Raw genomic sequence first — 55822 nt, forward strand, 5'->3', positions numbered from 1 at the left:
ACCTGATACGGTACGCCCACATCATGGATCAACTTGTGGAAAGCAAACTCAACTGCGTCCGCCTGCTTGTGCTCAGCCTTGGAAAGCTTGTTTGGTCTCGAGGCCCATCGTAGGCGCCTGGCCTTGGCAAGTTGGTAGATCATGCCTGGAAAGGTACCCAGGGCGATTGCCAGGAGGCAGGGAACTCCAAGCCCAAGAAAGGCAAGGATTGGCATCCTGAACGTCGGTACGAATGACAAGCAAAATGGCACCAAAGCCAATCCGCCAATAACAATCCGCCAATCGTTTCTTCGATCCGGACAGCCAGATGGAAGGCGTTGAGCCTCATAGAAGGAGTACGCAGCCAACAAAATCAATGCACCAGAAACGACGACGCCAGAAACGCTCATAAAATCCTCCGTAGCCTGTTGTTATTTTTTTTAGCTACGTCACCAGGATACACGGCCCGCATCACAAAGTGATGCTATCCCTGTCGAGGATTTTCTTGAATGCCTCTCGGCGCCCAAGCCAGGTATCGATATGTTTCTCGATGTCGTGACCGGTGAGCGCGAAATACTCTTTCGCCGTCGCTCTTGCAGCGCTCTCCATCTCCTCCCGGCCAACATCCGTTGCAGGCTCGAATGTGGAGAACTTCCGTCCCATGCGGTTCAACAATTTGTCGAACGAGAACTCAAGCTTGTCCGCCTCTTTGTGCTGTGCTGAGGTGAGATTTTTTGGCCTTTTAGCCCATCTCTCATCCCTCAATTTTAGATGCTTCAAGAATGTTCCTGGAATGCTTCCAAGCATGATCGCAAAAAGGAACGGAATCCCAATCAGGGCAGATAGCGGGGTCGCCAGGCACAGCAGGGACATGAACCCAATCGGAATCCTCCAGTCGTCCCGACCATCTGGAAAGCACGTTGGGATGTATTGAGCCTCATAGTATGAATACACCATCAATCCAAAGGATGAGGCACCTAACCCCGCCAACAAAGCAATCTGCAAAGCACTCATCGAAAACCCCTTTGGCTTAGCCAGCCTTTTTCATTCGTTTCTTCATCTCGTCACGAAAGCGCTTTTGATCTTCCTTCTGCTTTGCTTTTCGCTCAGCGATCTGATCTTTGTTGGCTTCGAGGTACTCAGCCTTTCGCGCATCTGCAAAAGCCTTGGCCTGAGCCTTCATGGCCGGCTTACGCTCATCCATGATCTTCTTTTGATCTGCCCGGCGCTCCTCAAGGAAAGCCACCTGCTGCGCAGTCTTAACGGGCTTTGGCCGCTTAATCTTAGGCGCCCGAGCTTTAACCGTGTTGGTGAGCCCTGGGGAAGGAGTTGGTGCTGGCGCTCGCTGGGCTATTCGTTGCTGTGCTGGCGCTGGTGACAGCTTACGCTCGGATTGGATCTTGGCCTTTGGTGTGACCTTCTTCGCCGGTTTGTCACACTTCTTGACGATGGGTTTTGCCTTGCGCTCTGGCGCCTTGTGCTCCACTCCAAGCTCTTTCCACTGAGCAGCCACTAAATCGTCCTGCTTCCCGTACTTCGTCTCCCAGCGGCGCTTGTGGGGGTGCACAGCCAGGGCCGTGCCGTCGTCCACGTGGTGTGGGGCGCAGAGTGGCAAGACGTGCATATGGGCGCCAGGCTTTGTCCGGCCATGCACGTGGTGGATGCTGATGTGGGTATTGAACACCCCTTCCTGCCTGCAGGCTACGCAGCCCAGTTGCGCGACTTTGTCGTGAAGGAGCTTCTCCGCGTCGGTGACTGGACGGCCTTTCATGCTCATGGGTATTCCTTTAGAAAATCATCAACTGAAATCTGACAAGCCAGGCGTTGTACGACCAAGCAATAGCAGCCTCTTCCTTAGGGAGAGACGTCAAACGGTGGTCGAAAATACGCACCAAAGGCCACCCTGTCAATTTTTGGCATTTGTTTGTTGCACTCGAACCATCCTGTATATTTCCCCTACCCCAGGCACCCCGCATCCATGGAGCTCTCATGAGCACGACCACCCAAGGCCAAAAGACCGTAAACACCAAGCAAACAACAGACACACCAATGGACTTTCTGCCGGGGGTCGACCCAGCGTGGGCTCAGGAATACCTGGATATCAGTCAAAAATACGATCATTTCACCTCCTGCTTCCTCATGCTCCACATCTCGCCTCGCCTGGTGAAGATCGTCGTGAAACGGCCCGAGAGCATTCTCAGGTCAATGAAGGCAAACTGGGAAAGCATGGAGCCAGGGGAAAAGGTAACGGACACCTGGGAAGAGGAGGAATCAACCAGCCTGGAGCTCTGGGCAACACCACCCAAAAATGAGTGGAAGGTCATTGATCTCGAGATTGCCCTTGATCTCTTCAAGGCCGGGCTTACCCCTATGGAGGCGCTGATTGAGTGCCATTCAGATTCGGATGACGGATCCGAAAACGACCCTGTGCTGGCCGGATCGCCACCCATGATTGAGATGATGATGCTTCTGATGCTGCTCGCTATGTTCACAATCGGAGCATTCACCTACTTCGACTCGGCAAAACCCTTTTAACTAGCTGGCATAGAAAACACTGGCGTACCAAGGCCATAATGGGTGACTGACGCAACAGGAGTGCCCATCAACATGCCCAATTCAAACGTAGAAATCACCCAGCAGCTCCTTGACCGGCACCAACCCGGTAAGGATGCAAAGACAGTGCTGGCCAAGTGGGATTTAGGTCAGTCAAGAAGTATGGTGCCAGATGTCATGATCCTGACTGACATCCTCTACGACGCCTTTGCACAATCCAGGCTTCGCGGGCGCCCTCGAAGCCCCAATATTGACATCGTCGACCCCTCGTTTTTGCTCAAAGAGCTGATTTACCGGTATCTGAAGGATGTGCTTGGTACCGAGTTCATTTCCCAGAGCGGGGCGCTGTTCGATCAGGCTAAGTCCTATCGTCAACTTTCGTCCCATGTAACAAGCGACATGCGGCGCATTGAACGGGAAAAGAGCTTCCAGGTGCTGCACAAGGACGGTACTAAAGCCCTTGAAGCTCACGATCAATTGCTCCAAGCGGTCTATCTCATGGGGGAAGCTAAGCGCATCCTGCATGATTCGCTTGGGCAAAAGGTCAGGGACTTGTATGCGAGTGGTGAGGTGCGTGGCATCCCCGCCATCCCCGGCACCAGCGGCAAGCGTGACAACCCCTTCAGAATTCCGATGCTTGAAGACATCCGCAGGCGCCTCGAGGATGCCCAGGCCACTGTTGAAGGCATGGACAACAAAGAGCTGTCGCTGAGGCTACTAAGAAGCTTCGGGGAAGCCAGCGTGGTCGATAGAGACGTAGAGTACCCAGTGTATGGGGTCTCAACCATCTACGCCTACGCCCCGATCATCATTGACCGCCTGCTCAATGGATGGAACTTTGACAACAAACCGACGATGGACAGGCTTGCCGAACAGATGACGAGCGCCACGGCAGATCTACGAGCTATCAAAAACAGATTTGATCGTTTGCAGACTGGTCTCGAACCGTAGGTTACCCAGTGATGCGGTGAATGCAGGCACGGGGTTCAGGTATCTCTGAACCCCCTGCCCTAACGCTCAACCAATCAATCGTGTCAAATTGACGGGAACGCTGAGATCAATCCATGTTGCATGGCCTCAAGACCAGGGCGGTGGTAGTCGGTCATATAACGCTCAACTGACCATGGCTGCTGCAGGATTTCCTGGGCTGTCACCGGCTCCTGATCAAACAGTCCGAAGCTCGAGTAGTAGTCCTTGAACTTGAACTGCCAGGCCGGGCTCATGTCGAGCGTAAGCCACTGATTTGGTACGCCAAACGAGTCAGCCACTATCAAACCATGCAGACTCGTGGACAACACGAAGTCGCAAGAGGCTATCTCCTCCAGCACCTGCTTGACCGGCGAGAACACATTGATAATCCGTGAATTTGGGATCGCCGATAGCAGTGCCGCGATCTCCGGAGAGTCATGGTGCATGAAGTGCGGAATCAGCCCTACACTGATTTTTTTCTGGATGGATTTGCCGATGAGCCACGGCGACAGCAAACCCGGATCACCAACCACTGGCTGGCTCTTCAGGCCCTGGATTTGTGCTTTGCATTTTAGGCCACGCACGGCGTGGTAGTGGTGACGTCCAGAAAATACGTCGCCTGGATTACCCGAACCTGTGCCCCAGATGTGCAGGCGGCGCGGAAACCCCAGGATTTTAGCCTTCCGTTCACGTCCTAGGACACTGCCAATCGCGATCATGTCAGCACGCTGAATTGGTGCGTAGGCGACCTTGCGACCGGAGAATATCTCGACCAGTTCAGCCGAGAGGTAGTCCCCGAAATTTTGTCGATTGGAGTCTTCTCGACCACGACCTCGGCACCAGTACAGATTGATCGGTTTCATTTCGTAAATCCCTGAAATTACAGTCAAAAGATGGCGCAATGATACGCAAGAAACGACCTGATTGCGCAATCTTTTCTTCATTGATTAGCGTTGTATTGACAGCACCTGGTCTCAATCCTTGCTTGGCATCAAGCTCTTCTCAGCCTCGTTACGAGCTTCTTCGGCACCGACCGCTATCAGAGCGTACATAGTGGTCACGAGGGCTGGCATTGCGTACATGTAAACTTTGGTGACCAGGCTCATTAATTCGCTGAGCATATCCTTCACCGCATCGAGTGGCTCACCACTTGAATATGGGCTCTCGATAAGGCTCTGGAAGCCCACCTGAACAACCATGATCACCGCAAACGCGAATAGCAACATGAGCTTCGCCTGCTTGCGTGCTGCCGGCGAAACAACCAGCATCGCGATGCATAAGCACAAGCATGTGAGGTAATACCCAAGGGTTATTTGAGTGAACCCTAGATTCTCCGCTGCCAGGTTGGCCAGGGGCGTGTTGAGGATGATTGCAGCCGCGACTGCAGAAGTTGCCAGACCAGCAATTGCACCACAGAAAATCCGAGTAAATGCGTTCATTTCACGCCCTCCAGTCCCCAGCCATTCGGCATATCGAAGTAAATTGTGGCCCCACCACTGTATCTGACCTCGTTGACCTGAGAGATCGCGGCTTTGTACTTCCCATCCAGTGCTACGACGTTGTCCTCACCACCCTGGCGGCAAAGGGTTCCCAGCTTCACGCGTTGCTTGGCGAGATGCTCAACAAGGGATTTCTTGTTCACTGGTGCATCACGGGGGTCATCCCAGGTCATGGCCAGCCACTGAGGGTACAACACGAAGGGCGACGAACCTCCGGAATCATCGATGATCATCTTTCTGTCAAAGTCGATGGTTAACGACCCATAGCATGGTTCTGCAAGCGGGGCATCGAGGAGCTGTAACATCTCGTCCCATGGTGTGTTCGAAATCCAGGAAAGATCCGGTTTCGGATCTTCTAAATACAGCCCAAAGCGCAGATCCAATAGAACGTGGCCGCAGGATTTCATGCCAGACCAGTAGGTCTTCTGACCTTTGTGGATGATGATTAAATTCACATCCTCGATAGAGGCGCCCATCGCCCTCTCCTCTTCAAAATTCGATTTCAAGACCGGATCCTGAGGGATACACGGCGATTTCTAGCGGGAATAGATAAGGGCCGGTATCCCAACCCCTACTGATAAATCCTCGTGAGAGGTCTGGAAAATACCACGGACTGAGGCATTGTCAATTTACGGCCTTTGTTATCGTGTTTCTTCGCGGTATCGTGTCCCGGCCAGGCCCCTCAAAATTCATGGGGGAGCTGATTTATTCAACGAAAAAAGGAAATCCTATGCTTCTTGGTGCAATTTTCAGTGTCGCCCATTTGGCACCTATCGCCACCGACATGTTTGTTGATTATCTGGCGAAACGCCTAGTATCGACCGTCATTGACGAGACCACTAGCAGGGCAAAGAATGCAGCTGGGAGCATCGGCGATGAGCTTCTTGGAAAACTCAAATTCTGGGATGACATTGCTCCCAACCCCACGCCGGCAGGGAAAGAGAAATCAACCGTCGAGCGCGTGCAGCAGCTCGTCAACGAGACCATGGCTGAAGTTGGTGTGACAATGATCAAAACCGACGAGCTGGAAGCTCTGATGAAAGTCGCAGCAGCAGCCGATGGCCAAGGCGACTTGAAGCAAGCCTTCGCAGCCTGGAAAAAGATGGCAGAGCAACAGCGCAAACCATAAGGTAAAAATCAGTTTCAGGAAATCGTATGGGAGGTGCCGGCGAAAGAAGTGCCGGCACCAATCAGTGATCCCTTGGCGACTGGGTCAATTCGACCTCGGCGCCTAGCAGGGCTCAATCGACGGAAATGCATTTCGAAAGTGATCAACGAAAGCCGTGACCAGAGTAGAATCCCGCTCGTGATGAGCAAGGACAATCCCGCTTTCACAACCCTCATCTGTTATATCAATGGCATGCAAGGAAGAAGCTTTCACCATCGACTCGGGAAGCAGAGCTATGCCGAAGCCTGACTGGATAAGCAACGACTGCGTGGTTTTTAATGAATAAACCTGCGCTGACTTCGGAGTAAATCCTGCGCGAGCACAAAGCTCAAAAGACATATAACTAAGCCCACCGCGTTTTGGATGAGCTATCGAAACGAATGGCTCATCTCGCAACTCGGCAAGTGATATAGATTGTCTTGATGACAGAGGATGATCTTGGCCGACTGCCACGACAACCTTCTCACTAAACAACGTAATAAGTTTGATGTCATCTAAATGATGTAACACCGGCAACCGAAACAACCCAACATCAATTCGATTATTAACCAAATTCATTAGTTGTGTTTCTGAAGACTCTTGCGACACTTCGATATTAACATCAGTCATGTCCTCCAGATAGCCACCAAGCGCCTCCTTTAACCGCCCTATAAGCGGTACAGTGCTGGCATGACCAAGCCGTATTGTACCGCTTAGACCATTACCTACTGAAGTAGCCAGTCGTGCTGCGCTGTCGACGTCGACTAAAATTGCTTTTGCCCTTGGCAAGAAGGCTATCCCAGCATGTGTAAGCTGAGGCTGCCTTGCGGTGCGCTCGAATAAAAGCGCCCCAAGGTTACTTTCCAGCTCCTTCATTTGTCGACTTAACGCGGACTGAGCAATAAACAGTCTCTGCGCTGCGCCACTGAAGCTTCCATGTTCCGCGATTTCTACAAAATATCGCAACTGCTTCATTGAAATCATAAGAGCTATGCCAAAATGTGATCAGAAATGTGTCTTTTTCATATTAGTAGATTTTCGTCCTGTTGGGTAGGGTGATGAACCAACACACCAGGGAGATCTCGATAATGCCAGACGCTTTTCTCCACGCCCCATTTGACAATGCAACATTGGCAATTATGTTCGTAACCATTTGCCTGTCTTACGTGATTTTTTCAATCGCTGGTTTTGGGACGGCGCTGGTAGCGGGGCCTATTTTGGTGAATTACATGCCTCTGTCGCAAGCGATACCCCTGCTAGTGCTTCTTGACTGCGTGGCAGCATTTGGAAAGCTAGCGCGTTCTCATAAACATGTCGTGCGAATTGAACTGACTAGGCTGGTGCCATTCATGGCAATCGGCAGCATGGCTGGTATAGCGGTGCTACTAAAAACAAAGTCTGACGTCTTAATGCTCGCGATGGGATGTTTCGTAACCTTATACGCGCTGTATATGCTCACAAAGCCTGTACGAACTAGTTATATATCTCCAGCGTGGGCGATGCCACTAGGTGTTGGCGGCGGGCTGTTTGGCGCCCTGTTTGGCAGCGGCGGCTTCCTCTACGCTATATATTTGAATGGCCGGACAAGCACAAAGGAGGAAGCGAGTTCCACTCAAAGCACATTGATAGGAATTAGCACACTTGTACGCATTACCATGCTCACCATAGCAGGCGCCTACGCCGACCTTGCGCTAGTTGTGACTGCGATCTACTTGTTGCCAGCTTTGTTGTTAGGACTTTGGGCTGGCGAACACATCTCATTTAAAATGTCTCGCAACATGTTCACCAAACTAATAAACATTATCATATTGGTTAGCGGCATCACTCTTGTGTACCGAGCCTATTTTGGTATCAATTAAAAAGAATCTGGCACAACTGCCTGTAATTAACTATCTAAAGTGAGGTTTCCAATTGAAAAATGCTCAAGCTCTTCGTGATCTATTGAATTCAGGAAAAACCATTATGGCTCCTGGCGCCTATGATGGCCTGTCGTCAAGACTAGTAAGTTTGGCTGGCTTTGACGCCGTGTATGCAAGCGGTGGCGCTATCGCCAGGTCTTCTGGTTATCCGGATATCGGGCTTCTGAGTTTTACTGAAGTTGTCGAGCGAATTGAAAAAATTGTAGAGGCCAGCGATATCCCTGTTATTGCAGACGCCGACACTGGTTTTGGCGGAACTGCCAACGTCCAACGAACAGTGAGAGCATTGGAACGGATCGGCGTAGCAGCCTTCCACCTGGAAGATCAAACGTTCCCTAAACGATGCGGACACTTAGACAACAAGTCGCTTATTGATGTCGAAGAAATGTGCCAGAAGATCAAAGTAGCGCGAGCTAGCTTGCAAGACCCTAATTGCTTGGTGATTGCCCGCACTGACGCGATTGCGATTGAAGGTTTCGAGGCAGCACTGGTTAGGGCTCAGCGTTACGTTGAGGCTGGTGCCGATATGATTTTTGTAGAAGCCCCGGAGACCCTCGAGCAAATTCAAATTATTGCCCAACGCCTTCCTGGCCCTAAGCTCATGAACATGTTCTATGGCGGCAAAACCCCTCTCGTTTCTCTGCCGGCACTTGCAGAACTCGGCTATCAACTTGTCATCGTGCCATCGGATCTACAGCGAGCAGCTATCCATGCCATGAAAAAAACCCTGGTTGAACTCCAGCGTGCTGGAGATAGCCACGCCATGGCGGCTGAATTGACGAGCTTTTCCGAGCGAGAGTTGATTATTCAAACTGCAAAGTATCTGGCTCTCGACGATTTGTAAAAACCGACTTTTAGCTGATATGCACTACAAGGAGATGGCATGTTATACAAAGGCGAATGGAATCCCAACGAACTCGATTACCGGGCGCTCGCAGGGCAATGGCATGTGGTTTGTCTGAGTACGGATGTCGGAGCCGATCAACCCAAGGCTGTGCGCTTGCTTGGCGAGGAATTGGTTCTGTGGCGAGACGAGCAAGGAAAGGTCAATGCCTGGAAGGATTACTGCGGCCACCGGGGTGCAAAACTGTCACTTGGTTGCGTCAAACAAGGGCAGATTGAGTGCCCTTATCATGGATGGCGTTACAGCAGCCAAGGCGAATGCACATTAGTCCCAGCACATCCTGAGCGAAGGGGCCCATCATCAGAACGCCTGATATTCCGTCACTTCGCTGAAGAGCGCTACGGGTACATCTGGGTTAGCTTGGAGAAACCGCTGCGACCGCTGCCTGAACTGCCACAGTGGCAAGACGACAGCTTCCGCAAGGTGTTTGCGGGCCCATACCTTTACAACGCAAATGCGTTGCGCTCGCTCGAAAACTTCATCGATGCATCACACTTTCCCTTTGTGCATGCCAATCTCAATGGTCTGCCGGACGCACCTGAACCGCTGAAGCGGTACAACGTGAAGGAAGACGAACATGGCCTCCACTCTTCTGAAATTTGCGTCTTTCAACCGTACGGCGACCATCGTGGGATACCGGTCAATGCCCGCTATACCTATTCAGTCCTGAATCCTACGACTGCATATTTCGTCAAGAAAACTGGTGAAACGGAACGCTTCTGTACATTTTTCAATGCCACTCCCGTGGATGAATCGCAGTGCATTATCTGGCTCATAGTCGCTATTAACTACGGCCAGGATCTCACGCTCGAACAGATCCTTTCTCGGCAGAACATTGTTTTCGAACAGGATCGCCGTATTGTCGAATCCCAGCGCCCCGCCCGCCTGCCGCTAGACCCCCACGCGGAAATGCACGTGGTAAGTGATCGAATGGGCATTGAGTACCGCCGCTGGATCCGTGCGCTGGGTGAAGCAGCATCCACCAGTAAACAATCTCAGGTCATTGAATCTGTTTCCATCTGACAAGGAATGTCACCCATGACTGAATCATCTATCGATTTTCTCACGCGTCGTGAATCCAATGCACGCACGTACGCCCGGAATATCCCACGAGTTCTGAGCAAAGGCGCAGGCACTGAAGTTGTCGATATCGAGGGGCGCCGTTACCTGGATTGCCTTGCTTGCGCAGGGGCTCTTCCCCTTGGGCACAATCACCCATTTGTCCAGCAACGTGTCATTCAGTTTTTGCAATCCGGGCAGTTGCAACAGGCCCTCGATATAGCGACCCCGGCAAAGCTGCATTTTGTCCAGGAGCTCTACGAGATGCTCCCCCCGGCCTTTGCCAAACGGGCGAAGATCCAGTTCTGTGGGCCTACAGGAGCCGACGCCGCCGAGGCCGCCCTAAAACTCTTCAAAACCGCGACGAAACGCCGCCCGATCATCGTATTCCAAGGTGCTTATCACGGCATGACTCACGGCACGCTGGGCATGATGGGGAATCTTGCACCCAAACAAGAGATTACCGGCCTGCCTGGTGAAGTGCACTTTCTCCCCTACCCCTACGTATATCGCAGTCCATTTGGCGCAGGCACCAGCCCGGAAGAGACAGAGCGACTCAGCCTCGTTTGCCTGGAAAACGCCCTTAGCGATCCGGAAAGTGGCATTGGCAAACCGGCAATGGTTTTGCTGGAGGCAATACAGGGCGAAGGGGGCTGCATTCCAGCAAGCGCGAATTGGCTGCGCCAGGTGAGGGAAATCACCCAACGGTACGACGTTCCACTGGTCATTGATGAAATCCAGGCAGGTGTTGGTCGCAGTGGAGATCTGTTTGCCTTCCAGCAAGCGGATATCGTGCCAGACGCCATTTTGCTGTCAAAGGCTATCGGTGGTGGCTACCCACTGTCGTTGTTGCTGTATTTGGATCAGTACGACCAGTGGAAGCCGGGAGCACACACCGGTACGTTCAGGGGCAATCAGATCGCTTTGGTCAGCGGAGCCGCGACCTTGGAGTTCATCAGAAAAGAAGGGCTGCTGGAACACGTCAAGGTTGTCGGTGAGCAGCTCCGCCAAGGCCTGTTGCAGCTTCAGAAGCGCTATCCATTCATCGGTGACGTTCGTGGACGGGGGTTGATGCTCGGCATGGAGATGATTGAGCCGGATGGCAGCGTCGACGCGCTGGGTCACCCGCAGGCGGCTGGAGGCATCGCTGCAAGTGTGAAGCGTGCTTGTCTGAACGAGGGGCTGATTATTGAAACGGGCGGACGCCATGGAGCAGTGCTGCGCTTCCTCCCGCCCCTGGTAATCACCAGCTCCGAAGTTGACCTGGTAATAGAGCGGCTTGACCGTGCTCTGGCCTCGCAAATGGTCAGTTCTCAGGTCACGAAAGTTACTCGCCATGCGGAGGTGCAGGCATGAGCACTCCTGAAAAGATCGTTGATGTACTGGGAATTGGATTTGGCCCAGCAAACATCGCATTGGCAATCGCCCTGGAAGAATTGGCTCCGGCTATGAGCGTCCAATTTCTTGAGAGGCGCTTAGGCCCATTGTGGCAGCCGAACATGCTGCTGCCGGGCTCAGACATCCAGAATCATCCGTTGCGCGATCTAGTGACCCCACGCAATCCGCGTAGCCGTTACAGCTTCACGAACTTCCTGTTTGAACAAGATCGCCTTTATGAGCATTTGAACCTTCCATTGCATCATCCCCTGCGTGCGGAATACGCCCAGTACGTTTCCTGGGCTGCAGATTTCTTTGACGACAAAGTCGCCTACGGTTGTGAAGCTGCATCGGTGGAAGCAATCAAACCAGCGAATGGCGAAGGCGCCCACTACAAAGTTTGTAGCGTCGATGGCCGCGTATTTCATGCCCGTTCTTTGGTGCTCGCCCCTGGCCGTACGCCTCACATTCCGGCCCCTTTCGCGGACATCAAAGATCGACGCGTACGCCATTTGAACGACTATATGCCTGCCCTCGCCGAAGCTGTGGCAGCCACCAATGGGCGATGCCGCGTAGCGGTGATTGGCGGCAGTCAGAGCGCGGTAGAGATTTTGCTCCACGCCAGTGGTCATACTGGAGTGCAAGAGGTGGTTGGGTACACACGTAATTTTGGCTATCGCCAGAAGGACACCAGCCCGTTTTCCGATGAGGTCTACTTCCCCTCCTTCGTCGACACGTTCCATAACGCCAGCCCAGAACATAAGGCGCGGTTGCGTCAGGAACTGGTGCATACCAATTATTCGTCTGCCGACATTGATGTCCTAAACCAACTCTATGTGCGTAAGTATGAGCAAACCCTTCAAGGTGAAAGTCAGTTGCAGCTACGAACGTGTGAGGACATGGTCGGCTGCATACCCAACGCTAACGGGGTGCAAATCGAAAGTCGGCAGTATCTTCAAGGGAGTATTCATAGCCAGTCGTTCGATTTGGTTATTCTGGCCACGGGTTTTCTCGACCTTGGTACCGGTGACCGACAGGAGCCGTTCCCGAGAATACTGGCCCCAATCGCCCATGAAAATGACATCGACACGCTGACCATCACCAGGGATTATCGGGTCGATTTGCAGAACGGCCTACCCACCTACCTAAACGGGTTGTGCGAGTCTTCGCACGGCATGGGGGACGCAGGCTCATTCAGCTTGCTGGCGTTACGTTCACAAAACATTGTGCAATCGCTGGCCAGCAACTTGAAGGCCATGGAACAGCGCCATGCGTAAACTCGCCATAAGCGAAATGCTGGCGGCGCCCTCTTGTTGGCAGACCCAGCTGCCCTGCCGTACCGCTCGCGCCGGCAACCTTCCGTTTGAAAGTGACGTTGTGATAGTAGGCGCGGGAATTGGTGGATTAGCGGCGGCGCTACGGGCGCTTGAGTCAGGTTTCTCGGTGACGGTGTTGGAGGCCGGGTACGTCGGCTGTGGGGCAAGCGGTCGCAATTCGGGCTTCGTTGTTCCCATCCCATCGCGGCATACACCAGTGTCACTCCAGAACTTGCTTGGCGAGAATACCACTCCATTTTTGGCCGCTCTGTGCGAATCAGCGAAGTCTGTTTTTGAGTACGCCCCATCGGAGTTAACAGTCAAAGGTTGGGTGCAACCAATGGTTCGGGATACGAAGGTTGGGGCGGCTGAACTGGCAAAGAATTGGACGCACCTGGGGGTCAAGGTCGACCCCATGGAGCCTGAAGCGCTGGAGTCCTCATTAGGGACTCCAGAGTATGCCGAGGGTCTCCATTTTAGCGATGCAGGTGCCATCAATCCCCTCGCATTCGTGTACCAACTGGCCGACACGATCAACCGCAAAGGTGGGCAGATCATCGAGCATTGCAGTGTGCTCGATGTTCGACCGCAGGACGGCTGGGTCGCTGTGCAAACGCAGCGGGGCGAGATCAAGGCTGGACGCGTTTTTATCGCCGGCAATGCCTATGGTTCTGCCGCCAGCCGCAAGACTCGGCGGGCTGTTAGCCCGCTAGCCCTAACGCTTGCGACTTTCGCCGTCCCGCAGCTGACCTCTGGCGGAGAGCTGCTCCCATTTTCAGACAACCGCAAGGACATGTGGTTTGCACGCCGCTTAGGGCCTACAAGGTTGCTGACGGGCTGTTTCGGGTTACCGCTACAGAACTCTGTCGATTGCAGTGCATTGCTCCAGGATCGCATCAAGCACCTCTACGGCACTGTCGTACAAGAGCCAGAGCAACAATGGGCTGGGTGGGTTGGCCTAACTCCAGACGGTATGCCGATGATTCACCATCACGACGAACGAATCATGAGCTGGAGCGGCTGTAATGGTCGAGGCATTGCGCTTTCAATGCTGATGGGCCGAACGTTGATGGATCGACTTTGTGGGGTCAACGGCCTGCATCTGCCGCTCTCCTCAGGCTCTTTAAAGGCTGGTAACGCCATGACTTGGCTGGCGCAAATGGTCATTGCACTTGATCGCCGGAAACAACGTCGCACCGCCCTTGCGTCCTGATCTTATCTTTCAAATCCGAGTACATACTATGTCTGCCTGCCCCTTTCATTACCCTCAATACCGTTCCGTAGATCAGGGAATGATCGACCGGTTCATTGATGTGTTTCCGCTGGCAATGATCACATCACACCGGGACGGCCAATTCCTTTGCAGTCACATACCCCTATTGCGTCAGGCGGATGGCTCGCTGTTCGGACATGTCGACGGCAATAACCCACAATTCAAAGGCGAACAGCACCTGAGTGCTCAAATCGTCTTCATGGGGCCATCGGCTTACATTCCTCCACAGGCTTACGTCTCCCGCCAACTCCCTACCTGGAATTACCTTGCCGTTCACATGCAGGCAAACATCACGGTGCTGGACGCTCCCCACCAAAACCTGGAGATCCTCAAGCAAACCGCGAAAAGGCTAGCAAAGCAGGAATCTGATTTTCAGGTCGACGAGCGCGACCCTCGGGTTATAGCGAACCTGCCGCACATTCTTGGGCTGGTCATACAGCCGGTAAATTCCGAAGGGCGCTTTAAACTCTCTCAGGACAAGTCCTCACCGGATTCGGCAGCGGCTCTTGAGTGGTTACTCGACGACCGAAAAAACGAACATGCCGAGTTCCTGATGGAGCTCATCAACGCCGCGACCAAGCCGCATTCAAACTGAGGTCAGTATGCCAATCGTTAGAGTAGAAGACCCCGTTAGCCGTGACGCCGATACCCAACATGCCGTTATCGAGACGATTTATGGCTGCTTGAAATCGGTGTTCAAGGTCAGTGACGAAGAGCTCCAGGCACGGTATGTCTGCTATGACAAAGAGCACATCCGCTCCCCAGGTGATCGCAGTGAGTTCATCCAAATTGAAATCACGGTCTTCAAAGGACGCCATCTGGAAACCAAGCGCCAGCTTTATCAGTCGATCAGTAAAAGTATCGCTGCGCTGCTCAATATTTCTGAGCATGCCCCGCTCATACTGCTACTCGAACAAGAGCCCGAGAACTGGGGTATGCGTGGCGGAGTGCCGGCGAGTGAGATCGACTTTGGATATGCTATTTCCATTTGATATCGCTCATGACAACCATTCCATTCGTAGCTGAGGATTGAGCGCATCCAAGGGTCGCGAGCCCCCTGCCCCCTTTCACCCTACCGAAACGGGGCCGGCGAGAGATCTGCCGGCACCTGCTTCATATGCTATCTGATCAAGGAGGCGCGCAGGTCTCGGAACCAAAGTGAGTGTCCAGGCACTCTGGCCACACGCGATTCACCATTGTTACGAGCAGGCATATAGACATTTCCATGGTACTCAAGGTACCTAACCCACCAAGCCACATCGGCGACAATCCTCGCATCTGCCAAGGAATCCGCTGTACAAGATAGCGTCCTTCTTTCAACCTGCTTTTCGTGATCAGTCAAGACGGAAAGGGTACCTACAGAGACCTCTGTTGGTATCCTTGTGCGTGGACTCATGAGATGTGTCAGGTTCATATCAAGTTGGCTGTGCAGCGGTGTTGCGAAGCCACAAGTTGAAGTAGCAACCAACCTTATGAAGAACGGCTGATCTTTGGCAAAGCTACGTATAGCAGCTGTCACCTCAATCAGCTCCTCCTCACCGATCTGATGAAAATCATCAATAAGCAGTGATCCGACCTTGCCTCTGCAGTAGAAGGGAAACATTGCTTGGTGGTCTTTCAGCACCTGGGCAATAGCAAAACCAACGCCGAGCCGGCTCCCCTTTGTCAAAGACACAAAATTTACCAAGAGCCCCTTGCTACCGCTCTCTCTAAAAAATGAGCGGTAGTTGAGTTCTTCTGCACCGATAACACCGTTTCGGTCATAGGTAATGGTCAGGCGCTCTGACTTACGGAAAAAGTCATCTGATTGGGAACCGAATGTATGCCCACTTCCGCTCACGCTAAACAGGATCGGTGCCGTCGCGCACTCCAACGATTCGAGCTCGAACAGTGTTTTCAGGATTTCGGTTTTATCCGTTCGGCTGCCACCAACGATGCACACTGCATCCGTGGTCGTTTCAGTAGGCCTGGATGGCTTTTTCGGCTTGGCCAGATTCTGGAGTTTGACCCGCAGCCTGTTCCAGTCGGTGCGATTTTCCAGCTTCGACATGACCTCGAGCGCTTGGCTCCTTTTGAGGACAACACCATGAGGCTTGAGGCTTTCGATCAAAATCGAGGCGTGATTCTTCACGACCTTAATGTCATCGTCTTGCATTCGGATGCTCCGTGTCGCCAGCGGTACTATATGGGTGCTCGCATTGCCCAATCGCTGGCTGAAGACCGAATTCGATTGAGTCAGGTGTCGCGTTATCCTTCGCCTTCCCGGTGTGGGGCGAGCTGCTGGCGGATACAGGCCAGGCAGAAATCTACCACACGGAAAACGGCTTTAAAACAATTGCCTTGAATTGACATGCTCACCGGAATTTTGATGCGCCCCATGAATGACAAAGCGCCAGCAGAGCCTGGCGCCTTTGTTCGCAACAAGTGACCTCGTCTGCTACGACTTGATGGGTGGAGAGCTCGGCAAGACCAGATGCTGACGAATGACGCCTCCTTCCCAACCTCGCTTTGCCATCAGCACATTGAGTCCGCCACCAACCTCCTGTGGGCGTTCACAGTAACTGTCGAAACGGCGCAGCATGTCCTCATTCGCTTGATGGGGGCTCAAGACCACCAGGGAACTCAGAGCTCTGAAAAAATCATCAGACGGACTGTATTCCCGAGTGCTTACGGACATCAAAACAGCGCACTTATTGGAATACCTGGCGTCGTATATGACTTGCTCAGCCACCCATTTGTTTCTATGGATTGCTCTGCATTCACCAAAACTGACTTGCCTGACGTTCGCAATCCCGCGCATCCACTGCTCACGGTGGTATTCCTGGAATCGTGATGGCGGATGGTAACCGCCACTGACGTACGGTGATGAGTAATAGCGGTCACACAACATCTTTCTTGCCTGAAGAAACATGATTGCTCCAACCTTTTCGGCACCGATCTCATCTGCCCGCCTACCAGCCGCATCGATCCAGACAGACTTCAGATTAGCCTCACCAAAATCAATGCTTGTTGGCCCAGACAGCGATGGCCAAAGGTTGATCAGGCGCTGAATCTCATCGGCAATAACACTCCTGATCGACACCCCAGGGCAGTCGCATGTCATTCGACCGTACCTGTATTCCAGTAAATCGTTTGTTTTAAGGACGTAGCACAGGTCAGTCAGGTTAGGTATTGCATACCTCTGCGCCAACACCGCAGCGTGGGAATTGCCTGCCTCGTGCAATGCATCAACAGCCTCCCACCAGGTGTAAGGAGCGCCTTGACTGAGCTCTAGGAGAGCCTGGTCGACATCCTTGCAGAAACCGGCCTGGTAGATCTTCGGAAAGTTTCCATTCTCTGGGCTGCCGGCATCGAAATGGTTAAAGGTCGCCTTCAGCACTTCATTCAGAAAATGAGAGACAAAAGGCCTGTCGAAACCTTCCGTGACCTGGTCACAGAGAAGTGATAGAAACCTGATCTCATTTTCGAAATGTACCGGCACAGAGACACCAAGCGGCGTGTCGAGCATATTCACCGCATACTCCGGCGACGGCTTCATCAGGATATGCGTGAACAACCCGCTGACATCGCTGGATTGATCCTCGACGAAATCCCTCTCAGACCCGATGCGTATCCTCGAAATCTCCAGTTTCTCGCCGTATTCGCGTACCAGGGCCTTGCTGCTCTCGTCCTGATAAACACGCAGATCGCCTTCATCCTGATAACTGACCAAGTCGCCCCCGCCACCTCCACTGAATTCACGGCTGCTCATCGAATACGGGAAGAGCTTTCCATCTGTCGTTCTATACAGCATCCCGCCGCTACCCCACGGGGCTGCCGGGCGCGTGATTGGCATCAGTTGTATGGCATCCGCTGTTGGAATGACCGTGGCAACACCTGAGCACGGCAGCCCGAGCCCATTGACGATGCACCCAGCCATATTTACGAAGTGAGCCTCTTCAACCGGATCTCTTCCCCAAACATCGAACTGGATGCTGGCCATAGATAGTTGACCATTGGTATCCCTGAGCCTGAAAAGTTCGCGCTGGCGCTCGGTAAGCCTTGGCTCGCGCAAGAATAAGCCAATAAACCGAGTAAGCCGTGTTTCCCGATCCAATGCCGAATATGCTCGGCGCCAACCTGCATCTACGGTAAGCGTCATCCTCCAAGGAATGTCGTACCCTAGAACCGCCATACATTTCTGAAAATCCACGCCGTCCAGGGATAGGCGGGAATCGAGATCGATTTTTTGGGTCGGCCTCTCCATTTCAAGGGCGTACACAGCCTGCGTGCTCTTGCGTACAAGAAGATACCGAAAGCCGTGCAAGACTCTTTCGACAAGAGTGTCATGGGACTCGGCAATTTGCCCATCTCTCCCGCCGATGGTCGTTATCTTGAGCAAGCATTTCTCATAAATCGACGGAATCGAGTGGCCAAAGTGCGCCGTGGGCTCTCTATGTGGATCACGGACAAAAACGAACTCAAGCTCTTGTCTTGGATCGTTCCGGCTGTAGATCGTCTCATAGACCCGCTCCCAGGCTCTCTCAACGACATCGCTGGATAGGTTGTCCAGCATCCCCAGGATCTCGAAGAAACTCGACATGCCGGTTTCACTTCTTACCTGGTGATCCGGATCTGTAGCCTGATCAGTGTAAGCATTCATGGCGGCACTCATTATTTTTCGCTTGAATTCGACGGTACTGACGGGTTTCGGCACTATAATTCCTGGCATTTTACAGCCATTGTTTGCATTTTCCATGGCATGCCTACAGAACAAAGCGCAGCTGCGAGCCGTTAAGGCTCCAACGATGTAATACCGGTGTTGTTGCGCTCGCGAACATTCTGGTGCCTGATAACCGTGTGCAACACATCTGACTCTGTTGGCTGGGCATGGATGTTGTCGATGGCAGCATCCTCGATCTTGCCATCGTACTGCTCCCAGAAGGCCCGTATACCCTCCAGCAGCTGTAGTCCCTTCTCCTCCGAGTGGTAGAGAGGCTTGTAGAAGCTCTCGCTGGAGACAGGCGTGTAGCCGTCTACACTGAGCGCACCCACTACCATCCCGCGATAGGTGCACCAGAGCAGTCGCCCGCCGTCGCGCTCTTCGAATTCGCGGAGCATACCTTTGGCTATGGCCAACTCTTCAGGTGTCTCAGAGACGAACTCGGCAAGGAAGTCCTCGGCCCGGCCAGATCCGGAGTATTCGTTAGCAACAGGCCGGCTTCTTAGGCGGATGTCGATCAGGTACCAACACGCTGAGTCGTGCATGTTGGTCAGTGCTGCGAGTACCTGTGGCTCGGCACCCTGTTCTTCCATACGGTCGACCACTAAGGCAATGCGCTTACTGTCTCTGACGAGTTTTGTCTTCACGGGTATGCCCATGGTTGTTCACTGACCAGGCAATTTACCACAACCGTGGATTCAGCTAACCGCACCGGTTAGCTCTATGGGGAGCACCTAGGCCTTCTTGGCACGTCCATAGATAATAAACGCCAGCACCACGATTGGAACCCAGACAATCATGGCCGGAATGGAAACAACCGTCTTTGGGCCGATGCTGCCGGCAAGCCCACTGATACCGCCGACACCCGAAAAGATCAACGCCATCACCCTTGCGCCGATGGCGATACCCAGAGGAACAATTCCCTGCGGGCCGATGAAGGAAAAAATCAATAGCCCGATTGCCCAGCCGGCCCCAGCGCCAAGTGCCGCTCCCTGAAAGCCTGGGAGTACCCATTGAGTGGTGGTACCGAAGACTGTGGCCACCACAACGCCGATGCACAGCAACAGCCAAGCAACAGCTTTCTGTAGCCCTGGGCGGAAGCGGGCGATTCCCCGCCAAAGCACATAGCAGGCGAACAGCATTGCGACTAACTTCAGAACGAGCATCGAGTGTGGCCTTCACGGGTTGGGGAGCCGCAAGAAGACCACACCGACAATAGGATGGCCATTTAGAATTACCAATGACCTTCGAATTCCATCATAGCGACACTGAATTGACAGAATCGCTTTTGCGGTCAACCCAGCTGTTTCTCAACCTTCGTCAGGTCAGCCTTCAGCTGCCTCAGCGCTTGCTGATCGTCATCGACATCCTCCAGGTACCAGCTTTCGCAGATGGTGTCGAAAACCGCTTCAAGCTTGCCGACTCCATTGGCCTTCTTGGATGCCTTTTCATATCGCTCCACAACAGCCGCCATTGGCTCGGGCAGGTTCTGGATTAAGACCCGCACGCGAGTGGAGTGGCAACCGGCTTTGATAAGTCGAGTTCTAAGGCTGCTGTCCATCTGCATGTCTCCTTGGATGACCGTGAATTTAGGGCGTACCGGGATCCCGGTGCTGACTGAGAAGTCCGCCATAATGGCAGCGGCGTCCTGACGGGAAAAGTCGACAAGCCTGTCCATGTGCCGGCGCGTGACGCCGCCATGCGACCACAGGTGCTTCATCATCACGCCCAGGGAAAAGTAGTTGATCTGGAGGACATCGCCAGTTAACCCGGCCCGGACAATTCCCCCAGAAGCCGCAAAGCCCTGTGCAATGAGCTTCATGTCGATGTACTTGGGCTGATCGCGCCAGGCCTTGATTTGTTTGGCCATCAACTGAACCCCGCCGTTCCAGGAGATGTGGCCCTTCTTCACGCCTTCGAGGAACGCATAAAGCTCGACGCCCAGCTCCATGGTTGTGGCAATAAGGATTCGCCTCTTCGCTCCGCCAAGAGCGGCGCCTAAATCACTTGTCCAGAAGACGCGTTGATTCAACGCACCGGAGTCGTAAAGCTTAAGCATCGCTTCACCCAGGGTGGCACCCTCAGGTATGAGGCCTTCGCCAAAGAACTTGTTGAGCCATTTCGACCAGTCGAGGTTACCAGTCATGCTCTGGAGCATCTTAAACAACGGGTGTGGCTCACCTACCGTGGCCGGGTTGCCGGCTTTGATGCCCTGCTCCCACAACCACGACATGAACTTCAAGGGCAGGCTCGCCGGTGATGTGCGGTCGGCGTCCAAGTGAAGCTTAAGCAGTTCAGTCGCTGCTTCTCTGGTCATTTCAGGAAAGATCTTGAACGCCATCTCCCCTATCCCGGCCTCGCCCTTCATCAGCATCTCGATGATGGTGCGGACGTCTGTGTGGTTCAAGATCCTGTGGTTGGATGGTCTGAGTCGATACGGGGATTTAAGTCCCAACGCGTCGTTCAATTTCTCATACCAATCAATCGACATCCCTGGCAGGCCGCTGTCGGACTCAAGACCAAGTTCCTTGAGCTTGTCCTTCACCTTTTTCTCAAGCTCACGCTGAAGCGCGTCATCCGTGATTTCGGAATGCTTGTCCAACATGTCCTGGCGGAATGCGTTGTCCAGGATCAGATCGAGGGCGCACGCGCCGGCGCCGATAACCATCGCGTAGCCAATGGAAAAGGAATCAATGCTCGCATGCGGCAGGGGCTTGGCCATCGGCTCGGCAAGCTTCCTTCTGTACTCGTCGACCATCTCCTGTCCGCCAATCTCGGCCAGCGTGGCTTCAATGTCGTTCATCACACGGTCGCCTTCAGTATGCCCAGGCGCTTAACCTCGTCCATGATCTGTACGATCTGGGATGGGAACAGGTGGTGACTCTTGAGGCGCCCCTCCAGCTGGGCCAAGGTTCTTGGCGGGTTTGATACGACGTCGGCAATGGCCTCGACAATCGACCCAGAGGCGTTCTTGAACACATCCGTCAATTTCGCCATTTGGTGCCTCAATTCGTTGTTCTCACGAACGAGCTCATCCATGGCCGACTTGGTTCTGATGCCGCTGGTTACGTAACCCGCAGCTGCGCCTATGATCAGGCAAGCCCCGCCAATTGCCACCGCAACGCCATTTGAGCTCATGACCCAATCCTTTATCCTACTAGTGAGTAGAATGATAGCTCCGAGCCATTTTAAATGCTAGGCACCTGCTAAAATTTCGGTTCAAGATATGATTCAGACCACACAGCGCGAAAAATAAAAGGATTTATAGGCTCAGCAATGACATCGACCAAGGAAAAAATCGTGAGCTTCATGGGAGTTCTTCAAGACCCGGTCTACACGAGAGCTGAATTCGCTCAGTTCGGGAGCAAAGGTCAAGTATCGCGTGCTTTAGCCGAACTGATCAGGGAGAAATGTTTAGTCCGTGTTGGTGTAGGCCTCTACTCCCCTTCACGCGTATCAAGCATGACGGGTAATGCCATTCCAATTGACAATATGATGAAAATTGGCCTCACAGCCTTCAAAAAGTTAGGCATTGAGGTCGAAATGGGTACCCGATACAAAGATCTGTATTCCGGGAAAAGCACCCAGGTTCCAATGATCCCAATTCTTAACGTGGGCGCATCAAAAACAACAAGAAAAATCGGCCACGGCCCAACAAAGATTCACTATGAAAGAGTGGCCTCGCGGAGGATAAAACGCGACCGACCTGCGACCAGGCCATAGGTGAGAACGCCAAAAGGAAACCATTGTAGAGGCGTAGCCTCAGTGACCCGATCACCTGTCACTGAGGCCTCATCCGGAGTTAAGCGTCTGGTTGACTCTGATCCGCCGCAAGCAATCTCTCGGCTTCCCTCAAGTCTTGAAGCATCGGGCCCAGCGGCTGGATGTCCACTTCCAGATGTACCAGTTTCATCAGGTTTTCAGAGGTAAAAAACGCATTGCCGGCCCGGATGACCTCTCGCGCTTTGGCGATATCGCCTGGGACTTTACCGATCCACTTGGCTTCGTTGTACAGCGCCCGTGGTCGCATCTTCTCGGCATCGCCAGGCTTGGTGGCGGCAAAGCGCTCCAGGGGCTTGATCAGGTTGGTGACGAGCATGTCCGTGAACTTGGTACGGATGAACTCCAGGCCGTCCAGCTTGGCCACTGGAACCTCTTTCTCTGGCCAGTCCTTTCTATCACCCTTCTTGCGGTTAGTTGTCGCGAAATGCGCCTCAGCTTCGGATTTTGTCATCGGAACGGATTTTGTGATCAAAGTATTGCCACGATCCGCCCGCTCCTTGAGCTCTGCGAAGACACGAACGCCAACGACATCCATGAACCGTCGCTTCAGGTCGGTCAGGTGCTGATAGTCCCTTTTCAGCTCCGTCACGGTAACCAGGTAGGCAGGGATTTCCTGGACAGCACGCATGACGGTGTCAATCCGGCGCTTACGCTGAACAGCATCATCGATCTGTTTCTTTTGGCGGGTGAAGTGAACACCGAAGTGTTTGCGACCGCAGTCGATCCCGATACCTGTCTCCAGGCCGTCGCTAGTCGTGATCAGGTAGCCTTTCATGTGCTGGGTGTGGCACGACTTTATCCCGCACGCAATCGTGTCTCTGAAGCGATATGGCGCGACTACGCTGCCGAACTTGCGATCACCTTGAGGGTGGAATGACAGCGATGGGGCAAACCCAGGCCTGCCGGCGAGCTCTTCGTAATTGTCTATTACTACGACGTTTTGATCCAAATCCATGGCCTCCTGCGTTGAATAGGAGGCCATTATAACGCCACTGTAGAAAAATACAGTACTTAGCCGGCGCAACCGAGCGATGGTCGCCCGGTGAGTGCGAAGCACCGCTACTCGTTGAAGCGCTCGACTGCCTTACGAGCTGAAGCCATGGCCTCTTCGGCTGACTCGGTGGGAATGCCCCAGCCAAGTTCTTTCGACCAATAGATCACGTCTGCGGCCCTTGGATCAGGCTCGCCGGGCGTAAGCTTGTCCTGCCAGAGGATGTAGGCAACCGCCTCGGCTGTGTCCATTCCATCTGCATAACGACGTATGACGGCGAGTGCTTCTGGGGACAGTTCGGATGCTTTCATGGCTTGTAACCTTCGTCTACGAGTCGACCGGAGAGGTAGACATCCTTCTTCTGGTTGATGGTTGGTACTTTGCCCACTAGCTCTCCCCAGAGTTTCTCAGCGCTTGGGATGAATTCTCGAAGCTCGCAGTATGACAGGAAGGCTCGCGTTGTGTAGACCGCCGAGTGTAGCTCCGAGTCGTGATTTTGAATGAGCTTGGGCACCTTGCCGTTTTCATACACAACCATCGCAGACTGATCAGCCTTCTCGACATTGTCGATGAGCCAGTCCAGGATCGCTCGTTCCCCGCCGTCCTTGATGCGGTGATCCGGTTTGGTAATTCGCGCCAGCCTCAACAGTTCACCGGTCGACGTCTCCGGCATGGATACGTGACCATCGGCGATACCCTGACGGATCCATTCGCGAATCTCTTCGGAGCCAGGCTTGCCTGGAACGGTTGCCTCCATGACCACCAGGTCAGGAATTTGGACGTGGCCAACCTTCTTTAGCAGATCCAGCCTCCCGATAGCCGCGAGGTGAATCAGGGGGCCGGTATCGGCGGTGATTAAATCGATTTTCATTTTACGCTCCTTGTAGCCTTACCCAATTGTAACATTGAGCCGGGAGCACTTCGATCAGCCGCTGTGCACCCGGCCCTAACCCATCAAGGAGATGGGCTATCGTCTTCCTTAGCCGGCGCGACCTCAGGCTTCCAGTCAGCCAGGCGTTTTCTCATCATCACCAGGTCGTCTGTGTACCATGTGATATCGCGGTCAAGGCGTTCCTCGTACGCACGGAATGAGTTCCTCCAGCGGGAGCTGTCCGGGGTGATCGTCACAACGTTGCCGGCAATGTTGATTGGAAGGCTTTTCACGGAGTCTTTCTCCGCTTGCAGCTTGATGGTGTGCTTGAGGCAGTCTTCATGGCTTTCAATCATCCACTTCAGGCCGGCACTTGAAACCTCTATTGGAGGAAAGCGAATTCCTGGGCAACTTTGGGTTTGCCAGCCATTCCCACGACGCTCATATCCGTGGTGCGCCATAGTGCCACCGACAACCGCGATTGCGCGTTGGCAGCATGGGCAGGTTTTAACCACCTTGTTCGGATTGACCGGCTTAGGCGGCTCGGTACTCGGCGCCCTACCCATCACTACGCCGGCTTTTAGAGAATCAATCGTTGTAGCCAGAGGCATCAACTCTGCCGTAAGCGAACGCATGGCGTCGATCATTGGATGGTCGAGCTTCGTCTTCTTCAGTTTCTTGTCTATTGAGGACAGGCTGTGAATACCCATGATGGTGATCGAGTAGTAAAAATCTCTCAGATCCTCTGACAGATTTTGATACTTGCCGGAATTGAAGTGCACATCCGAAACCTTCTCGTCCCAGAGGTCGCGGGCAATATCACTGCACCAGCGCTTGACGTCCTTCATCTCGACATTCCTGATCGAGCCGGTCAAAAGTCCTTCATTCAGGCGATCCAGCACCTGTTCGAAACGCTGCCGTTGGCGTTCAGCGCCACGAGTTGTGGTCGCATACACCGATGGAAAGTCTTCGCGGATTAGCATTGTTGGAGCCCCTTTTTCCTTTAAGTATGGCCTGTGCGATGAACGTCAGGCCAGCCTTACCCTGGCAATTTACACTGAATGTTTAAGCTAGCCTGAACCCGACATTTGGGCCAGGCCTAGGCAGCTTCATTAGGAAATCTGTTTCTCACATATGATGATAAATGGCAGAGCCATAACCGCATCATCATAATGACCTGGTCGACCTTGATCTGAAATGATCTGATTGATCCTACGGGTGCTCAAGTCCCAGCGTTTGCCGAGCATTACAGAATCCCAGCCGCGCTTAGTCATCTCTTCTTTGAAGGCTGCGCTGGACATCGGGATGATCGCTTCAATTTTCATGGACAAGCATCATTTCGGGAAGTATATTTCCCAATCATAACGGACAGGGTGTGGGTCGTCGACTCATTTCTTTGCCGTGATTCATGGCGCCGGTCGTCTATACCGGTGGCTGGTCTACTACGAATTAAAGGATTGAAGATGTCGTTTTCCGTCACCGTGGCCACCCTTCAGGGCACGCAGTCTGAAGCGTTCAAATATCATCGTGATAACGCCGTCCGTTTAGGCATAGAACGCGATGTAATCATCGATGTAGATGCCCTGACCCCCTCCGACATTCAAGAGATCATCACTTCCGCTACCGAGCAGAAGGACACCAAGGCTGTACGCGCCGCCGAGGCCATGCTGTACGTCAGATCTGGCGACTTCTCCAAGCCAGTACCGAATTTCAAAGCGTTCCTAAACATCCTGGAGCGCTTTCTCAAACACAACATCATTGATGGCTGGCTTTACGTAGAGCACGACGACGGCTTCATCTATCCCGAGCTGGTGACCAGGGTTGCTTACGATGCGGGCCTTGGCAAGATTTCCAATGGGCAGCCGACAGTAACCATTCACACCTGCCGATATGGCCTGCTCGACTCAAGCAAAAAGGAGAAGGTCGGCAACTCGCGGGCACAGCACGTTTTCTATGCCCAGGACGTGGCCAGGAGGAAGATTGAGTCGATCCTATCGGCCAAGGGAATCTATAAGGAAACCCCGTCGCTCAAGGAAGCCTATCTCGAGCAGAGCATTCGCTACCGCGAGTCAAAGGTCGGCCTGTTCGCTCATCAATTCCGACTGACCGGCGCCGCTTACCGCTTTGAGCAGAACAACTGGGAGCGCCGTGGGGTGAAACTCACCGCTCGCAAGGTCATCCATGATCTTGAACCGTCAAATTTTGGCCCGATGGACAACTCCGTCGAGTCGAGCCTCTTCGACGACCACCCTACGGCAAATGGTATTGGCGAAGTACCCGAGCACCCGCTGATCCGCGTGTACGATCTGGACGCCCATGAGTTCCTCTGGGCCAACGCCGACGCCCTAACGTTGCACACTTACGACAAGTCGCTGCGCGAAAAGCTAGTTTTGCCGGATACGCACCGTGACCTGCTCGATGTTCTGACCACCGATCTCGGGGCCTTTGTCTCTGACTTCGTTGAAGGCAAGAGCGCCGGCAACGTCATCCTGTGTAAAGGTGTGCCTGGCGTCGGCAAGACGCTCACCGCAGAGGTCTACGCAGAACTGATCGAGAAGCCCCTTCTCTCCATCCACTCCGGCACCCTGGGTATCTGCGCAGAAGAGATCGACAAGAACCTGAAGACAACCTTCCAGATGGCCAAGCGTTGGGGTGTACCGATGCTGCTCGATGAAGCTGACGTCTTCGTGGCTAGTCGCGGTCTAGATCTGAACCATAACGCCGTCGTGGCCACGTTCCTGCGTTCGCTGGAGTACTACGACGGGCTGTTGTTCATGACCACCAACCGTTCCAATGACATCGACGACGCAATCATTTCCCGCTGCGCCGCGATCATCAACTACGAGCTGCCAGAGAAAGAGCGGACGGTGGCCATCTGGAAGGTAATGGCTGAGCAGTTCAAGTCGCCGCTGTCAGACGAACTGATCAGTAAATTGATCGACGCCTTCCCCGAGATCGCGCCACGGGACATCAAGATGCTTTTCAGGCTGGCGCTCAGGGTCACCACGACAAAGGGTGAGCCGCTGGATATTGAGCTGTTCCGTCGATGTGCGATGTTCCGGGCGATCCATATGCCGGAAAAGGTCTAAAGGGATTTACTGGCCCTCAAATCCCTTCCAGGGAAGCTTAGTGTTCCCGGAAGGGGGCTGATGAAGACATTACTTCGAGGCTATGTTGGCCTTATCCGAAATCGAATCCGCGATACCAGCGTGCACCTGGGCAACGGGGTGCACGCTTCCACTCATCCAGTCCTCCTGAATTAGCCCATCCTTGAATCTGGCTTGCGTCAGCACTGCGTCGTTCGACATCCTTAACCCCCGCATGCGCTTCGGAGCGTATGCCTCCCACTCTGTTACGTTCTTTATTGGATGAAGGGATGGATGGATATCATATTTTGGTACGCGCCACCCAGGCAGGTCTGCCAAATCACACGAGCCTTTGCGGTTGTCACAATCGATTGCCACTGCACATATCGTACGGTCACCAGCTGGGGATACGAACCCCGCCTGAGACTCTATACGTGTCCATCCATACTCAGTAATGGCGTTCCTCTGGGCCGATTGAAGAGGCTCGACAAACTCACTGTAAATTTTCTGTGCATCTTTATCTTCAACCCGATAGATGAAGTTCTTGAACAATTTTCCGCCTTTTTTCTTGCTGTACTCACTCAAAGACTCATTGCCCTGAGTCATTCGAGCAGAGCAGACCTCACTCAATTTCTGGGGAAAAGGATTCGGGTACACAAGCTCCTTTATCGCTGCAGGTTTGACGCCTAAAACGTCGGTGAAAGCCCAGTTTAGCTCACTGTATACATCCGACATTTCATCGTTTGCCTTTGCCCCCGCCTTTTTGGGATCAACGACTTTAAACCCTCGTAAGAAATGGAGTCCTTGGCCTGCAAACCAAGTGCGTGGATCCCATTTGAACCCGACCGGTGTAGATGGAATCAGCCCCCACATAACAACACCTGAGAAGCCAAAATCATTGCCCCCAAAAGACGACAATAGCTCATCAGGCTTACGGGTTTTACCATCGCACCTGTCGTATTCGAAGTCGCCATAATATGGGCTACCGTCCCGCAAGCCCTGTTTTTGAGTCTTTCGAGGTGTTGACGCTCCTTTGCTGGTCTGGCCTTCGCACAGAAGAGCGATGGTCGCATTAAGCTGGGACTTGCTGAGAGATGTTTTTGTACTGGTGTCTTTGACAAATGCCCAAGTCTGGGGCCCTTTGTCCTCCCTCGAAGCTTCACGCGTTAGGATATTCCCTCCGTCACGCTCAGAACTCTTCCTAACGCGGCCATCGCCTAGATTAACTGGCGGGTCAATCTGGGCTCTGAAGAAGCCATCGTAGACTTCGGCGCCCGAGCAAGAAAATGATGCATACCGAACAACCATATGCTCATTGTCCACGGCTTGACGGAGAGCGTAGAGCGATTGCCAGGAGAGAAATGAACGGTGACACGTGGTATCCCACCAGTCCGCTGACTGCGTAAACCGTCGATTAGACATATTTGGTGCAAACGCCCAGGACAGGCTTTCAACACTGGTCTTGTTCTCCCGTTTAGACCCCTTCTCCGGAAGAGTGTTCGTGATTGCCGCGTGATCCGGGTTGCCCTCACCTGAAGCAAACGAATCACCGACCGCCACAATCAACCTTGTCTCAATCTGCTGCTTCTCTGGAAGCGTTTGCGCCGGCCCACCGTCGACTGAGACTGCAAGGGTGAATGGTTTCTTCTCATCTACGTTGATGGCAGTCGCTGGTTTATCACAGGACGTTGCAGCACCAACAGAAGCGCCATTGATGCTCCACTGACAGCTCGCGCCAGCTGTGGCTCCCTTGTAGGTCAGGAGAATGTCGTGGGTCGGGTCAAAAAGTCCTTTGTTGTTATAGACCCCCTTTTCCCTTTCCCACCAGGTTCGATCAATAGGCAATAACTCACGAAGGGAGGCAGCATTTTGCGTTGAAAGGAAATCCTCAGCCGTCATGCCAGGTTTCCATGCCTGCTTGATTTTTTGGAAGTCTTCGTCCTTGCTGAACTGTTGAAATCCATTTGCTACAGACCAGGTGATCTCACCTGCCTCAGCAGCTACGACTGGAATTACCAGTAACGCAACCAGCGCAATTTGCCCTCGCATATTCGCCCCTCCCTACAGCTAGTGATGAATCCTGGATTAGCTATAGCAGGGGTTTACTGGCTTTGCGCCACTGCAAGAGTGGTTAATGAAAATAATTTTAGAAGCGATTCAAACCTGAAACAGCCGGACATGTTCAGAGTGGTCAAGCTGCAATGCCGGCAGTAGATAACGGTGCTTTCGAGTTTCGCGTTTTGGCTTCAGAGCCAAGGTAAGAACCCCCGCCAGATTGGGCGGGGGAATGACATCAAAGAGCGATGTCTGCCTGTTGTTTGCTTTCAACTGGCTCGCTTGCTGCTGGCGCTGCATTTTTCGCAGCAACCGTGGTGTTTACCGCTGGCGGCGTCGACAGTTGCAGAACCTCGCTGGTGTAGGCCCATTCCTTCGCTACGCTCTCAGGAGAGCCGTTGAGCTTCGTGCCATAGCTTGGAACGATCTCGTGCAGCTTTTCCTGCCACGCGGGTGTGGCGACCTTCTCTTTGAACATTTTCTCGAGAACGGTCAGCATGATCGGCGCAGCTGTCGAAGCACCAGGCGATGCACCGAGGAGACCGGCGATGGTGTTGTCCTGGGAGCTTACAATTTCGGTACCCAGCTTCAGCACACCACCCTTCTCTTCATCGCGCTTGATGATCTGAACGCGCTGGCCGGCCTGCCACAGACGCCAGTCTTCAGCTTTGGCGTTCGGGAAGTACTCCTTGAGCGCCTCCATACGATCTTCATCCGAAAGCATCAGCTGGCCGGCGAGGTACTCCACCAACGGGTACTCCTTGATGCCGACCTTCGTCATCGGCCAGATGTTGTGCGTGGTGGTGCTGGTCAGCAGGTCGAAGTAAGAACCCTGCTTAAGGAACTTGGTGCTGAACGTGGCGAACGGGCCAAAAAGGATGACACGCTTGCCGTCCAGGACACGGGTGTCCAGGTGAGGAACCGACATTGGCGGGGCGCCGACCGATGCTTTACCGTAGGCCTTGGCCAAGTGCTGCTCAGCTACAGTCGGGTTTTCCGATACCAGGAACGAACCGCCCACCGGGAAGCCGGCGTACTCATTGGCTTCTGGAATGCCGGACTTCTGCAGCAGGTGCAGTGCACCACCGCCCGCGCCAATGAACACGTACTTGGCATCGGTCTCGCTTTCGGTACCGTCTTTCACGCTCTTGTGGGTGACGTGCCAGGTACCATCAGGATTGCGCTTGATGTCCTTCACTTCGCTCGACAGTTTCAGCGAGAAGTTTGGCGTGGTTTGAAGGTGCGCGACGAACTGGCGGGTGATCTCGCCGAAGTTAACGTCGGTGCCCAGCGGGCTCCAGGTAGCTGCGACCTTTTGAGATGGATTACGTCCGTCCATCAGCAGCGGTGCCCATTGCTTGATCACTGCAGGGTCTTCCGAGTACTGCATGCCACTGAACAGTGGGCTCGCCTGCAGGGCCTCGTAGCGCTTCTTCAGGAATTCGATGTTGTCATCGCCCCACACGAAGCTCATGTGCGGTGTGGAGTTGATGAACGAATGCGGGTTCTTCAGCACGCCTTGCTGAACCTGCCAGGCCCAGAACTGACGGGAGATCTGGAACGCTTCGTTGATCTCAACCGCTTTAGGGATCTGAACGTTGCCGTCCTTATCTTCTGGCGTGTAGTTCAATTCGGCCAGGGCGGAGTGACCGGTGCCGGCATTGTTCCAACCGTTGGAGCTTTCCAGGGCAACGCCATCGAGGCGCTCGACCATCTCCATCGACATGCCCGGCTCCAGCTCATTGAGCCAGACACCGAGCGTTGCGCTCATCACGCCACCGCCGATAAGCATCACATCAACTTTCTTTGCTTCACCCGCATGCGCAGGGGCAATCGCCAACGACACGGCGAGCGCAAGCAGGGACGAACTAACACGCTTCAACACAATTGAGTCTCCAGGATTAAAAGCTAAGTCATTTCAATGACTTGCTGGCGGGGAGCGTACCACAACATTTGGCAATAAATGCCAAGAGGCGACCGGGTGCCGGCACACCTGGCGAGATGCTTACCTACCCTGCAAAACCTACTGCGAGCCATCGCTTCGCGCTGAAGACTCGAGCCCAGCGTCGGTCACCTCGATTGCCCTACCTGCCTTGCGCCCCCTAGAATGATCCATAGGTGCCAGGCGAGATGTCCTGCGTCACAACTGCATGAGTGAAAGCGATGACCGTAGGATTGAAGCGACTGGAAGAGTACAGAGAGCTCTTCGAGCAATGTCATGATCGCGACTCCGAAATCCAAATGCTCGCCTACAACGGAGCCAGGAACGAACTCAGCCTCGGATACGGCTGGGTAAAATTGAACAGGCCTCAGTTCACCAAGTACCTCGAACCAATGCAGAAGCTACTGGATGATTTTCCGCCGCTTCCCCAGGTCTTTTACGACAACGCCCAATTACGGTCGAACAGGCGTTACGACAGACTGGAAATGCTCGCGGCAAAGTACACCGACACCACCACCCTTCAGGGCCTCTATGCCGTCATCGGGATCCGAAGCGCCCTAGACATTGAAGAGAGGGATTATCGCGCCGGTGATAGCTTCCGAAGCGCAAAGAATGGTGGTGTAGAGATCCAATTGTCCGAAGAAGCCCAGGCGCTGCGAGACAAGCTGAACCGCATCAGAAACAGCTATCCGAACCCTAGGGCCATCACTCGGGAAATGGACAACTCCCCTTCGCCTTGAGGGGCCCAATCTAGAGCCGCACGTGCCCAGTTAAGCTGGGCTTTTTTGTGTTCAAGCTCCCAGTAGATATACTGGATATATGCACAGTTAATTGCTAGAATCCTGGCTTTATTCCACCTTTTTTCAATGCCAAGGATGAATGATGAGCACCGGCTCTCTTCAAATCAATTTCGGTCTTATCGAACCCACCCTTTTCGCGATTTACATTCTTGCCGCCATCTTACTCATCGCCATCTACCGCAAGACCGACGCGGGATGGTGGACACCGTTTGTGCACGGCATCCTTTTTTTGATCGTGACCATCATCGCCGGCGCCTGCGGCCTTTCTGAGAAGTACACGATCCCAGCAATGCTCGTCACGATCAGCACCGTAGTGGGCTACTACCTTTTCAGCATCAGTGCTTACGTTTTCAACGTTGTGTGCAGATCAATGCGCCTGAACCGACTCTGGTCTGCAATCCCGAGAGACCAGCGCCGTAAAAAGCCCCACTGGCCATGGACTCCCTTCAATGAAGACTGGTACGACACTGCGCACTCAACCTTGGGTGTGATGCTTGAAAGAGCTCAAGTAACTGAGGGGCTGACTCTCGTCGCAGAGCTTACTGAAGAGCACCTGATCACCCTTTCAAGGAAGAGGAGTCAGTGCGCCTACAAGGATGAATACGACATCCTTCGAGACGGTGATTGGCCCAAGCACGCAAAGTACTTCATCAAGGCAGTCGCTATTCCTGCGCTGGAAGCGCATGGCCTGGCTGTACAACCGCCGCTTAAAGCCATGCTCGAACTGATGAACGACATCGTCCCGGCCACGGCGCCACTCGATGACCAGCAATCAGAATCTCAGCTCCACGAACACAGTACCGGCCCTGACTATGAAGTGCATGTGGCGCGGATCCTTGAAGAGGCCGACTGGCAGGTATCGATGACGCCGGCCACCGGCGATCATGGGGCAGACATCATTGCTACCAAAGGCACTTTTCGGGCGGCTCTCCAGTGCAAGTATTACTCCCAACCTGTTGGTAATGGCAGTGTCCAGGAAGCGTACTCAGCAAAAGGCTTCTACCGCTGTGATGTGGGCGCTGTAGTGTCCAACGCGTCCTTCACGAAAGCCGCTCGAACAGCTGCCACAAACTTGAATGTACCCCTTCTCCACCATGACGATCTCGTCGAGGCCCTGGAGAAGCTACGAATGCCCGCTCAAGGGCTTGCTTGATCATAGACATACGAAGGAATCGACATGGCTAGAAAACCGGAAAAACGTCCAGACACCGTGGCATGCGGAAATTCAAATTGCTCCAGGAGCAACCTCGATCTTCGCTCATATTCTTCCCGATCTCCAAGCGATGAGGTTGAGAAGGAACGGATCCACTGGCGTGCGTATCCTGCTATCAGCGGCCACACGATTATGTGTACCTGCGGTCATTACACTGTTTTTTACAACCCGGCAGAGTCGACTCCCCCTGCCCGTCTATAGCATCTAACCACCGAGTGAGGCGCCCGAAAGAAATCTCGTTAGGCACCCGCTCGGCCCTCAATTTTTAAAGCACACATGCCTGCATGTTGTTCGCTTTTGTCTAGTTTCCGCATCATCAACGGGCAAAGCGCTATTTTCCATTTTTCTTAGCCCAATGAGCAAAAAGTGGAAGCGCAGACTATCCTTCAGATTCGGCAGAAATACAGCGTCTGCGCTGTCCCCTCATTCTGAATCAGAAGGCCGCTATGAACGTCACCGACCGCCTGAAGTTCTCGCCCTATGCTCCTGTGCGCAATCAGGAACAGTTTTGGTGGATCTTTGCAGCCAACGTTGCTCGCGACGGCTTGGTTCTGAAGGATGGACGCGTTGCCGGAAATCTAGTGGATAAAATTCAAGATGAGCTACTTGATCCGGCCATGGAGCACTTGATACCTCAGATTAAGCAGGAATTCTCCGATCCGAGCGAATGTGGCCATTTGGTACTCGAAATCTTTGCAAAGATGGCAGAAATGCGTCATTGGGTGCCGCTCGCGGCGCAGTTCATCAATTGCGGTCGCCAGATATTCGACCTCACGGATGAAGTGGTCGAGATGCTGGAACAGACCGATTTTGGCGACTGCACGCTTGAGGGTTTGCACCTACCATATGAGGCGTTCTTTGTTCGCTTTGGAAAACGTGAAGCCATCCATCTCCATTTTGATGAGGGGGAGCTGGAATACCTAGACGGTGCTTTCGTTGCTGTGACCCCATACGACGAGCAAGGTAACCTGCGCTTGAAGTTCGGGTTCTCGACATGCAAGAAAAGTGGTGAAGGCGTGATGTTGCCTGGCTACTTTTTGGATTTCACACCGGAGGAGCAAGCTATGCCGGTGGCGCTGGCCATTGAGCATGTTATCACCCGTCGCGCCAGTAACTTTTCAGATAAACCTGGTGACTCCGAGGCAGATAAAGCGATAAATTCTCATCGGCGTGCTGAAATCGAAGGTGGCGGCGAAATCTTAAAGCAAGCCTCCAGTTTGATCGTGAATGTCTTGTTCTATCTGGAATCGCTTGGTACGCAGCGGCGTCTAGAGCCAGGTCGAGACGCCCCTATTGATTACGCGGTACGTTGGGAGCAATCCAACCCAAGTCAGCGTGAGGAGTTGAAATCACGAATGCTGTCTGAGGGCTATACGACGGTATACCTACTTGGCCGAGAATTCTCATCCTCTAGTACAGCTGAGCACGGTGGCCACCGTCGTACCCATTGGCGGCGGGGCCACTGGAGACGCCAACATCACGGTAAAGCTAACAGTCTTATCAAAAAGAAGTGGATAAAACCGCAAATAATTGGCGCTGGCTCCGCAGATGAATTACCAGGCCACATCTATGTTGTCGGTAACGCTGAAACCCCCGACACACGGCACTGATCACGTAAAGTGGCCTTGTTGCGACGAGGGTCTGCGCAAGCGAACTCAACGACACTGCGGCAGCTCGCCCCACCTGCTGGTGTACCCAGGAGAAAGCATGTCCCTTCGCATCGCCCATTCTGGATCCGGCTTCAACCTGGCGGAGTGAATCGCATGACGGCCATACCGTAGGTTTATGGTGTCCATGATCGACCCGATCTTGTCAGAACCTGCCGGCGTCGGCGCCGCAAACAAATCCTCCGTGAATTCGCCCCGCTGGTGAAGCCTGGTCAGCCGCACCGAACACTTCGAGTACGCGTACCCCTTCCGATAGATACGCTCCAGGCCCGCCAGGGACGCGCTCAGGAGGATTCGCGTGTCATCAGAGGGATTGGCTAGCTTCATGTCGATGCTGTTGTAGTAGCGCGTAGAGGCCTCCTCAAACTGCCCAGTCTGCACCGACACACTCACTTGTTGGCACAGTGAGCCCTGCGAGCGCATCTTCTCTGCCGCCACGCTAGTGTAATTCGCGGTGGCCTGCCTCAGCTCGTCCAGCAAATGGACGCGCCGACCGAACATGCAAGACTTCATGATCTCTTGCTTCAGATCGGGGGCTTGGTGCATTTCAAGGCAGGCCTCGCCGGCGAGCTCTCTCGCTGTACGCTCAACATTGACGTTGAACATCTTGCGCAGCGACTTGCGGTCATACTGCGATAGATCCCAGGCAGTCTTGATGTTCATGATGTCCAGGTGAGCGCCGAGCTTCCTACCTATCCCCCACACTTCCCCGACCGGGGCTATGCGGAGCAGCTTTTCCTGGCGGTCTTTGGCTGTCAGGTCGACAACGCCCTTTGTACCCGGCCAAGTCTTCGACGCCCACTGCGCCAGCTTGGCCAGCGTCTTGGTTGTCGAGATACCCATACCCACCGGCATGCCGACGTCACGCATCACTTTCTCTTTGATTGCAAAGCCCAGGGTCTCCAAGCAACCGGGCACGCCGGAGAGGTCGGCCCAACATTCGTCGATGCTATAACATTCGATATCGGGCACTTGAGAGTGAATCGTCTGCATGACGCGACGGGAGATATCTGCGTACAGCGCATAGTTGCTGGAGAATACGTGAACGCCCTCTTGCTTCAGGTAGTCCTTTACCTGAAAGTACGGCACTCCCATCTTGATTCCGAGGGCTTTAACCTGCGGGTTTCGGGCAATAATGCAGCCGTCGTTGTTAGCAAGCACTGCGACCGGTTTGCCTTCCAGTTCTGGCCGAAAGAGCATCTCACAGCGAGCGTAAAACGAGTTGCAGTCGATCAACGCGATGACCATCAGAACCGTGCCGCCCGGAGATCGCGAATCACAAAATCAACGACACCCCAGACGCTAATCTCTTCAGTTTTGTCGATTGGCACCCGCTTTCCGCAGGCATCCACCGTCACTAGGTTTAAAACGCCAGCTTGCGCTTCAGCCAGGCATACGCGATGGCTACCGTCAGTAACGATCACTGCAATCTTCCCAGCACTAAGCTCAGTTTGCCGATTCACGATCAGGAGGTCATTGGCGTGCAGGCTGAGGCCGGCCAGGGATTCACTCGTAAGCCGCCAGAACCAGATATGCGGAGCACCAAGGCCGGTGATCTCGTCGAGCGAGAGTTGGAGCTGCTCGTAGTCTGCTGCCGGCGAACTGAATCCAGTGATCTTGATCTTTTCTGGGAGGTTGGCCAGGGAAGCGGATCGGCGTCCTGGTGAGATGAAGGCTTCTGACATGATGGCGGAATCGGGGAAAATGACTGTATATCTATCCAGCAAACCTGTGTGTTCGTCAAGCTCCTGATGCGTCTCTGGCGCCAGCGGCTGGGCTACTGATGACTCGGATCCCGCGATCCAGTGGGGTTGCCGGGCAATTACCAGCACAAAAGAAAAAAACCGGTGGTTGATGCGCAACCTCCGGCCTTTCCTGAACCCCGTCGCTGAAACCCCAACGGGTAGGTAACCCGATTACCGAGTTTTGCAGTTGATGACGTTGGCTACGTGTACGCAGTTGGTGTCGTAGGTTTGGGGTTGAGCCTGGAAACCCTGGTTGTACTGCATCATCTGATTGTTGTTCTGCTGAATAGTGTTCATCATCCCTTGAGAGTAGCTGTTCATCGAACTGGAGAAGGCATTTACACTCTGCGTGAGCTCTTTCATCGAGTTGTTTTGGGCCTGAGCGTTGGCCTGCGCCAGCCTCACTTGCCTGTCAGCCTCTGCCGCAGCAGCGGTAGCTTGCTGTGCTTGCCGCGCTTTCTGCTCGCTCAGCACCTGTGCAATCTTGTCCTTGTAGGGCGTCAGGTCGCCGTCCTCAGAGCAGATCAAACGGTATTTTTCTTGGTCGACGTAGTCAACTTTATCGCCCTTCCCGCAGATCGCCCTCTTGTAACGCTCGATGGTGACCAGGGCTTGATCGTAAGCGGGTTTCGTCTCACCCAGCTTTTGCGAAATGTCCTGGTACTGGGCGTTATAGAAATTCACCAGAGACGCCGGCAGACCTACCTGTTGCGGCTGCTGGCCCAACAGAGAAACGCCGTACAAAGCGCCGTTCTTCAGTCTTTCGATTTTGTAACCTACCGGGCGTCCATCCTTGAGCACCTCCATGGTGAAGTCGACTGGAAGTCCTGGGTCGGTCACCTTAAAAAATCTGAAGACAAAACCATTTCTGTAGGACTTGATCACTGCAGTCGCCGGCCCCCCAAGGTAATCGATCTTCGCGTAGTCGTAAGTGCCTGCTGAGTTAAAGATCGTGCTGGTCATGGCAAATGGCATCGGGCTTTGCTGAACCTGTATTGCCATGACTTTCTTGGCTTTAAGGTCACCAACGACCAGCTCCCCCTTATCGAAGTTGGTCGAGGCCTCATAGAACGGCTCCTTCTCGCCACCTGAGTATGTGCCAATGGTAGACATCAGGCCTTTCCGAGTGTCGAGAAACTCCCGCCCTACCCCATAGGCGTAGCCGTCTTTGCACTGCCCATCCCAAGTGATTTTGGTTTCCGGCCACTCCCAGTACTTTTGGTCGGGAGTGCTTCCCATGAAGAGCTTGCAAGCCTCTTTCTTGTTATCAGCCTGCTTCCAGACAATCACCTGATCAGCAGCAGGCTGAAAGCTTGGGGTTTCAATCTTGGCGATGAAGATTTGGGCATCTTGTTCGCTGACCATTGGAACGGTTGGTGCCGATGAACAGCCGCCGAGCAAGGCGAAAGGCAGCAGTGCTAAGAATCTAACTCGGATCATGAAAGAGGCATCCCTGACTATGAATGGAGCCGGCGCAGTCGCAATGCCAGGCTCCTTTGGCAAACCCCGAGCTTATCAGAACCTTTCGCCATACGCTGGCTCAATGACATGACCAAATATCAAAGATCGACCGGCGCCTCTATCGTCACTTCAGCAGCCGATATGTCAGTTCTTATGGCGACAAACACCCCATGCCTGATTCGGCCCTTGCGAGTGATCTCGGCGAACCGTATCTCGCAAACAAGGCTTGGTTGCACCCAAACAGGATGCTTCAGAGTCACCGCACCAGGGTCACTCAGCGCACTGGTTTCAACCACGATGGCCTTGAGCGCCTTACCGACGCTTTGAAGGTTTCTGGCGTTGAATCCAGATCCGACCTTCCCCGCATACTTCAAGGCCCCAGATTCGTCGTAGCTGGCCACCAACACGGAGCCAAGCCCGGTGGCGGTTTGTGTGTACCCAACGATGACGAACTCTTGGCGGTTGTGGCACTTGAGCTTCACCCAGTCGCCGTTTCTGGTCGACGAGTACAGGCTGCCGGCACGCTTGCCGATCAACCCTTCAAGGTTCATTGCGCAAGCAGATGCCAGCAGTGACTCCACTGGCTGATCAAAATCTTCGGACAGCCGTACGTGCTCGGTTTCGTTGTCTTGAAGCAGATCTTTTAGCTTCCCTCGGCGGTACTCGAGTTTTCTCGCTCTCAGGTCTGCCCTGCCGTAGTACATCAGGTCGAAAACAAAGAGCACGAGATCGCCGGTCTTTCTCTGGCCGATAGCCTCTTGCAGGGCACCGAAGTCTGGCCGGCCCTCAGCGTCTTGCTTTACCAACTCGCCATCGAGCCAAAGATCTTGCAGTTCAAGTAACTCGATCTCAGCAGCTACCTGCCGGAATTTACCTGTCCAGTCCGCTCCATTTTTCGTGTACAGCGTAACCTTCCCATTGCTGACCTTAACCATGAGTCGGTAGCCGTCATATTTTACCTCCCAAAACCACTTCCCATGGGGTGGTCTGGTCACCAGGCTCGCCAGTTGCGGCGGAAACTTTGCCGGCATTTCGGGCTTTGCTTTGATCGCTGTAGCCATGATCGGTCATCACAGGTGGAAATCTGTAGATGTTGACCCTGGCGCTGTGCAGGGATTCCGAGGAATAGCTGAAACGTCCTGATATCTGACACAATGGGCATCGATTTTCGACCAGCTAAGACACACTAAACCGCGAGCTTTCTCGCCAGAATGGACGCGCAAATGCACAAAAGCTTTGAGGAAAATAAGAGAGGCCTGCTGAGGCATGAGCTCGGGCACTGGTTGGTCGCCAGGCGCCATAACTTCCAGGTTGGTAAGATCGAGGTCAGGATCGATATCAATGGCGGACGCTACAACGCATACGGCACCTCCACAATTTTTCCCGTACCAACGCTGACGAACGAGTGTTACTTCAAAGACGAAATCATTGATTACCTTGAGCGAAGGATTCGAGTCCTCTACGCCGGCCCCTTGGCTCATGTCTTTCATCTGCAAGATGAGGATGTAGAGGCTGACGAAGTAAAGCAAATCATCGATAAGGTTGGCGAGTCAGACCTTAGAACTGTCAGTGAGCTAGAGGTGATGCTGATCGGTCTCTCGCAAAACGAAGATCATACGAAAGTCCTCTGGGATAAGACTATTGATGACCTACTGATCCTGAAAGACAAGCTGTACTGGATGGCAGACGAGCTAGCAAATGAAGTCCAGAACAGCAGTACCCCCTACCCGTTCGAACTCGATTATCTGGAGGCGCTGGAGCGTAAGTTCGAGTCCGACGCAGAGCCGGTCATTTAACGATCAAACGAATACTCAGCCGCCCTATGAGCCTTGGCTCGGCTGTTCAGCACCTTTAGCTCGGCATCACTGATCTCAAGCTTCGGGTGCCGAGTAAGGTCGCGCTCAACCATGAATGACAGGATCTGGATTGGGTAAGCACCCAAATTACCCTGCTCAGGGTGAAGGTAGTCAAAATGGGTTGGATCTTTGATGAAGACACCATGCTGTGCAGAGTCGCCCATCCACATTCTTGCCCTGTAATCGATGAGATGACCAGAGGGCAGCTCAATCCACCAGTGGACATAAGCTTTGAGCGGGCTTGGGCGAACTACTTTGTCCTGAAGGGGCGAGACATCCGTGAGGTGACCACCCATGACCTTATGCTCAATGCCATTTGAGGTCAGCAGGGCAGTAATCACACGGGTCATGCCGTCGCATTCAACCGGTAGCGAATCAAGAGGATCCAGCCAGGCTTGAATTCGCTCGATCAAATGCTTCACGTCCATTGGGTTTAAATCCAGAGATTTGCTTTCAAACAGTCTATGGCCTACACAGCTTCGCCTGCAAACTGCTCAGTTACGGGCCGGTGGTTCCACGTGATCCTGGCAAGCCACACGAATCCATGAACCACGAACCATGGCCCCAGGCTTACCGCAGGTATCGCAGGTTTTGGCCGATTGCGTTTCAGCTTCAGAGATGATTTCTCTGCAAACCTCATCGCCGCCAGATTTGTAGAAACGAAGCGTGCCGAACTTCTCCTTGATCTGATCCGCCACTACTTGGGGACACCCTGACTCATCGACTCTGGCCTGAATTTTACCCAGGGCCTCATCGAGGAATTCGTACCATCCATCACCCACCTCAAAGTACCTGAAACGCCCGCCAGTGAGGATCTTCGGGTACTTGCTTTTGAGTTGTTCGTTCAGTTCGGCTTTCACAAAAATCCCTAGCGCGAATACGCGCAGTAGTTGCCTGCTGACTGGATCATACCTGCGATTGTCAATTTGTTGTATTGGTTGAAAGCCTGCGGTAGAGAGCCTCACGGCCACGCGCCTAAGTGCTAATCGCCACACATAATAGAAAACAGAAAACGCCCCTCAGGGCGTTTTTTATTGAGCGTTCTGGACTACCGGCTCGGGGAACTTTCACGCGCAAGCGCGGCATTCGGGCCATAGTTGCGCTTGTCGAAGAGAGCGAACGGTTCTCGGTAGTCGCACCCCCACTGGGCCAGCGAACTCATAGGGATGCGCGAAGCGAGCAGCTCATCCTTGTGCTCCTTGTGAAACGCTTCGGCCAGGCTGTAGTAGTCCTTGGCGCTTTTCGGAGAGCGCTCTTCGATCATCTCATTCAAGTCGTCGCTGAGCACTGAAAGCGAGATTTGGCGGGCTTTCGCCTCGGCCTTCGACAGCATTTTGTGAGCGTCCTTCTGGTCGACAAAGATGTACTCGATACGACTGTGCTGGACGTATACACAAGGCACGCCCTGGTAGTGCGATCTGGCGCAATTCAGCGCGAAATCGTTGGCGAAGAACTTCTTGGTGTCGTATCCCAGCATGGAAAGCACCTGCTGATCGATACCGAGCTTTGGTGCCAGTTTCTCGATGAAGTAGGCGTTGCTCATCTCTGTTTTCTGCGGGGTATCAACCATCTCGTTGATGTCCTCGCCGTTGTGAGCGTTTACGCAGCTGGTGATGAATACGTGTGCCATTGGAAATCTCTGACCGGATAGCTTGACCTGATACCTACCAGGCTACCTGGTGAGACCTGCCAAAATCCAGTGAGTATTCTTGAGTCAGACGGGCGAAGTCTCTAAGCTCTGCGCCTCCCCCATGAGCATGAGGCTCCCGTATATGATCGAAATCTTTGCTGACATGCGCGAATCGCGATCCAACGTCATTGCTTCGCTGTCAGCCATGGAGGGATACAACATCTCTGTTGGCGCCCTTTCGAGTGGTGATTACCGGCTCAGCGAGGAGGTTATTGTTGAGCGAAAATCAGCGGTGGACTTCGTGGCCTCAATCATGGACAAGCGCCTCTTCGAACAAGTGGCGAAAATGAAGATCGAGTACCCCCGGCCAATGGTGCTTATTGAAGGGGATATTTACAAAACCAGGTCTGCAATTGATCGGAAAGCTATTTCCGGCGCGATGTCATGGCTTATCGCAATTGAAGACGTGAGGGTGATTCCAGTCCTCGACCCAGCAGAAACCCCGTTGATTCTTGCAACAATGGCCAGGCACCTGCAGGAAGGCCTTGGCTACAAAATATCCCTGCGGGCAGAAAAACCTAAAACATCTGACCTAGGGTCAAGATTTCTGCTCGAAGGCTCTCCTGGTATCGGCCCTGGCATCGCTGAAAAGCTCTTTGATCACTTCGAATGCGCCTTGGATGCCTTCAATGCCTCGCCACAAGAGTTGAGTCAGGTTAAAGGTGTCGGCATCAAGGTCGCAGAACGCATGCACCAAGCCTTAAGGCATCGCAAGACCGTGGCTTAACTGTCTGAATGGGCGCCCCCCTTAGGCGCCCTGCCAGATCCACCCTTCCTGGCAAGCTCCCCTACTCCAGTTCCTCGACCTTCGAAACACCCTGGTAGGCGAAAGGCACGAGGTCAAAGACACGATTAACCTCGTGCAGATCCATCATCGCCTTCCTCGGCTTGCCTAGCGCATCAGTCACCATGAACAAGCGCCAGCGCGGGTCTGCTAGGTAGTTGTGCTCATTGCGGCTCATGAAAAAGTGAGGAGTCTTACCGCTGGTGCCTTTAACTTCAATGTGCAGCTCTTCACGGGTGGTTTTGTGAATCAGCAGAAAATCGTAGCCGCAGTTGTCCTTTTGGCGGTCGGTGAGCCTGTACGCCTTGCTGTAGGTCTTCTTGAAGAGATCGACTGAGGCTGCTTCGACCAAGTCTCGATGCGCTTTGTCCGGGAACGTTACCCAGGGCAATTTGGTGGTTGTGATTGCAGGCGCTAACCCAATGATCTGCTCGGCAAGCGCAGCCAAATTATCGCGCCACGCATCTTGGTGACGTGTTCCACGTGCATAGATAATCGGTGTCCTTTTAAAATGATCACCGGACACTACCGTCTGACGAAGATGCAACGGGATCAGAGTAGCCTTGTCAGCACTGAAGCAATACGCGTACTGGTTCCCGTGGATATCCAGCTCGAAGTCGCCTGCTTCGTACTCTGGCCTTGCCATGTAATCTGGTTCAAAAGTCGCATTCTCATACCAGCCGACCACGGTAAGCGGGCCATCACCGTCCCGAGCTGCGACGACAATTACCAGCCAACCAGTGGCGACTACCGGCTTAGGGCAGCTCTCATACTGGCCGATGGGATAGATGTAGCCGTAGTAGCGACCGTCAGGGCCCTTCATGAAGTTGAAACGCTCGTGAGCTTCGCTGAAGTCCTTGATAAACCCATGCCGGCCAACCACCTCTTCCCCTGCATAGTCTTCCGCCCAACCGGCCTTTACAAACGCGATTCTTTCCATGGCTTACCGAACTCACTTTGAGAGAGGCTGGATCCTACGAGTAGGCGCCTCTAAAGGTCAATTGAAATGCCTTTCATGGAGTTGGCGACGACGCCGGTGGTGGCTGTAGTCGTGTTGGCTGGGGTGCTTTGTATGCAAACGAAGGCGGCTTCCCATACTCCCTGTCAAACCCGGCTTGCGTTGTCGGCAGAGTAATTCGGGGCTTCCAGGTGACCTTTGAAAATGGCCTCATGATTACAAGCTCATCGGCGCCACCGTTGGTACCCACCAGCCCATCAAATTTCCGGGTAGGCTCCGCACACCAGCTCGCGATCCAAGCCTTCAAGTGAGCATGCGAAGTTCCACAAAAAACACGAGTGAAAGCGTCAAAACTGGTGCCATGCATCACGCCGCAATGTAGGTCAACATCAACTACGCCATTGATAATTTGCGGAAACGACCCAGCAGATGGTTCGTTCACGTGCTTCGTGACAGCAAGTCCAGCGTAATTGATCGCTTTATTCGGATCTGTGGTTGTCCAGCAAGGAATGCCGTCATCCAGAACGAGGGTTTTCGGGAGCACGCCTGCGTGGGAACACGCGGTTCCTGCAGTGACGGTCATAACGTGTCCACCTGCATCCGCGAAAAGCTTATCAAGAGCGGCGAATCCCTGCGTCTCATTGAAGCCGTGAAATGCATCAAAAGGTTTGTGAACCTTCAGTTCTCGCCTCCAAATCCCAGCAATCCGCTCGTACTCGAAGCTTTTTAGGGCATTGCTTTTAGGATCAAATTCACACAGTTCTTCGACCACCCTCTCCTTTGGCGTACCAAAGGTTAGGAGTTCGAAATACCCCATGAATCGCTTCGACTTTCTCGTATCAAATGTCGCCGCTACCAGATCTTCCACAAAAGGGGAGATGGATTTTCCACTGGAAATTTTCGCCAGGCATTCCGACACGTATTCATCGCGCTGAATTTGATAGGTTCGGCGCCCCTTTTTTCCAAATAGCTCATCATGAAGCCCTTTGAAATATTGGAAAAAGGCTTGCCGGGGTAAATCAGCTGAGTAAGGTTTGGATATACCCAGAAATGACTTTATCCGCTCAAGTGGGTTTCCCTTGCTTGGCTTGTTTTCTGCCATCAAGCCAACAACCTTGCTCTTAAGATCCACATCCAACAACGTGAGTTCTTTGAGCATAAGCGCAAGAAAGTTACGCTGATGCTTATCCCATTCAGCCTTGAATCCATTACTCATGTGCAGCTCCTTCGGTTGATCTCTTATGATACCAATATGATGGAAATATACACAGAAATTGCCACGGCAACATGCCACCATGTAACCTTGGGCCCATAGTCACGAGACCGAGTGCTTTTTGTGTCCGTCGAAGCAATTTTTGAGAAATTCAGGGTTAACAGTGTATTGATCAATGGGGTGACCATCGCGGCGGCATTGTTCTGCTCGATGAGCCATGCGGTTGAACAGCCTGTAGCCGGACAAGTCCGGATCTCCGACCTCTCTCTGCGTCCAACCATCTCCTCTACGCTTGGGGCCGGCCAGTCGCGCCAGCTAAAGATCGCCGAGTTTGGTGAGGTGGCTAATATTGGGATGGCTATGCAGGTTTACCAGGAAGCTGAGCAGATACGCCAGGCTAAAGCTAAGTACCCAAACCACTTCCTGACGGGTCAGGCCACCCTCATTGACAAGGGCAAGTTCTCTGCTGACTTTGATGTGTGCCTGGTCAACCATTTGCAGAACGATCTCCGGTCAAACGACGGTCAATATTATCTCTTCGTCGATGACAGCCCTGTCCTTTACAACAAACGATACGTGGATTTCTTCACGAAATCGCACGAGGTAGAGCATTGCTTCTTCATGGTGAAATTCCCGGAGAAGTACAAGCCCATGGAGCAGTTCGAGCAAACCCACGTCAAAGGCGGTTCATACGCCAGGTACAACAACTATGTGTTGTCGTTCAAGGAGGTCGCTGGCGACCTTGGGGCGATCCTGGACTACATGCGCCAGACTGGTACTAAAGATCTCTACACTGAGTTCCTGCGACCTTTCCGGGTGTCTGCGCTTGGGGTATCGAACCACAAGACAGTATGGGCCTTGGATGTAGTACTGAAGGATGTTGATATGGCCGCGATACAGCGTAAGGAAGCCGCTGAAATCCCTGCACTGGTCGAGCATCTGATGGAGAAGCATTTCATGGGCCCGGACGGAACCTACTTTCCAAACGCCCTTCCTCTCGATGGGACACCGCTAAGCATCGATAAACCGGCAGCGCGTGCACTCTACGCAGAAGTGCTTGCGGACATGCAGATCAATGGCAACATCCCGTTCGCAGCCCCTACCGCTACAGACAAGCTAGCGAGAGACGTTCATCAAAGCGTTTCCAGGAACATTAGCAGCTATGCGCAGGTGGCTCCCCCGCAGGCCGTTGGTTTGGCCATGCAGCTCTACGGAAAGCTGGCGAGTAAATACGACCTGGCGAATCTCAAATTTACTTTGAGCGAAGATCCTGCGAAGTCTCCGCAGCAGGTCAGCAGCTTTGCGAGCGAGTACCTTGGCCGCTGACCCGCGCCTGGCGCAGGAATTCGGTAACCCCGTCGAACGAGCACCGGCCTTCGGAACGATTAAAGCGAAAGAGTCGCTGTTTCGTCCGAAGGACGGCTCGCCCTTTCTCAGTTGGGTGTGAACTCGTCCGAGCGATCCTTGGAAGGATCCTTGATTGTTAAGCTGATATCAGCCTCTGAGGCGTGAGCAAGCTCAACAGACTCGCCAAAGATATCCTGGATGCTGGCCGCTGTTGTCGCCCGTGTAACCGGGTTCTGGTCAGCTGCCAAGGTCGGATGAATTTCCGCGATAAAGCCTTTCGCGATACCCCTTACTGCTTGCAGATCCTCAGAGGCCGCACCACGGTCTTGCATGTAGCCAATGACCTCTTTCCAGTCCGCAAGATGATCGTGGCACTCATCAAGCGATGGAGGCCGATTACGCTCGGCTTCAAGCGCGTCACGGACTCTCGGCAGCTTGTCCCACTCCCCGTCTTTCAGGGAGTTCTCGTAAACGCATACACCGTTGCGGTTATACAGTTCGACCTTGGAGGCAAGCTTATTGCTCTCGATGTGGTCAATCGTGTCGAGCACGCCGGTGTAAGCTTGGTCGTGAACTTCGAGAGGCGCCATGCGGCCATGGCCCTTGGTTTTCTTCTGCCACTCGTAACGTAGATGGATACCTACAACGCTCTGCCGCTCGTGTGCTGCAATCACCTGGGCTTTGACTGAGTACCCTTCTTGCTGGAGACGATCCATCGTGTTGGAGATGTCCGTCTTTACCCGCATCGTGCCTTCGAAGATGACGTTGCGTTTGGTCTCAATCGTGGTGTCGAACAGTCGCTTTGTCCAAGGCCTTACATCGGGGTCAGTCAGCGCAGCGAATGCTGACTCATCCTCTTCCAGAATCGCATCCCGGTGTAAGTGCCACTGACGGAAATCATCGCCGTTGATCTTTACGGCGTTGAGGCCTTCAAACGACCGGTAGGAACGCTCAAGAAGACCGGACTTTCCGGCCCCCGGTTGCCCACCCAGGATGATCGCCTGGGGCGCTGAGGAAGGTGTCGTATCCAGGAACGCGTCTTGCTCGATGGCCTGGTAGACCTCTTCGTGCTCTGTCTCGGTTAGCTTGAAGCGATCAGGGTTGGAGACCATCATCCACTCCTGGCTTGAGCTTCTCAGAGTAGGTCTTCAGCATCGCTTTGACCGCAGCCTCGTCGTCAGGGTCGAGTGCGTTTCTCTCCCGGCGTAGCGCGACCAGTTCATCACTCAGGCGCTGGATCTTGGTTTCGTTAGGGGTCGGCTTTTTCCGCTCGTTGTGGATGCGGGTATTCAGGGTACCCATCCACGCGGCGACAGCCTCTGTTGCTGCTTCAAGCTCGGCTGTCCTGGATACTGGTGTTCTTGTGCTCACGAATTCGACGTCCCTAACGATGGAGTAAGTACCATCATAATGGGGATGCCAGGCCCTTACCAGTAGTATGCGTAGGGCCTGGGATAATCTTAAATAATTCAGCAAACTTTAAAGCTGTCAGCCACTGCCCCATTAAACGACTGCTGTAACAATAGCCAAGAATTTAGAGAGATTAACAATCAAGCTATCGACCGTTTTCAGGGTTACAGCAATGTTTTCAAGCTTCTGAATCTCTCCGTTAAGGGAATCAATTACCACCTGTAAGTCTTCACTTGCAGCCTTCAAGACATTAGCGCCTTTCTCAAACTCAAGCGCGGATACCTGATCAAGATAAAACCATAGCTCTTGGCCAAGCTGATGAAAAAACGCCCTTTGCTGCTTATCAAAGGAAAAATCCATGCTCAGCTCATTTATTTTAATAACGACCTGTGAGCAGCCAACAATATCAAACTTATCTCTAACTAATGCCATGATTAATTGTCTCCCTTGCTAGCCAGGTAATAGTCAACGAACGGTTGAATCTTTGCATTGAAAGATTCTATTGCGGCATTTAGTGCTATTAGCGAGTTTTCACCCTTAGGATTTTGGGCAAAAGCGTAAAGATCGTCATTTGCTTGTATCATCGCAGCTACAACATCATCAGGTTGATTGATAACCGTGCCTTCATAAAGCGCAGCTGTGTTCTGAGCTTGGTTCAAAAGATCGAGACGCTGTGACTCGCTGAAGGTTTGACTAGACTTTGCCTTCCTTGCATCCACATCTTCGTTGTATATGTATACAAGGTTGGATAGCTGTGAATTAGTCCTGGCTTGATGTGTTGCAGACAAGCTGAGAATATCAGCCTGAAGTGTTTTTAAAATTGCATCTACTGCTGAGTGGCCTTCATTTATAGCGGACAGGAGGGCATCACTTTGTTGCTTCTCATAGTACATCTTAGTAACTGCCGAGACGAGCTTTTGAGTGTTTTCGATGTAAACCTTTTTGGCCGCAGCCTCATCACCAGACAGCCCACCGAAAGCCGCAGGCAATCCCTGGTATCTTGATACTATACTGCCTGCGCTGTCGCTTATACGCTGCGGAGAATCAGTGCCAGCCAACACCAAGAGTCTATTTCCATAGACTGAAATCAGTGAGATGGCGTCATGTCTCGCCTTAATACCTTCAGGCGAATACCTAAAATAAAGAGGTGTAGGTCTTTTCTTGTCGTCTTTTAATTGTAGAGGCATATCCTTGTCATATTTCAACTGAGTGAAATAGGATTTCCGCGCCAGATCATTCTGCTGAGAATAGAATTCGTTTAGCACGGCATTGGACTTGCTCATTGCAGTAGCATATGAAGATACTGGCTCCTGAAAGTTTATTGTGGTGCAAGCCGCAAGTACAACAATACAAGAAGCCAGAAGCGAACCAGTTCGTACTCTGTTATTAGAAATCATATGTCACCGTAATTTCATGGGCTACGATTTATTTCACGAGAGGATAGACCAAGCAGCAATACTGGCAAGTTGACTCATGAAATTTTCTTGTTGTTACTGCTAAGCATCTCTCCGTAACTCTACTGAACAAATTATTATGTCTAGAATCTATTTGTTTTAGAATGCAGACATGGCGGCATTTTGCTACACTCCATGGTTTGGTTTGGAGGTTCATATGGCAACAGTTGCGGAACTAGAAGCAGCGGAGAAAGAACTCACCATCGCTGAGAACCGATGGGAAAATTACGACGGGAATAATCCGAACAAGCATCGTGCTGCCTTGAGTGATGCCATGGCAAAAGTCTCGACGCTCAGGCAGGCGCTGAAGGCTACCGGCGAGCTCCCACTGACAGAGCACGAAAAGCTTGAGCAAAAGCTGGATGCTTTGTACCCAAACGCCCAGTCACGGCAGATTGTCGAATATGAAGGCTGCCGGTATCGCCGTACGTTTACCCCGGTGTCCAGGAGTCTCTCTGGGAAAACGGTCAAAGCCTGGCAAAAAAGCTGGTACCCACTCCACTCTCCTGTCGATCCAGAAAGCAAATAAGCAGGCCAGAAAAGGATGCTCCCAGGTCGCCCTGGGGGCTCTTAAAAACTCTTCTGGTGCTCGTGAAATTGAGCCATTGGCGCCGATCAACAATGGTGATAAATTGCCGTCTCGAAACCCCAAATCCCCTATCTAAAGCCTTTTGAGTCGGTAACTATGTCGGCCTCCCCCTGCACGTCCTGCGGTGCCTGCTGTGCGTTTTTTCGTGTGTCTTTTTTCTGGGGTGAGTGTCAATCAAGCGGCGGTACTGTGCCAGATGACACGGTCGAGGTTGTGACGCCAAATTTGGTAGCCATGGTCGGAACGAACGAATCCAGCCCGCGCTGTAAAAAGCTCGCCGGGGACATTGGCGACGATGTCCGGTGCACAATGTACGAGCAGCGCTCATCCTCGTGCCGAGAGTTCGATGCCTCCTGGGAAAACGGCGTCCACAACCCTCGCTGTGATGACGCACGAGCCAAACATGGCCTTCCCCCGCTTGCGCCGTTCACGCCCACTACCTTAATACCAGTACATCAGGTTGGAGCTTGATTTTTACCTGATTGTTTTGGAGAGGTGACCTCACGTCGCGCCAAGCAGGCCGTGCCCTCCCACTAGTTCACTGAATCCGTTAACATATGCGTTTACGAAACAGAGTTCTTGGAGAACGACCGCTATGACAACTGACGCTGGGCTCGGCACCGACAAAAATCAAAAGCCTGAAGTAGATTTCGAAAAGGCTCATGCCGAGGCTGTGGCCAACGAAGCAGTCAGCCCAATCTCAAAATCAGTTTCAGAGGCTCTGTTTGCTCGCCTGAGCAAGATTAGACCACGTACCGCAACCCTTCACATTACCAAGGACATCGAAATTGCCTCGGCAGCGTGTAATGTTGACGAGGTTCTGCGCTTAGCCAAACGTCTTGAGCAAACTAAGCATGACGAAAAAGCTCAAACTGATCAGCTGCTTGAAATCAGCAAAGAATTCTCGTTCGAAGAGCTGATTGCCGCCTACCCTAAAGAAGTGATTAGCCTTGCCCACGAGTTGGCTCTGCTCGCCATTAACGCCAGTGAAGAGGCTCTAGCTAAAAGTAAAAAGCGTGATCGCTCGACTACGCGCAAGAAAGGTAATCAACAGGTCTATGTTATTTCTAAAGACGGGAAGTCTATTGAATGCACCATGAACAAGGGGCGCCCTGCGAACCCAGGTGTAGATCGTCCTTTCTATGAGTTTCTTGGATTTAAAGTATCCGATGATGGGAAGTCCCTCTCCCCGGATAGCTACAAAGATGCGAATGGACAGACGACTACCAGCATCTCACGAAAGTGGATAATTTTAGAGCTGCTTAAAGGTAATTCTGAGTGGATCTCAATGGGTTACACAATCTCTGAGAAAACCACGACACCTGAAGCTGAACCAGCCTAACCACCGTTGGGGGTCATTGCGATGGCTCCCTTACCTTACACCTTTCTTGATAACAGTGTTTCCATGCACATCGTATTTGATGATGGATTTCGACATCTTTTTCAAAAGCTTTCGTGCCTTGTCCAAATCCACCACTTCTGGCGTTACCATAACAATTGACAGGCCGGTCATTTTTACGAAGACGTAATAATCAACACCATCGACTTCACGTTTAAGGTATTTATCAGGGTCTCGAAGATTTATGAAGTTTCTGCCCTGTGTTATTTGAAACCACAGTTCTTTCGAGTTTTCCCGAAGCATGCATTTAAAATTGTCTCCAACTTTAAATGAGCTTGTCATCTTGTCGTCGTAGATGGGTTCAACTTCAGTGAGGATCTCGCAGTAATGGTAGTCTTCGCCTTCTTCGCGGAAGACATACATCTGCGGCTTTGATCGAACTGATTCTAGAAGCTCTGTTTTTATATCTGCATAAATAAACGCTTGGCGCTGTAATTCAAACCTATGATTAGCTGCTGATACGGCATCCATGTGGAAGCTTGCCCCAATATACAAAGAGATTTATTGATAATAGACCGCTGTGTAACGTCAACCGTTTGTGGATAGTAGACGCAAATATTGTTGTTGGCCATCGAGGGCCGCAATCTATCTAAAAAATGCGGCCCTGTCAATTCTTGCCATATGAACGGTCGTTTTCCCCGCTTTTATTGGGGTTTCTGGCCATTTTCGGTTAGGGCTACAGGGGGTAATCCTTCCCTGTGAGGTACTCCAAGACGCCCATAGGCCGCTTGGAATCAAGCCTGTCCTGATGAGTGTTGAATTTTGACGGCGTGTAACCAGCCAAATCGATATCAAACGCTTTTGACCAGCGTACAAGCCTTCTTTCAAATAGGGTAGTAGCGTCGTCAGGTGCGATTGCAAACCATTTTTCACGATGATCAACCATCGACTGTGCAATATCAGACTTCAGCTTCTCTTTTAAATCTGTATCTGTTGGGGATTTATCATCCACCCAACGTTGAGCCCTGAGATTTGCAGATAAAGCCAAGGATGCTGGAGAATCAATTGGGTTGTATTCACCGTTCGCGTCAGCGAAATTCTTCTCCATCAGGTACGTAACCATCGGCCCAATCTCATCAGGGCCCTTTCGAGTCAGTGCGTCCAGGTCTATAGACTTATCCTTCAGTAGAACATCTAGAGCCCATGCGGTTTGGTGTATCCTATCATCAACATTAGAAAGCCTGTAAGGCCTCCAAAAATCAGTATATAAATCAAGTGTTCCAGTAAGCCTTGCATAGTCAAGAGTTGACGCAAGGTCACCAGCGACCTCCATCAAGGCCTTTTTATAATCGACATGCTCCGTAGTTACCTCATCTCTACTATCAAATGTTTTAAAGTAACAATGCCCGCCTTCGTGGGATTTAATTGCAAAATCAACGAGATCAACTTTTGCAAATACAGGCATATCATCGGTAAATAGATAATAACGCCCATCCAAGCTTTTGATTCCGGTCTGCTTGCTTTGTACTACACAAACATGGAAATCATACGGCAGGCCTTCCTTGAACATTTCTGTTGACCGGCCACCGATTAAGCTAACTGGGTAATGAAAATCACCGACCTTGTGCATTCTCTCAAGAACAAGTTTTTCGTCAGCCTTCGCCCTGACATCCTCGGATTTATAAAACGCGTGTAATGGCTGGGTATCTTCCAGAAAACGAAGGAAACCATATGCTTTTTCAAGCTCGCCTGTATTTACAGCCTTCACGCGAACTGAGTTTTGACGACCTTCAGTATCTTTTCCTCGATGAGAGGCAGAGAGTGTTGGCCTAGCATCGAAGTCGATTATTGAATTGTCATAAGATCGTGTTTTTGCGTACAAATAATCGGTGGTGTTTACTGTCGCGATCAGCACCACTGCCAAAACAGTGACCCCAACTGCAATCTTAAAATAGTTCGGGTGTTTTTCCGGCTCATCTTTTGAAACTGCGGTAACGCTGGAGTCCACAATCAAATCCCTGTTTTTCTTATATTTTGTTATGGCTGCTTCTCAGTGGTCAAGGTGCCACCATGAATTACTGGGGAAGGTGGGCCAGGGATCGTTGCCGGGCCTTGAGTCATCTACCTCCTCTTGGAGAGTCAGTACTTGGTCGAGTCGATCAGCTGGTACAGCGTTTCGCCAGGCTTCACCATCCCAAGCTCACTGCGGGCACGCTCCTCTACGGTCTCATACCCTTCCTTCAGCTCAAGGATCTCTGCGTAGAGGATTCTGTTTCGCTCGTGGAGCGTTTCATTCTCTGCCTTTTGCTCATCAATCTTCACAAGAAGGTCAGCAGCACTGGTGAAGCTCCCCTCTCCAACCCAAAGACGGTACTGCAGCCCGGAAAATACGACGAGCAAGATAACAAACAACCACTTAGGACTGCGCATGAGGATGAGTTCTTTCACGGGGACATGTCGGATGCAGCCCAGGTGCCCATTACTGGCAAGGGAAGCTTAAGAAAGTGTACAAGATGGCTTTGCTGCGGTCACCTGAGCTAGGCTAACGAACCGAAAGAATTGTCCAGGATCAAGCCGATGACCAGCATCGTTAAAATCGAGGTTCCACCCGGCGTAAAGACCATGGGGCTTCGCTCGTCTGCGACCCCATACGCTGAGGCCCTCCATAAGGCACTCTCTGAGCACCAAACCGTTTCCCTGGACTTTGCCTCAATCGAGGTCACGCAGGGCTTTGTCGACGGCTTGCTGGGCTCTCATCTACTGAAAGAGGGCAAGGAAGGTCTTAAGCGCATCACCTTCCTCAATTGCACCACCGAAACCAAGGCGATCATCCGGTTTGTGGCCAGTGATCGCTTAAACCAGAGGAATGCCCAGCCGGCGCCCTAGGTACGCCGATCAAAACTAGCACCTGCGGTAAGGGGCGACAGCTCTGCAACACAAGCACGGGGGACTTAAAAGTAAGAGTTCACCCGTTCACGCTGCTTGATGTGTGCATGTGTCTCTTGAAGAGATGATTGCACGAAGCTTTGCTTGGCCCAGACATTGGAGGCTGCCGAGACAAGTACGCTAGGTACTTCGCCTTTGCCCATGCCCTTGGCGGCAGTGATGATGTCGTAGGCTCCGTCAGCCATGCGATGCGCTGACCACGCCTCATGACCACCCTGCTCGATCTCTCGAAGGTCAGCCTTCAGCTGGGCCTCGTACTCTTCGGTGGAGAAGCTGGCCAGCATGTCCTCCGTCACCGGCCAGAGTCCCTGGTCAGAAATCAAAGCACTGGTGTTCTGTCCGAGTTTGTAGGCAAAAGCCACCTCCTCCGGCTGTACCTTCCCGTCGACCGCTATCATAAGCGCCGAAACATCTGCTACCAGGCGCGAGGGAGTATTCCCATTGAGAAAGACATGCTCTCCGGCACTCAGCGATGCACCATCTGGTCTGCCCTTCTCACCAGCATTGGCGCCAGCGAAAACTGCGGCCAGACCCAGGATCGAGGCGATGCATACGCCAGCCCTCACACACCCTACTTTCAATCTCATCGGACACCACAGTCAGTTGATTACGACCAGCATTGAGCGCCAGCCAATTTAGGCGATCACGATATCTGAAAATCGGTATTTTGGCACCGGCACCAATAACGTATTCCATAAATTGACAGCACTCAGACCGAATCACTAGCATGCCCAGGATTGGGCGACCCGCATGAAGGTCAACCGCTTTACCGAGGCAATCCGGATGCTCTATTACCTGCGCAACGCGCTTCACAGGCTCTGTCACAACGAAACCTTTGAGATGACGACCCGGCTTACCTGGGCCTTTTGTTGGGCCCTTCTGCCGCTGTTCCTCTACACCGCTCTTATCGGGAAAGGGCCGACAACGATTGAGTCTGTAATCTTCTTCGCCATCGCATATGCGGCTTACATGGGCTTCAGGCTGCCGGTGGACAAGATTTGCTGGAAGAGTTTGAGATCTAACCTTGGGTATTCGTCAGCGATTTTTTTCACAGCATGGGTTGCTCGTGACATCACTGGTGATGCGCAATTCACGAACGAAGTGATTGCCTTCATCGAAGGAAATATTGGGCAACTGCTCTACTTTGGAATCGTGTTCGTTGTGTTGACCGGCGTTTTCGGGTTCATCTTCTCATTTCGACCACAACCAAGTGAGTGGGAAATGGCACATGGTTCAAGGGTGTCGCCTGATGATCAGAAGTTTTTTGGCCCTTGGACTCGCTTAGAGAAAAATGACTCGGAAGTGATAGCAGCCCACGAGGCCGGGCATGCCGTGGTGCTTGGGCTGTTCCAGTACACCCTCCCCGATCTTACTGTTGCCATGGATACGCTTGTCAGCGGGCAACCAATAGGCGGCTACTGCGCAGGCCCCTGGAAACGAGGAAACTTCAAAACCAGGTCTTATTCGGAACTGGAGATGATCGTCTTACTTGCCGGCGTTGAGGCCGAGGAATTGCTCCTGGGCGAGCGAACCTCCGGCGCGACCTCAGACTATCGGCGCTGGTTGGAAATGGCGGAGAGATTCCTTGCGACCGACCTAAACTCAATTTTCTACATCCGCCCGGAGAATGACAGTCAAAAAGCTCACAACGATTTGCAGTTGCGCACACTGAAAATCAATCAGGCGAACATGGCTCGTAAGATCCTTGAGGCCAACATCGGCGTGCTCCAGGAAATACGGGACGGCATCCTGGCAAAACGTAAACTAAAAGGTCAGGAGGTGCTCGACCTGCTCTCCAAGGTCGTTTCGGTCGAAGGATGCCCTGTGATCTCTGAGAGAACGAAGGCTCTCTACATTCCAAAACCCACACACGAGGTTTGACCACGAGCCCCGGTGCAAACCGGGGTTTTAGCTGAAAACACAGG

61 protein-coding genes (1 of these 61 only partly in view) are annotated in these 55822 nt (G+C 52.8%); 24 read left to right on the forward strand and 37 right to left on the reverse strand.

From position 1 onward, the window contains the following. The 3 genes from DKB71_RS34320 to DKB71_RS34330 all read right to left on the reverse strand — a co-directional run. On the reverse strand, positions 1-389 hold the 5' portion of the coding sequence (locus DKB71_RS34320; RefSeq protein WP_408602160.1) for a hypothetical protein. It extends 166 nt beyond the left edge of the window; 389 of the gene's 555 nt are visible here — the first part of the coding sequence; its start codon is at positions 387-389; its stop codon lies off the left edge, out of view. 61 nt (positions 390-450) lie between these two features. Next, the gene (locus DKB71_RS34325) at positions 451-993 is read right to left on the reverse strand and encodes a hypothetical protein (protein WP_408602161.1); all 543 of its coding nucleotides are present in this window, start codon (positions 991-993) and stop codon (positions 451-453) included. Positions 994-1009: 16 nt separating this feature from the next. Then, the gene (locus DKB71_RS34330) at positions 1010-1756 is read right to left on the reverse strand and encodes a Ref family recombination enhancement nuclease (RefSeq protein WP_408602162.1); all 747 of its coding nucleotides are present in this window, start codon (positions 1754-1756) and stop codon (positions 1010-1012) included. Positions 1757-1968: 212 nt separating this feature from the next. Here DKB71_RS34330 and DKB71_RS34335 point away from each other — a divergent pair, with 212 nt between their 5' ends. After that, the gene (locus DKB71_RS34335) at positions 1969-2514 is read left to right on the forward strand and encodes a hypothetical protein (protein WP_408602163.1); all 546 of its coding nucleotides are present in this window, start codon (positions 1969-1971) and stop codon (positions 2512-2514) included. 72 nt (positions 2515-2586) lie between these two features. Further along, entirely contained in the window at positions 2587-3483 is an 897-nt protein-coding gene (locus tag DKB71_RS34340; protein WP_408602164.1) for a hypothetical protein, read from the forward strand. An 83-nt stretch (positions 3484-3566) separates the two neighbouring features. On the opposite strand, the gene DKB71_RS34345 is transcribed toward DKB71_RS34340, so the two are convergent. From DKB71_RS34345 to DKB71_RS34355, 3 genes are all read right to left on the reverse strand, one after another. Continuing rightward, the gene (locus DKB71_RS34345; protein WP_408602165.1) at positions 3567-4364 is read right to left on the reverse strand and encodes a polysaccharide pyruvyl transferase family protein; all 798 of its coding nucleotides are present in this window, start codon (positions 4362-4364) and stop codon (positions 3567-3569) included. 111 nt (positions 4365-4475) lie between these two features. Next, positions 4476-4940, reverse strand: coding sequence for a hypothetical protein (locus tag DKB71_RS34350; RefSeq protein ID WP_408602166.1), 465 nt, complete (start codon positions 4938-4940; stop codon positions 4476-4478). Then, positions 4937-5506, reverse strand: coding sequence for a hypothetical protein (locus DKB71_RS34355; protein ID WP_408602167.1), 570 nt, complete (start codon positions 5504-5506; stop codon positions 4937-4939). Before DKB71_RS34355 ends, DKB71_RS34350 begins: the two co-directional genes overlap by 4 nt. Before the next feature lie 185 nt (positions 5507-5691). Between DKB71_RS34355 and DKB71_RS34360 the strand changes: the two genes are divergently transcribed. Next, positions 5692-6129, forward strand: coding sequence for a hypothetical protein (locus DKB71_RS34360; RefSeq protein WP_408602168.1), 438 nt, complete (start codon positions 5692-5694; stop codon positions 6127-6129). A gap of 102 nt (positions 6130-6231) precedes the next feature. Here the strand turns inward: DKB71_RS34360 and DKB71_RS34365 are convergent, their stop codons facing one another. Then, positions 6232-7131: a LysR family transcriptional regulator gene (locus tag DKB71_RS34365; RefSeq protein WP_408602169.1), complete on the reverse strand. Its 900-nt coding sequence runs from the start codon at positions 7129-7131 to the stop codon at positions 6232-6234. A 104-nt stretch (positions 7132-7235) separates the two neighbouring features. Between DKB71_RS34365 and DKB71_RS34370 the strand changes: the two genes are divergently transcribed. The 8 genes from DKB71_RS34370 to DKB71_RS34405 are packed head-to-tail and all read left to right on the forward strand — an operon-like array spanning position 7236 to position 14987. Further along, positions 7236-8006 carry a sulfite exporter TauE/SafE family protein gene (locus DKB71_RS34370; RefSeq protein WP_408602170.1) on the forward strand — a complete coding sequence of 257 codons (771 nt, stop codon included), beginning with the start codon at positions 7236-7238 and terminating at the stop codon, positions 8004-8006. Positions 8007-8058: 52 nt separating this feature from the next. Then, a complete protein-coding gene (locus DKB71_RS34375) occupies positions 8059-8910 on the forward strand; it encodes an oxaloacetate decarboxylase (RefSeq protein WP_408602171.1) in 852 nt (283 codons plus the stop codon). Between the two features lie 39 nt (positions 8911-8949). Then, positions 8950-9993, forward strand: coding sequence for a Rieske 2Fe-2S domain-containing protein (locus DKB71_RS34380; RefSeq protein WP_408602172.1), 1044 nt, complete (start codon positions 8950-8952; stop codon positions 9991-9993). Between the two features lie 15 nt (positions 9994-10008). Then, a complete protein-coding gene (locus tag DKB71_RS34385; RefSeq protein WP_408602173.1) occupies positions 10009-11385 on the forward strand; it encodes a diaminobutyrate--2-oxoglutarate transaminase family protein in 1377 nt (458 codons plus the stop codon). Then, a complete protein-coding gene (locus DKB71_RS34390; protein WP_408602174.1) occupies positions 11382-12683 on the forward strand; it encodes a SidA/IucD/PvdA family monooxygenase in 1302 nt (433 codons plus the stop codon). The genes DKB71_RS34385 and DKB71_RS34390 overlap by 4 nt, the downstream gene beginning before the upstream one ends. Continuing rightward, positions 12676-13935 carry an NAD(P)/FAD-dependent oxidoreductase gene (locus DKB71_RS34395; protein WP_408602175.1) on the forward strand — a complete coding sequence of 420 codons (1260 nt, stop codon included), beginning with the start codon at positions 12676-12678 and terminating at the stop codon, positions 13933-13935. The genes DKB71_RS34390 and DKB71_RS34395 overlap by 8 nt, the downstream gene beginning before the upstream one ends. A 28-nt stretch (positions 13936-13963) precedes the next feature. Continuing rightward, positions 13964-14590, forward strand: a complete 627-nt coding sequence (locus tag DKB71_RS34400) for an FMN-binding negative transcriptional regulator (protein ID WP_408602176.1) — start codon at positions 13964-13966, stop codon at positions 14588-14590. A 7-nt stretch (positions 14591-14597) separates the two neighbouring features. Then, on the forward strand, positions 14598-14987 hold the full coding sequence (locus DKB71_RS34405) for a tautomerase family protein (protein ID WP_408602177.1): 390 nt from the start codon (positions 14598-14600) through the stop codon (positions 14985-14987). Between the two features lie 128 nt (positions 14988-15115). Here DKB71_RS34405 and DKB71_RS34410 read toward each other — a convergent pair whose 3' ends face one another. The 6 genes from DKB71_RS34410 to DKB71_RS34435 all read right to left on the reverse strand — a co-directional run bounded on the left by DKB71_RS34410 (position 15116) and on the right by DKB71_RS34435 (position 21835). Further along, on the reverse strand, positions 15116-16150 hold the full coding sequence (locus DKB71_RS34410) for a hypothetical protein (protein ID WP_408602178.1): 1035 nt from the start codon (positions 16148-16150) through the stop codon (positions 15116-15118). A 282-nt stretch (positions 16151-16432) separates the two neighbouring features. Further along, positions 16433-18637 carry a hypothetical protein gene (locus DKB71_RS34415; protein WP_408602179.1) on the reverse strand — a complete coding sequence of 735 codons (2205 nt, stop codon included), beginning with the start codon at positions 18635-18637 and terminating at the stop codon, positions 16433-16435. Positions 18638-18768: 131 nt separating this feature from the next. Next, complete coding sequence (locus tag DKB71_RS34420) at positions 18769-19356, reverse strand: hypothetical protein (protein ID WP_408602180.1); 588 nt, start codon at positions 19354-19356, stop codon at positions 18769-18771. A 75-nt stretch (positions 19357-19431) separates the two neighbouring features. Further along, positions 19432-19863: a hypothetical protein gene (locus DKB71_RS34425; protein WP_408602181.1), complete on the reverse strand. Its 432-nt coding sequence runs from the start codon at positions 19861-19863 to the stop codon at positions 19432-19434. A 128-nt stretch (positions 19864-19991) separates the two neighbouring features. Next, entirely contained in the window at positions 19992-21500 is a 1509-nt protein-coding gene (locus DKB71_RS34430) for a hypothetical protein (RefSeq protein ID WP_408602182.1), read from the reverse strand. Next, positions 21500-21835 (reverse strand): hypothetical protein, encoded by a 336-nt coding sequence (locus DKB71_RS34435; RefSeq protein ID WP_408602183.1) that lies wholly within the window; start codon positions 21833-21835, stop codon positions 21500-21502. Before DKB71_RS34435 ends, DKB71_RS34430 begins: the two co-directional genes overlap by 1 nt. A 138-nt stretch (positions 21836-21973) precedes the next feature. On the opposite strand from DKB71_RS34435, the gene DKB71_RS34440 reads away from it, so the two are divergent. Beyond that, complete coding sequence (locus tag DKB71_RS34440; protein ID WP_408602184.1) at positions 21974-22420, forward strand: DUF6088 family protein; 447 nt, start codon at positions 21974-21976, stop codon at positions 22418-22420. Positions 22421-22499: 79 nt separating this feature from the next. On the opposite strand, the gene DKB71_RS34445 is transcribed toward DKB71_RS34440, so the two are convergent. The 5 genes from DKB71_RS34445 to DKB71_RS34465 all read right to left on the reverse strand — a co-directional run bounded on the left by DKB71_RS34445 (position 22500) and on the right by DKB71_RS34465 (position 25667). Next, positions 22500-23435, reverse strand: coding sequence for a hypothetical protein (locus DKB71_RS34445; RefSeq protein WP_408602185.1), 936 nt, complete (start codon positions 23433-23435; stop codon positions 22500-22502). Positions 23436-23539: 104 nt separating this feature from the next. Beyond that, a complete protein-coding gene (locus tag DKB71_RS34450; RefSeq protein ID WP_408602186.1) occupies positions 23540-23782 on the reverse strand; it encodes a hypothetical protein in 243 nt (80 codons plus the stop codon). After that, entirely contained in the window at positions 23779-24342 is a 564-nt protein-coding gene (locus tag DKB71_RS34455; RefSeq protein ID WP_408602187.1) for a hypothetical protein, read from the reverse strand. Before DKB71_RS34455 ends, DKB71_RS34450 begins: the two co-directional genes overlap by 4 nt. An 83-nt stretch (positions 24343-24425) precedes the next feature. Next, positions 24426-25325, reverse strand: coding sequence for a hypothetical protein (locus DKB71_RS34460; protein ID WP_408602188.1), 900 nt, complete (start codon positions 25323-25325; stop codon positions 24426-24428). A gap of 129 nt (positions 25326-25454) precedes the next feature. Beyond that, positions 25455-25667 carry a hypothetical protein gene (locus tag DKB71_RS34465; RefSeq protein ID WP_408602189.1) on the reverse strand — a complete coding sequence of 71 codons (213 nt, stop codon included), beginning with the start codon at positions 25665-25667 and terminating at the stop codon, positions 25455-25457. A gap of 138 nt (positions 25668-25805) precedes the next feature. Between DKB71_RS34465 and DKB71_RS34470 the strand changes: the two genes are divergently transcribed. Further along, positions 25806-27431 carry an AAA family ATPase gene (locus DKB71_RS34470; protein ID WP_408602190.1) on the forward strand — a complete coding sequence of 542 codons (1626 nt, stop codon included), beginning with the start codon at positions 25806-25808 and terminating at the stop codon, positions 27429-27431. A 69-nt stretch (positions 27432-27500) separates the two neighbouring features. Here the strand turns inward: DKB71_RS34470 and DKB71_RS34475 are convergent, their stop codons facing one another. Both DKB71_RS34475 and mqo read right to left on the reverse strand, forming a co-directional pair. Beyond that, positions 27501-29477, reverse strand: a complete 1977-nt coding sequence (locus tag DKB71_RS34475) for a hypothetical protein (RefSeq protein ID WP_408602191.1) — start codon at positions 29475-29477, stop codon at positions 27501-27503. A 244-nt stretch (positions 29478-29721) separates the two neighbouring features. After that, positions 29722-31368 carry a malate dehydrogenase (quinone) gene (gene mqo / locus DKB71_RS34480; RefSeq protein ID WP_408602192.1) on the reverse strand — a complete coding sequence of 549 codons (1647 nt, stop codon included), beginning with the start codon at positions 31366-31368 and terminating at the stop codon, positions 29722-29724. 278 nt (positions 31369-31646) lie between these two features. Here mqo and DKB71_RS34485 point away from each other — a divergent pair, with 278 nt between their 5' ends. From DKB71_RS34485 to DKB71_RS34495, 3 genes are all read left to right on the forward strand, one after another. Continuing rightward, a complete protein-coding gene (locus DKB71_RS34485; RefSeq protein ID WP_408602193.1) occupies positions 31647-32165 on the forward strand; it encodes a hypothetical protein in 519 nt (172 codons plus the stop codon). A gap of 142 nt (positions 32166-32307) precedes the next feature. Continuing rightward, positions 32308-33378 (forward strand): restriction endonuclease, encoded by a 1071-nt coding sequence (locus tag DKB71_RS34490; RefSeq protein WP_408602194.1) that lies wholly within the window; start codon positions 32308-32310, stop codon positions 33376-33378. A gap of 506 nt (positions 33379-33884) precedes the next feature. Next, positions 33885-35048, forward strand: a complete 1164-nt coding sequence (locus DKB71_RS34495; RefSeq protein ID WP_408602195.1) for a hypothetical protein — start codon at positions 33885-33887, stop codon at positions 35046-35048. A gap of 45 nt (positions 35049-35093) precedes the next feature. Here the strand turns inward: DKB71_RS34495 and DKB71_RS34500 are convergent, their stop codons facing one another. The 4 genes from DKB71_RS34500 to ligD form a co-directional block, all read right to left on the reverse strand. After that, positions 35094-36353, reverse strand: coding sequence for a Y-family DNA polymerase (locus DKB71_RS34500; protein ID WP_408602196.1), 1260 nt, complete (start codon positions 36351-36353; stop codon positions 35094-35096). After that, entirely contained in the window at positions 36353-36967 is a 615-nt protein-coding gene (locus DKB71_RS34505; protein WP_408602197.1) for a S24 family peptidase, read from the reverse strand. The genes DKB71_RS34500 and DKB71_RS34505 overlap by 1 nt, the downstream gene beginning before the upstream one ends. Before the next feature lie 54 nt (positions 36968-37021). Next, positions 37022-38290, reverse strand: a complete 1269-nt coding sequence (locus tag DKB71_RS34510; RefSeq protein ID WP_408602198.1) for a hypothetical protein — start codon at positions 38288-38290, stop codon at positions 37022-37024. Between the two features lie 119 nt (positions 38291-38409). Next, positions 38410-39372, reverse strand: coding sequence for a non-homologous end-joining DNA ligase (ligD, locus tag DKB71_RS34515; protein WP_408602199.1), 963 nt, complete (start codon positions 39370-39372; stop codon positions 38410-38412). A gap of 162 nt (positions 39373-39534) precedes the next feature. Here ligD and DKB71_RS34520 point away from each other — a divergent pair, with 162 nt between their 5' ends. Next, complete coding sequence (locus tag DKB71_RS34520; protein WP_408602200.1) at positions 39535-40107, forward strand: hypothetical protein; 573 nt, start codon at positions 39535-39537, stop codon at positions 40105-40107. Here the strand turns inward: DKB71_RS34520 and DKB71_RS34525 are convergent. From DKB71_RS34525 to DKB71_RS34535, 3 genes are all read right to left on the reverse strand, one after another. Next, complete coding sequence (locus DKB71_RS34525; RefSeq protein ID WP_408602201.1) at positions 40104-40595, reverse strand: hypothetical protein; 492 nt, start codon at positions 40593-40595, stop codon at positions 40104-40106. The two genes, DKB71_RS34520 and DKB71_RS34525, sit on opposite strands and share 4 nt — an antisense overlap. A gap of 66 nt (positions 40596-40661) precedes the next feature. Then, positions 40662-41027: a hypothetical protein gene (locus tag DKB71_RS34530; RefSeq protein ID WP_408602202.1), complete on the reverse strand. Its 366-nt coding sequence runs from the start codon at positions 41025-41027 to the stop codon at positions 40662-40664. Positions 41028-41215: 188 nt separating this feature from the next. Further along, on the reverse strand, positions 41216-41797 hold the full coding sequence (locus DKB71_RS34535) for a hypothetical protein (protein WP_408602203.1): 582 nt from the start codon (positions 41795-41797) through the stop codon (positions 41216-41218). Positions 41798-41939: 142 nt separating this feature from the next. Between DKB71_RS34535 and DKB71_RS34540 the strand changes: the two genes are divergently transcribed. Continuing rightward, complete coding sequence (locus tag DKB71_RS34540) at positions 41940-42584, forward strand: ERCC4 domain-containing protein (protein WP_408602204.1); 645 nt, start codon at positions 41940-41942, stop codon at positions 42582-42584. 61 nt (positions 42585-42645) lie between these two features. On the opposite strand, the gene DKB71_RS34545 is transcribed toward DKB71_RS34540, so the two are convergent. Both DKB71_RS34545 and DKB71_RS34550 read right to left on the reverse strand, forming a co-directional pair. After that, positions 42646-43581: a protein NO VEIN domain-containing protein gene (locus DKB71_RS34545; protein WP_408602205.1), complete on the reverse strand. Its 936-nt coding sequence runs from the start codon at positions 43579-43581 to the stop codon at positions 42646-42648. Between the two features lie 73 nt (positions 43582-43654). Continuing rightward, a complete protein-coding gene (locus DKB71_RS34550) occupies positions 43655-44815 on the reverse strand; it encodes a hypothetical protein (protein WP_408602206.1) in 1161 nt (386 codons plus the stop codon). 120 nt (positions 44816-44935) lie between these two features. On the opposite strand from DKB71_RS34550, the gene DKB71_RS34555 reads away from it, so the two are divergent. Further along, positions 44936-46138 (forward strand): hypothetical protein, encoded by a 1203-nt coding sequence (locus DKB71_RS34555; protein WP_408602207.1) that lies wholly within the window; start codon positions 44936-44938, stop codon positions 46136-46138. 107 nt (positions 46139-46245) lie between these two features. On the opposite strand, the gene DKB71_RS34560 is transcribed toward DKB71_RS34555, so the two are convergent. From DKB71_RS34560 to DKB71_RS34575, 4 genes are all read right to left on the reverse strand, one after another. Beyond that, positions 46246-47274: a zeta toxin family protein gene (locus DKB71_RS34560; RefSeq protein ID WP_408602208.1), complete on the reverse strand. Its 1029-nt coding sequence runs from the start codon at positions 47272-47274 to the stop codon at positions 46246-46248. Beyond that, complete coding sequence (locus tag DKB71_RS34565) at positions 47255-47530, reverse strand: hypothetical protein (RefSeq protein ID WP_408602209.1); 276 nt, start codon at positions 47528-47530, stop codon at positions 47255-47257. Before DKB71_RS34565 ends, DKB71_RS34560 begins: the two co-directional genes overlap by 20 nt. Positions 47531-47662: 132 nt before the next feature. Next, positions 47663-48001 carry a hypothetical protein gene (locus DKB71_RS34570; protein ID WP_408602210.1) on the reverse strand — a complete coding sequence of 113 codons (339 nt, stop codon included), beginning with the start codon at positions 47999-48001 and terminating at the stop codon, positions 47663-47665. 2 nt (positions 48002-48003) lie between these two features. Then, complete coding sequence (locus DKB71_RS34575) at positions 48004-48852, reverse strand: hypothetical protein (protein WP_408602211.1); 849 nt, start codon at positions 48850-48852, stop codon at positions 48004-48006. Between the two features lie 328 nt (positions 48853-49180). Here DKB71_RS34575 and DKB71_RS34580 point away from each other — a divergent pair, with 328 nt between their 5' ends. The 3 genes from DKB71_RS34580 (at position 49181) to DKB71_RS34590 (ending at position 50954) form a co-directional block, all read left to right on the forward strand. Beyond that, positions 49181-49552: a hypothetical protein gene (locus DKB71_RS34580; protein ID WP_408602212.1), complete on the forward strand. Its 372-nt coding sequence runs from the start codon at positions 49181-49183 to the stop codon at positions 49550-49552. A 156-nt stretch (positions 49553-49708) separates the two neighbouring features. Then, positions 49709-50083, forward strand: coding sequence for a YkgJ family cysteine cluster protein (locus DKB71_RS34585; protein ID WP_408602213.1), 375 nt, complete (start codon positions 49709-49711; stop codon positions 50081-50083). 124 nt (positions 50084-50207) lie between these two features. Further along, positions 50208-50954: a hypothetical protein gene (locus tag DKB71_RS34590; protein ID WP_408602214.1), complete on the forward strand. Its 747-nt coding sequence runs from the start codon at positions 50208-50210 to the stop codon at positions 50952-50954. A gap of 30 nt (positions 50955-50984) precedes the next feature. On the opposite strand, the gene DKB71_RS34595 is transcribed toward DKB71_RS34590, so the two are convergent. The 3 genes from DKB71_RS34595 to ftsB all read right to left on the reverse strand — a co-directional run bounded on the left by DKB71_RS34595 (position 50985) and on the right by ftsB (position 53381). Then, positions 50985-51482 (reverse strand): hypothetical protein, encoded by a 498-nt coding sequence (locus DKB71_RS34595; RefSeq protein ID WP_408602215.1) that lies wholly within the window; start codon positions 51480-51482, stop codon positions 50985-50987. A 205-nt stretch (positions 51483-51687) separates the two neighbouring features. Then, a complete protein-coding gene (locus DKB71_RS34600; protein WP_408602216.1) occupies positions 51688-52959 on the reverse strand; it encodes a hypothetical protein in 1272 nt (423 codons plus the stop codon). A gap of 131 nt (positions 52960-53090) precedes the next feature. Then, entirely contained in the window at positions 53091-53381 is a 291-nt protein-coding gene (gene ftsB / locus DKB71_RS34605; RefSeq protein ID WP_408602319.1) for a cell division protein FtsB, read from the reverse strand. A 147-nt stretch (positions 53382-53528) separates the two neighbouring features. Between ftsB and DKB71_RS34610 the strand changes: the two genes are divergently transcribed. After that, complete coding sequence (locus tag DKB71_RS34610; protein ID WP_408602217.1) at positions 53529-53837, forward strand: STAS-like domain-containing protein; 309 nt, start codon at positions 53529-53531, stop codon at positions 53835-53837. Between the two features lie 65 nt (positions 53838-53902). Here the strand turns inward: DKB71_RS34610 and DKB71_RS34615 are convergent, their stop codons facing one another. After that, entirely contained in the window at positions 53903-54484 is a 582-nt protein-coding gene (locus DKB71_RS34615; protein WP_408602218.1) for a hypothetical protein, read from the reverse strand. Positions 54485-54647: 163 nt separating this feature from the next. Between DKB71_RS34615 and DKB71_RS34620 the strand changes: the two genes are divergently transcribed. Then, positions 54648-55778: a hypothetical protein gene (locus DKB71_RS34620; RefSeq protein WP_408602219.1), complete on the forward strand. Its 1131-nt coding sequence runs from the start codon at positions 54648-54650 to the stop codon at positions 55776-55778. Positions 55779-55822 lie beyond the last annotated feature (44 nt).

Origin of the sequence: Pseudomonas sp. PLMAX (genome assembly GCF_046042685.1) — a bacterium.
GTDB classification, from domain to species: domain Bacteria; phylum Pseudomonadota; class Gammaproteobacteria; order Pseudomonadales; family Pseudomonadaceae; genus Aquipseudomonas; species Aquipseudomonas putida_AE.

What these genes read in the sequence shown, in the direction of transcription:
- DKB71_RS34325 (WP_408602161.1), bottom strand. Translation starts at nt 993, where the DNA reads ATGAGTGCTTTGCAGATTGCTTTGTTGGCGGGGTTAGGTGCCTCATCC.
- DKB71_RS34330 (WP_408602162.1), bottom strand. Translation starts at nt 1,756, where the DNA reads ATGAGCATGAAAGGCCGTCCAGTCACCGACGCGGAGAAGCTCCTTCAC.
- DKB71_RS34335 (WP_408602163.1), top strand. Translation starts at nt 1,969, where the DNA reads ATGAGCACGACCACCCAAGGCCAAAAGACCGTAAACACCAAGCAAACA.
- DKB71_RS34340 (WP_408602164.1), top strand. Translation starts at nt 2,587, where the DNA reads ATGCCCAATTCAAACGTAGAAATCACCCAGCAGCTCCTTGACCGGCAC.
- DKB71_RS34345 (WP_408602165.1), bottom strand. Translation starts at nt 4,364, where the DNA reads ATGAAACCGATCAATCTGTACTGGTGCCGAGGTCGTGGTCGAGAAGAC.
- DKB71_RS34350 (WP_408602166.1), bottom strand. Translation starts at nt 4,940, where the DNA reads ATGAACGCATTTACTCGGATTTTCTGTGGTGCAATTGCTGGTCTGGCA.
- DKB71_RS34360 (WP_408602168.1), top strand. Translation starts at nt 5,692, where the DNA reads ATGGGGGAGCTGATTTATTCAACGAAAAAAGGAAATCCTATGCTTCTT.
- DKB71_RS34365 (WP_408602169.1), bottom strand. Translation starts at nt 7,131, where the DNA reads ATGATTTCAATGAAGCAGTTGCGATATTTTGTAGAAATCGCGGAACAT.
- DKB71_RS34370 (WP_408602170.1), top strand. Translation starts at nt 7,236, where the DNA reads ATGCCAGACGCTTTTCTCCACGCCCCATTTGACAATGCAACATTGGCA.
- DKB71_RS34380 (WP_408602172.1), top strand. Translation starts at nt 8,950, where the DNA reads ATGTTATACAAAGGCGAATGGAATCCCAACGAACTCGATTACCGGGCG.
- DKB71_RS34385 (WP_408602173.1), top strand. Translation starts at nt 10,009, where the DNA reads ATGACTGAATCATCTATCGATTTTCTCACGCGTCGTGAATCCAATGCA.
- DKB71_RS34390 (WP_408602174.1), top strand. Translation starts at nt 11,382, where the DNA reads ATGAGCACTCCTGAAAAGATCGTTGATGTACTGGGAATTGGATTTGGC.
- DKB71_RS34395 (WP_408602175.1), top strand. Translation starts at nt 12,676, where the DNA reads ATGCGTAAACTCGCCATAAGCGAAATGCTGGCGGCGCCCTCTTGTTGG.
- DKB71_RS34400 (WP_408602176.1), top strand. Translation starts at nt 13,964, where the DNA reads ATGTCTGCCTGCCCCTTTCATTACCCTCAATACCGTTCCGTAGATCAG.
- DKB71_RS34405 (WP_408602177.1), top strand. Translation starts at nt 14,598, where the DNA reads ATGCCAATCGTTAGAGTAGAAGACCCCGTTAGCCGTGACGCCGATACC.
- DKB71_RS34410 (WP_408602178.1), bottom strand. Translation starts at nt 16,150, where the DNA reads ATGCAAGACGATGACATTAAGGTCGTGAAGAATCACGCCTCGATTTTG.
- DKB71_RS34415 (WP_408602179.1), bottom strand. Translation starts at nt 18,637, where the DNA reads ATGAATGCTTACACTGATCAGGCTACAGATCCGGATCACCAGGTAAGA.
- DKB71_RS34420 (WP_408602180.1), bottom strand. Translation starts at nt 19,356, where the DNA reads ATGGGCATACCCGTGAAGACAAAACTCGTCAGAGACAGTAAGCGCATT.
- DKB71_RS34425 (WP_408602181.1), bottom strand. Translation starts at nt 19,863, where the DNA reads ATGCTCGTTCTGAAGTTAGTCGCAATGCTGTTCGCCTGCTATGTGCTT.
- DKB71_RS34430 (WP_408602182.1), bottom strand. Translation starts at nt 21,500, where the DNA reads ATGAACGACATTGAAGCCACGCTGGCCGAGATTGGCGGACAGGAGATG.
- DKB71_RS34435 (WP_408602183.1), bottom strand. Translation starts at nt 21,835, where the DNA reads ATGAGCTCAAATGGCGTTGCGGTGGCAATTGGCGGGGCTTGCCTGATC.
- DKB71_RS34440 (WP_408602184.1), top strand. Translation starts at nt 21,974, where the DNA reads ATGACATCGACCAAGGAAAAAATCGTGAGCTTCATGGGAGTTCTTCAA.
- DKB71_RS34445 (WP_408602185.1), bottom strand. Translation starts at nt 23,435, where the DNA reads ATGGATTTGGATCAAAACGTCGTAGTAATAGACAATTACGAAGAGCTC.
- DKB71_RS34450 (WP_408602186.1), bottom strand. Translation starts at nt 23,782, where the DNA reads ATGAAAGCATCCGAACTGTCCCCAGAAGCACTCGCCGTCATACGTCGT.
- DKB71_RS34455 (WP_408602187.1), bottom strand. Translation starts at nt 24,342, where the DNA reads ATGAAAATCGATTTAATCACCGCCGATACCGGCCCCCTGATTCACCTC.
- DKB71_RS34460 (WP_408602188.1), bottom strand. Translation starts at nt 25,325, where the DNA reads ATGCTAATCCGCGAAGACTTTCCATCGGTGTATGCGACCACAACTCGT.
- DKB71_RS34465 (WP_408602189.1), bottom strand. Translation starts at nt 25,667, where the DNA reads ATGAAAATTGAAGCGATCATCCCGATGTCCAGCGCAGCCTTCAAAGAA.
- DKB71_RS34470 (WP_408602190.1), top strand. Translation starts at nt 25,806, where the DNA reads ATGTCGTTTTCCGTCACCGTGGCCACCCTTCAGGGCACGCAGTCTGAA.
- DKB71_RS34475 (WP_408602191.1), bottom strand. Translation starts at nt 29,477, where the DNA reads ATGCGAGGGCAAATTGCGCTGGTTGCGTTACTGGTAATTCCAGTCGTA.
- DKB71_RS34485 (WP_408602193.1), top strand. Translation starts at nt 31,647, where the DNA reads ATGACCGTAGGATTGAAGCGACTGGAAGAGTACAGAGAGCTCTTCGAG.
- DKB71_RS34490 (WP_408602194.1), top strand. Translation starts at nt 32,308, where the DNA reads ATGAGCACCGGCTCTCTTCAAATCAATTTCGGTCTTATCGAACCCACC.
- DKB71_RS34495 (WP_408602195.1), top strand. Translation starts at nt 33,885, where the DNA reads ATGAACGTCACCGACCGCCTGAAGTTCTCGCCCTATGCTCCTGTGCGC.
- DKB71_RS34500 (WP_408602196.1), bottom strand. Translation starts at nt 36,353, where the DNA reads ATGGTCATCGCGTTGATCGACTGCAACTCGTTTTACGCTCGCTGTGAG.
- DKB71_RS34510 (WP_408602198.1), bottom strand. Translation starts at nt 38,290, where the DNA reads ATGATCCGAGTTAGATTCTTAGCACTGCTGCCTTTCGCCTTGCTCGGC.
- ligD (WP_408602199.1), bottom strand. Translation starts at nt 39,372, where the DNA reads ATGGCTACAGCGATCAAAGCAAAGCCCGAAATGCCGGCAAAGTTTCCG.
- DKB71_RS34520 (WP_408602200.1), top strand. Translation starts at nt 39,535, where the DNA reads ATGCACAAAAGCTTTGAGGAAAATAAGAGAGGCCTGCTGAGGCATGAG.
- DKB71_RS34525 (WP_408602201.1), bottom strand. Translation starts at nt 40,595, where the DNA reads ATGGACGTGAAGCATTTGATCGAGCGAATTCAAGCCTGGCTGGATCCT.
- DKB71_RS34535 (WP_408602203.1), bottom strand. Translation starts at nt 41,797, where the DNA reads ATGGCACACGTATTCATCACCAGCTGCGTAAACGCTCACAACGGCGAG.
- DKB71_RS34540 (WP_408602204.1), top strand. Translation starts at nt 41,940, where the DNA reads ATGATCGAAATCTTTGCTGACATGCGCGAATCGCGATCCAACGTCATT.
- DKB71_RS34545 (WP_408602205.1), bottom strand. Translation starts at nt 43,581, where the DNA reads ATGGAAAGAATCGCGTTTGTAAAGGCCGGTTGGGCGGAAGACTATGCA.
- DKB71_RS34550 (WP_408602206.1), bottom strand. Translation starts at nt 44,815, where the DNA reads ATGAGTAATGGATTCAAGGCTGAATGGGATAAGCATCAGCGTAACTTT.
- DKB71_RS34560 (WP_408602208.1), bottom strand. Translation starts at nt 47,274, where the DNA reads ATGATGGTCTCCAACCCTGATCGCTTCAAGCTAACCGAGACAGAGCAC.
- DKB71_RS34570 (WP_408602210.1), bottom strand. Translation starts at nt 48,001, where the DNA reads ATGGCATTAGTTAGAGATAAGTTTGATATTGTTGGCTGCTCACAGGTC.
- DKB71_RS34575 (WP_408602211.1), bottom strand. Translation starts at nt 48,852, where the DNA reads ATGAGCAAGTCCAATGCCGTGCTAAACGAATTCTATTCTCAGCAGAAT.
- DKB71_RS34580 (WP_408602212.1), top strand. Translation starts at nt 49,181, where the DNA reads ATGGCAACAGTTGCGGAACTAGAAGCAGCGGAGAAAGAACTCACCATC.
- DKB71_RS34585 (WP_408602213.1), top strand. Translation starts at nt 49,709, where the DNA reads ATGTCGGCCTCCCCCTGCACGTCCTGCGGTGCCTGCTGTGCGTTTTTT.
- DKB71_RS34590 (WP_408602214.1), top strand. Translation starts at nt 50,208, where the DNA reads ATGACAACTGACGCTGGGCTCGGCACCGACAAAAATCAAAAGCCTGAA.
- DKB71_RS34595 (WP_408602215.1), bottom strand. Translation starts at nt 51,482, where the DNA reads ATGGATGCCGTATCAGCAGCTAATCATAGGTTTGAATTACAGCGCCAA.
- ftsB (WP_408602319.1), bottom strand. Translation starts at nt 53,381, where the DNA reads ATGCGCAGTCCTAAGTGGTTGTTTGTTATCTTGCTCGTCGTATTTTCC.
- DKB71_RS34610 (WP_408602217.1), top strand. Translation starts at nt 53,529, where the DNA reads ATGACCAGCATCGTTAAAATCGAGGTTCCACCCGGCGTAAAGACCATG.
- DKB71_RS34615 (WP_408602218.1), bottom strand. Translation starts at nt 54,484, where the DNA reads ATGAGATTGAAAGTAGGGTGTGTGAGGGCTGGCGTATGCATCGCCTCG.
- DKB71_RS34620 (WP_408602219.1), top strand. Translation starts at nt 54,648, where the DNA reads ATGAAGGTCAACCGCTTTACCGAGGCAATCCGGATGCTCTATTACCTG.